The organism is Paenibacillus sp. JT31N17 (assembly GCF_056269255.1).
In genome coordinates this window covers 1-57671 of record NZ_JBWDNP010000002.1, presented here as the reverse complement: position 1 = coordinate 57671, position 57671 = coordinate 1, and the positions used below count along the sequence as shown (strand labels likewise).

The 57671-nt window shown below is 46.4% G+C and carries 49 protein-coding genes and 1 pseudogene (1 of these 50 running past the window's edge); 17 read left to right on the top strand and 33 right to left on the bottom strand.

Annotation, left to right across the window (positions count from 1 at the left end):
* The 5 genes from AC0YOB_RS07930 to AC0YOB_RS07910 all read right to left on the bottom strand — a co-directional run.
* Positions 1-443: the start of an MFS transporter gene (locus AC0YOB_RS07930; RefSeq protein WP_475792388.1), read on the bottom strand. It extends 802 nt beyond the left edge of the window; only the first 443 of its 1245 coding nucleotides appear in the window; it begins with the start codon at positions 441-443; its stop codon lies off the left edge, out of view.
* Positions 444-561: 118 nt separating this feature from the next.
* Complete coding sequence (locus tag AC0YOB_RS07925; RefSeq protein ID WP_475792387.1) at positions 562-1215, bottom strand: TetR/AcrR family transcriptional regulator; 654 nt, start codon at positions 1213-1215, stop codon at positions 562-564.
* A gap of 704 nt (positions 1216-1919) precedes the next feature.
* Positions 1920-2900, bottom strand: a complete 981-nt coding sequence (locus AC0YOB_RS07920; RefSeq protein ID WP_475792976.1) for a carboxymuconolactone decarboxylase family protein — start codon at positions 2898-2900, stop codon at positions 1920-1922.
* 73 nt (positions 2901-2973) lie between these two features.
* Positions 2974-3699, bottom strand: a complete 726-nt coding sequence (locus tag AC0YOB_RS07915; protein ID WP_475789630.1) for a TetR/AcrR family transcriptional regulator — start codon at positions 3697-3699, stop codon at positions 2974-2976.
* A gap of 253 nt (positions 3700-3952) precedes the next feature.
* Complete coding sequence (locus AC0YOB_RS07910; protein ID WP_475792386.1) at positions 3953-4111, bottom strand: hypothetical protein; 159 nt, start codon at positions 4109-4111, stop codon at positions 3953-3955.
* 341 nt (positions 4112-4452) lie between these two features.
* On the opposite strand from AC0YOB_RS07910, the gene AC0YOB_RS07905 reads away from it, so the two are divergent.
* Complete coding sequence (locus tag AC0YOB_RS07905; RefSeq protein WP_475792385.1) at positions 4453-4599, top strand: helix-turn-helix domain-containing protein; 147 nt, start codon at positions 4453-4455, stop codon at positions 4597-4599.
* A 4-nt stretch (positions 4600-4603) separates the two neighbouring features.
* Positions 4604-4774 carry an MmyB family transcriptional regulator gene (locus AC0YOB_RS07900; RefSeq protein WP_475792975.1) on the top strand — a complete coding sequence of 57 codons (171 nt, stop codon included), beginning with the start codon at positions 4604-4606 and terminating at the stop codon, positions 4772-4774.
* 223 nt (positions 4775-4997) lie between these two features.
* On the opposite strand, the gene AC0YOB_RS07895 is transcribed toward AC0YOB_RS07900, so the two are convergent.
* The 9 genes from AC0YOB_RS07895 to AC0YOB_RS07855 form a co-directional block, all read right to left on the bottom strand.
* A complete protein-coding gene (locus AC0YOB_RS07895) occupies positions 4998-5459 on the bottom strand; it encodes a DUF6985 domain-containing protein (RefSeq protein ID WP_475792384.1) in 462 nt (153 codons plus the stop codon).
* Positions 5460-5598: 139 nt separating this feature from the next.
* Positions 5599-5937, bottom strand: a complete 339-nt coding sequence (locus AC0YOB_RS07890) for a VOC family protein (protein ID WP_475792383.1) — start codon at positions 5935-5937, stop codon at positions 5599-5601.
* A gap of 235 nt (positions 5938-6172) precedes the next feature.
* Positions 6173-6838 (bottom strand): short chain dehydrogenase, encoded by a 666-nt coding sequence (locus AC0YOB_RS07885; protein WP_475792382.1) that lies wholly within the window; start codon positions 6836-6838, stop codon positions 6173-6175.
* A 191-nt stretch (positions 6839-7029) separates the two neighbouring features.
* On the bottom strand, positions 7030-7578 hold the full coding sequence (locus tag AC0YOB_RS07880) for a DinB family protein (RefSeq protein ID WP_475792381.1): 549 nt from the start codon (positions 7576-7578) through the stop codon (positions 7030-7032).
* 277 nt (positions 7579-7855) lie between these two features.
* On the bottom strand, positions 7856-8326 hold the full coding sequence (locus AC0YOB_RS07875; RefSeq protein ID WP_475792380.1) for a DinB family protein: 471 nt from the start codon (positions 8324-8326) through the stop codon (positions 7856-7858).
* A gap of 246 nt (positions 8327-8572) precedes the next feature.
* On the bottom strand, positions 8573-9181 hold the full coding sequence (locus AC0YOB_RS07870; RefSeq protein WP_475792379.1) for a zinc dependent phospholipase C family protein: 609 nt from the start codon (positions 9179-9181) through the stop codon (positions 8573-8575).
* A gap of 85 nt (positions 9182-9266) precedes the next feature.
* A complete protein-coding gene (locus tag AC0YOB_RS07865; protein WP_475792378.1) occupies positions 9267-9590 on the bottom strand; it encodes a hypothetical protein in 324 nt (107 codons plus the stop codon).
* A 328-nt stretch (positions 9591-9918) separates the two neighbouring features.
* Positions 9919-10755, bottom strand: a complete 837-nt coding sequence (locus AC0YOB_RS07860) for a nucleotidyltransferase domain-containing protein (RefSeq protein ID WP_475792377.1) — start codon at positions 10753-10755, stop codon at positions 9919-9921.
* 109 nt (positions 10756-10864) lie between these two features.
* A complete protein-coding gene (locus AC0YOB_RS07855) occupies positions 10865-11779 on the bottom strand; it encodes a phosphotransferase family protein (RefSeq protein ID WP_475792376.1) in 915 nt (304 codons plus the stop codon).
* A gap of 777 nt (positions 11780-12556) precedes the next feature.
* Here AC0YOB_RS07855 and AC0YOB_RS07850 point away from each other — a divergent pair.
* Positions 12557-12928: an iron chaperone gene (locus AC0YOB_RS07850; protein WP_475792375.1), complete on the top strand. Its 372-nt coding sequence runs from the start codon at positions 12557-12559 to the stop codon at positions 12926-12928.
* A gap of 75 nt (positions 12929-13003) precedes the next feature.
* Here AC0YOB_RS07850 and AC0YOB_RS07845 read toward each other — a convergent pair whose 3' ends face one another.
* Positions 13004-18436: a S8 family serine peptidase gene (locus AC0YOB_RS07845; protein ID WP_475792374.1), complete on the bottom strand. Its 5433-nt coding sequence runs from the start codon at positions 18434-18436 to the stop codon at positions 13004-13006.
* 743 nt (positions 18437-19179) lie between these two features.
* Here AC0YOB_RS07845 and AC0YOB_RS07840 point away from each other — a divergent pair.
* From AC0YOB_RS07840 to AC0YOB_RS07830, 3 genes are all read left to right on the top strand, one after another.
* On the top strand, positions 19180-20553 hold the full coding sequence (locus AC0YOB_RS07840; protein WP_475792373.1) for an LLM class flavin-dependent oxidoreductase: 1374 nt from the start codon (positions 19180-19182) through the stop codon (positions 20551-20553).
* Between the two features lie 47 nt (positions 20554-20600).
* Positions 20601-21959, top strand: a complete 1359-nt coding sequence (locus AC0YOB_RS07835; RefSeq protein ID WP_475792372.1) for an LLM class flavin-dependent oxidoreductase — start codon at positions 20601-20603, stop codon at positions 21957-21959.
* Between the two features lie 314 nt (positions 21960-22273).
* Entirely contained in the window at positions 22274-23209 is a 936-nt protein-coding gene (locus tag AC0YOB_RS07830) for an ABC transporter substrate-binding protein (RefSeq protein ID WP_475792974.1), read from the top strand.
* Between the two features lie 376 nt (positions 23210-23585).
* On the opposite strand, the gene AC0YOB_RS07825 is transcribed toward AC0YOB_RS07830, so the two are convergent.
* Entirely contained in the window at positions 23586-24197 is a 612-nt protein-coding gene (locus tag AC0YOB_RS07825) for a class I SAM-dependent methyltransferase (RefSeq protein WP_475792371.1), read from the bottom strand.
* 384 nt (positions 24198-24581) lie between these two features.
* Here AC0YOB_RS07825 and AC0YOB_RS07820 point away from each other — a divergent pair, with 384 nt between their 5' ends.
* Complete coding sequence (locus tag AC0YOB_RS07820; protein WP_475792370.1) at positions 24582-25019, top strand: winged helix-turn-helix transcriptional regulator; 438 nt, start codon at positions 24582-24584, stop codon at positions 25017-25019.
* 108 nt (positions 25020-25127) lie between these two features.
* On the opposite strand, the gene AC0YOB_RS07815 is transcribed toward AC0YOB_RS07820, so the two are convergent.
* The 5 genes from AC0YOB_RS07815 to AC0YOB_RS07795 form a co-directional block, all read right to left on the bottom strand.
* Positions 25128-26123, bottom strand: coding sequence for an aldo/keto reductase (locus AC0YOB_RS07815; RefSeq protein ID WP_475792369.1), 996 nt, complete (start codon positions 26121-26123; stop codon positions 25128-25130).
* Between the two features lie 313 nt (positions 26124-26436).
* Complete coding sequence (locus tag AC0YOB_RS07810) at positions 26437-26868, bottom strand: SRPBCC family protein (protein WP_475792368.1); 432 nt, start codon at positions 26866-26868, stop codon at positions 26437-26439.
* 194 nt (positions 26869-27062) lie between these two features.
* A complete protein-coding gene (ltrA, locus tag AC0YOB_RS07805) occupies positions 27063-28328 on the bottom strand; it encodes a group II intron reverse transcriptase/maturase (protein ID WP_475792367.1) in 1266 nt (421 codons plus the stop codon).
* 664 nt (positions 28329-28992) lie between these two features.
* Entirely contained in the window at positions 28993-33606 is a 4614-nt protein-coding gene (locus AC0YOB_RS07800; RefSeq protein WP_475792366.1) for an S-layer homology domain-containing protein, read from the bottom strand.
* A 174-nt stretch (positions 33607-33780) separates the two neighbouring features.
* Positions 33781-34167: a MerR family transcriptional regulator gene (locus tag AC0YOB_RS07795; RefSeq protein ID WP_475792365.1), complete on the bottom strand. Its 387-nt coding sequence runs from the start codon at positions 34165-34167 to the stop codon at positions 33781-33783.
* A gap of 305 nt (positions 34168-34472) precedes the next feature.
* On the opposite strand from AC0YOB_RS07795, the gene AC0YOB_RS07790 reads away from it, so the two are divergent.
* Entirely contained in the window at positions 34473-35312 is an 840-nt protein-coding gene (locus AC0YOB_RS07790; RefSeq protein WP_475792364.1) for an SDR family NAD(P)-dependent oxidoreductase, read from the top strand.
* Positions 35313-35674: 362 nt separating this feature from the next.
* On the top strand, positions 35675-37567 hold the full coding sequence (locus AC0YOB_RS07785) for a PAS domain S-box protein (protein ID WP_475792363.1): 1893 nt from the start codon (positions 35675-35677) through the stop codon (positions 37565-37567).
* 124 nt (positions 37568-37691) lie between these two features.
* Here the strand turns inward: AC0YOB_RS07785 and AC0YOB_RS07780 are convergent, their stop codons facing one another.
* The gene (locus tag AC0YOB_RS07780) at positions 37692-38579 is read right to left on the bottom strand and encodes a class I SAM-dependent methyltransferase (protein WP_475792362.1); all 888 of its coding nucleotides are present in this window, start codon (positions 38577-38579) and stop codon (positions 37692-37694) included.
* A 293-nt stretch (positions 38580-38872) separates the two neighbouring features.
* Between AC0YOB_RS07780 and AC0YOB_RS07775 the strand changes: the two genes are divergently transcribed.
* Together AC0YOB_RS07775 and AC0YOB_RS07770 are read left to right on the top strand one after the other, a co-directional pair.
* Positions 38873-39685 (top strand): N-acyl homoserine lactonase family protein, encoded by an 813-nt coding sequence (locus tag AC0YOB_RS07775; protein WP_475792361.1) that lies wholly within the window; start codon positions 38873-38875, stop codon positions 39683-39685.
* A gap of 20 nt (positions 39686-39705) precedes the next feature.
* On the top strand, positions 39706-40140 hold the full coding sequence (locus AC0YOB_RS07770; RefSeq protein ID WP_475792360.1) for an SRPBCC family protein: 435 nt from the start codon (positions 39706-39708) through the stop codon (positions 40138-40140).
* A gap of 156 nt (positions 40141-40296) precedes the next feature.
* Here the strand turns inward: AC0YOB_RS07770 and AC0YOB_RS07765 are convergent, their stop codons facing one another.
* From AC0YOB_RS07765 to AC0YOB_RS07745, 5 genes are all read right to left on the bottom strand, one after another.
* On the bottom strand, positions 40297-40818 hold the full coding sequence (locus AC0YOB_RS07765) for an AAA family ATPase (protein WP_475792359.1): 522 nt from the start codon (positions 40816-40818) through the stop codon (positions 40297-40299).
* Positions 40819-40930: 112 nt separating this feature from the next.
* Complete coding sequence (locus AC0YOB_RS07760; protein WP_475792358.1) at positions 40931-42508, bottom strand: Calx-beta domain-containing protein; 1578 nt, start codon at positions 42506-42508, stop codon at positions 40931-40933.
* A 135-nt stretch (positions 42509-42643) separates the two neighbouring features.
* Positions 42644-42949 carry a hypothetical protein gene (locus tag AC0YOB_RS07755; protein WP_475792357.1) on the bottom strand — a complete coding sequence of 102 codons (306 nt, stop codon included), beginning with the start codon at positions 42947-42949 and terminating at the stop codon, positions 42644-42646.
* Between the two features lie 102 nt (positions 42950-43051).
* Positions 43052-43567 carry a GNAT family N-acetyltransferase gene (locus AC0YOB_RS07750; RefSeq protein WP_475792356.1) on the bottom strand — a complete coding sequence of 172 codons (516 nt, stop codon included), beginning with the start codon at positions 43565-43567 and terminating at the stop codon, positions 43052-43054.
* A gap of 55 nt (positions 43568-43622) precedes the next feature.
* Positions 43623-45401 carry a DUF5050 domain-containing protein gene (locus AC0YOB_RS07745; RefSeq protein ID WP_475792355.1) on the bottom strand — a complete coding sequence of 593 codons (1779 nt, stop codon included), beginning with the start codon at positions 45399-45401 and terminating at the stop codon, positions 43623-43625.
* A 261-nt stretch (positions 45402-45662) separates the two neighbouring features.
* Between AC0YOB_RS07745 and thpR the strand changes: the two genes are divergently transcribed.
* Positions 45663-46331 carry an RNA 2',3'-cyclic phosphodiesterase gene (thpR, locus tag AC0YOB_RS07740; protein WP_475792354.1) on the top strand — a complete coding sequence of 223 codons (669 nt, stop codon included), beginning with the start codon at positions 45663-45665 and terminating at the stop codon, positions 46329-46331.
* Positions 46332-46519: 188 nt separating this feature from the next.
* On the opposite strand, the gene AC0YOB_RS07735 is transcribed toward thpR, so the two are convergent.
* Genes AC0YOB_RS07735 through AC0YOB_RS07725 form a run of 3 tightly spaced genes read right to left on the bottom strand, consistent with a single transcriptional unit; the run spans position 46520 to position 49512 of the window.
* The gene (locus tag AC0YOB_RS07735; protein WP_475792353.1) at positions 46520-47695 is read right to left on the bottom strand and encodes an MFS transporter; all 1176 of its coding nucleotides are present in this window, start codon (positions 47693-47695) and stop codon (positions 46520-46522) included.
* A gap of 48 nt (positions 47696-47743) precedes the next feature.
* A complete protein-coding gene (locus tag AC0YOB_RS07730) occupies positions 47744-48574 on the bottom strand; it encodes a carbohydrate ABC transporter permease (RefSeq protein WP_475792352.1) in 831 nt (276 codons plus the stop codon).
* A complete protein-coding gene (locus AC0YOB_RS07725) occupies positions 48571-49512 on the bottom strand; it encodes a carbohydrate ABC transporter permease (protein ID WP_475792351.1) in 942 nt (313 codons plus the stop codon). The genes AC0YOB_RS07730 and AC0YOB_RS07725 overlap by 4 nt, the downstream gene beginning before the upstream one ends.
* Positions 49513-49855: 343 nt before the next feature.
* On the opposite strand from AC0YOB_RS07725, the gene AC0YOB_RS07720 reads away from it, so the two are divergent.
* The 5 genes from AC0YOB_RS07720 to AC0YOB_RS07700 all read left to right on the top strand — a co-directional run bounded on the left by AC0YOB_RS07720 (position 49856) and on the right by AC0YOB_RS07700 (position 54748).
* Positions 49856-50884 (top strand): LacI family DNA-binding transcriptional regulator, encoded by a 1029-nt coding sequence (locus AC0YOB_RS07720; RefSeq protein ID WP_475792350.1) that lies wholly within the window; start codon positions 49856-49858, stop codon positions 50882-50884.
* 194 nt (positions 50885-51078) lie between these two features.
* Positions 51079-51981, top strand: coding sequence for a sugar phosphate isomerase/epimerase family protein (locus AC0YOB_RS07715; RefSeq protein ID WP_475792349.1), 903 nt, complete (start codon positions 51079-51081; stop codon positions 51979-51981).
* A gap of 4 nt (positions 51982-51985) precedes the next feature.
* Entirely contained in the window at positions 51986-52885 is a 900-nt protein-coding gene (locus AC0YOB_RS07710; RefSeq protein ID WP_475792348.1) for a sugar phosphate isomerase/epimerase family protein, read from the top strand.
* A 36-nt stretch (positions 52886-52921) separates the two neighbouring features.
* Positions 52922-54382, top strand: coding sequence for an ABC transporter substrate-binding protein (locus tag AC0YOB_RS07705; protein ID WP_475792347.1), 1461 nt, complete (start codon positions 52922-52924; stop codon positions 54380-54382).
* A 159-nt stretch (positions 54383-54541) separates the two neighbouring features.
* The gene (locus AC0YOB_RS07700) at positions 54542-54748 is read left to right on the top strand and encodes a hypothetical protein (RefSeq protein WP_475792346.1); all 207 of its coding nucleotides are present in this window, start codon (positions 54542-54544) and stop codon (positions 54746-54748) included.
* Positions 54749-55258: 510 nt separating this feature from the next.
* On the opposite strand, the gene AC0YOB_RS07695 is transcribed toward AC0YOB_RS07700, so the two are convergent.
* The 3 genes and pseudogenes from AC0YOB_RS07695 to AC0YOB_RS07685 all read right to left on the bottom strand — a co-directional run.
* A complete protein-coding gene (locus AC0YOB_RS07695; RefSeq protein WP_475792345.1) occupies positions 55259-56524 on the bottom strand; it encodes a serine hydrolase domain-containing protein in 1266 nt (421 codons plus the stop codon).
* 252 nt (positions 56525-56776) lie between these two features.
* Positions 56777-57544, bottom strand: a complete 768-nt coding sequence (locus tag AC0YOB_RS07690) for an ABC transporter permease (protein WP_475792344.1) — start codon at positions 57542-57544, stop codon at positions 56777-56779.
* A pseudogene (locus tag AC0YOB_RS07685) lies at positions 57545-57671 on the bottom strand (ABC transporter ATP-binding protein); the annotation flags it as partial.

Below are 57671 nucleotides of genomic sequence, written 5' to 3'. Positions count from 1 at the left end.
GAGACAGATTGGATCATCTGCTGCCAGCCTGCCACCCGGGTCAGCTGATCTTCCGGAGCAATCAGTGGTATTGCCGCCTGGAATGCAGGGGCATGGAATGATGAAGCGGTCGAGCGGATCAACAGGATGACATAAACAAATACCAGGCTCGGGTCACCCACGTAATAATAGATACCTAAAGCCAAGCTGAAGAGGGCAATCGTCCCATCCGCTGCAATCATCGTTTTCTTGCGGTTCCAGCGGTCGAGCCACACACCGATAAAAGGACCCAGAATGACCTGCGGCAAAAATCCGGCAAGCCCGGCGATCATCAGGACAATCGCAGACTCGGTCGTCGCCGTCAGATGCCAAATGATCGAGAATTGAACCATGGATGTGGTCAGGATCGAGAAGAGCTGACCGCTGAAGATTAAGGCGAATGTTTTTTTCCATTGCTGTTTCATAAGTATTCCTCCATTTTTTAGCTCGTATTTTTTTGATACCAACCGAAGGTATGTATAATGCCAAAAAATAATCTGCCTCAGAGGCAGTTATTTTAAGCCTAAAACCTTCAGCCGGCTTTCATATCTTTTCACTGTACAAACGATAAAACTCCGCATACCGGTCGATCATTTGCTCATCGAGCAGGTCAAGCCCTAATCCTTGCAATAAGGTCTGGAAAAACCGGCATCGGCGAAGCATATCCTCGGCTGGAGCTTCGAAAATCAAGGGGGTCAGCCACAGACTGCTGAGAAGCATGATCGTTTCGCTAAGCTCCTTGGGATAGTCGGTTTGGATGGAGCCATCCGCTATTCCCTGCTCGATGATGGGCTGGATATAAATGGGCACTGCATCTTCGATTACGCTTTGCATTTGGGCTGCCAGCATCCTTGGATTGTTCAAGAGATTAGGCGCCGTGGACATCATTTCCAGTTGGACGGGATTATTCAAAGAGACGCGGATGATTTGGCGAAGCTTATCCAGACCGTTAAGTGCCTTGTCATCCCGGATGGCGATCAAATTATCGTCAACTCCTTTGAAGAGCTGTTCGATCACCGCCAACATGATATCCTCCTTTGACTTGAAATGGTGATAAATGGCACCCTTCGTAAGCCCGCCAAGGCCGTCTATAATATCCTGAATAGAGGTGTGTTCATAACCCCTTTCCATAAACAGGCTCAGCGAAACGTTGAGAATCTGGTTTATCGTTTCTTCAGGGTGTTTATTTCTTGCCAAGATTTCTTCCTCCTTTCATACATTCGGTTGGTATGTAACTAATATATCGGTTACCCGTCGAATTGTCAAGCTAAATAAAAAAGAAGATCAATCAGGCCCTTCTTATTAAATTTACTTCCCATGTTTGATACGGTGTCCATGCTAAAGGGTACATATAACAAGCCATTCTTATGCTGTAGCTCTTATCTTCTATTTGCACAACTTGTGTAAAGAAAAGAGTACTTCCTTCATTCTGAATTTTTAAACCGCTAGAAGTATTGATCTGTATCGGGTGTGGACTGGAAATTATTTCTTTAACAGCATTCTTATCGGAGTAAATCGTTATATCCTCTAAGCGTAAATTATTGATCCCGGCCTTTAATTGATATTCGCGGTTCCAATCCGAGTGTCCAATACAGGGTATCGAAATCAGTAAGGTAAGTATGAGTGCCGCGGAGATGATTTTTATAACCATGTTTTTGAACATCAGAGAACTAAAGAGTATAACGAAAATGACCATAAACAATACAATGATCACGATACTTGCCATCCAATCACTCAATAGCCAATTAAGTATCTTTCTCCCTCCTACCCGCTATTGCATGCCAATCGCCTGTCATAATATACATCTTGTTGTGGTTGAGTTAACAATAATTCAGAACGCCATGTTTAACTAGTACTATCTTTTCCTGGTACCTAACATAGAGTCGCCAACAGGATTCCAACTATCCAACCCGCTCGCTATCAAACGGGAACGAAGCCGCGCCGTCGATCTTGGCTGTGCCCGCGAAGAAGTCGTTATCGATCGTCCCTTCCCATGTGATGGTTATTGGATACGGTTTCGTCATGACAGTCGTGAATGTCACTTGATGCCCGGATACCTTTCCCTCTGAGATCGGCACAGTGACATCCAATACCTCATTGATGAGCGAGCCGGACAGTACCCCCTCCCTCGTCATGATCATGAGCCGGAGTTCCTGTGTCGCCGCTGGGTGGTAAAATTTCAGATGCCACGTCCCATCTGGTTTGGCCTCTGATCGTTCTCCGGCCGTGGAGCTGCTGATCGGCCGTTGGGGAGGCAAGGATGACTCGCAGGACATACCTTCGCCGAGACGGGGGCGCCCAGGCTCGGCCTGCACTCCGAGCGAATTCAGGAATCCGGCGTTCATCCGGTAGAAGCCAATCAGCATCAGCAATTCGATGATCTCTCCCTCGTCGTACGATGCTGTCAGTGCCTTCCATGTCTTCTCCGAAGCGCAGTCGTCTGCACAGAGGTCGTCGATTAAGTCTAGTACCGCCGCATCAGCATCGGACCACGGGCCAGCGCCTTGTGCAAGGGAATCAATCTCGGCGGCGGTCATTCCGGCACCGAGAGCTCCGGGAACGTGGTTGGCCCACTGGTACTCGCACGAGGAGCGGAGTCCAACACGTAGGATCAGAAGCTCGCGTGTTCGCATTGACACCCGTCCTCCGGTCGTGAGGTGCGCTCCAAACTCCAGCCAGGCCTCCAGCAGGTCTCCACGGTGTGCAAGCATTCGAAGCACATTCGACGCTCCGGTACCTGCCAACACGCGCTGATCTTTCGACAGCGTCAACACATCCATCAGCGGAATCCGAGCCTCCGTCGGCCGCTTGATCGCTCCCCGCCCTTGCCGCATATTCACTTGTGCCGCTCCGTCCGATTTGTTCCTCATTTCCTCTTCCATCAAGCTTTTCCTCCTTTAAATAAACCGTTGTTCTATTTATTATTGGTTACGGCAAGCTTATTTGCAAAAATCTTTAGTCCAATCCGTTCTCTGCATCATCTTTTATTGCATTCACCCACACCTCGACCACATCTGCGTCAATACGATATAAGGTATTTGGGAGAGCGCCAAGCATACGCTCAATAGCGTCCATATAGGCTGCATGAATTGTGACAATACGTTCAATCAGACTTCGTTCATCGCGCTCCGTTCCGGATGTTTGCAATAGCCTGGCATGAGTGCTCCCCATGCCCTGCAATAGGGATAGGATGACCTCACCGGCCTGTGCAGGATAGGCTGCAGTGAAAACGCCTTCCCGAATACCTTGTTGTACAATCTTGTTCAGCAGCGGCGCACGATGTGTAATAACCGCCTCGTTCACTTTGTCGCGGACTACGGCGTTCGCATCGTTGTACCAAACGCTCTGCAGCTTAGCCAGCTCTGTCTTGTGCTCTATTCGCTTTTGATCAAACGCGTTAAAGAAGCCCTGCAGTTTTTCGATTGCAGACAGAATAGGATCATTTACGATAGGAAGGATCGGTTTTTCCGACTCTTTATTTAACCGCTCAATAAAAGCCTCCAATAACCCTGGCTTCGAATCAAAATAGTGATAGAACGCTCCGCTGGAAATCCTTAGTTCAGACAAAAGGTCCTGAATAGTCATCTGTTCATAGCCTTTGGTAAATATGAGCCGTTGAGCAGCATCGAGTACTTCATTGCGTTTCTTGGCATATTCATGTTCTTTAACAATACGTGCCATTATTTCCTCCTTCTATAGATTTATATTTAATAAACCGAATCTCTCTCTATTAATTAATAAGATTGTATCATATCTTGCCATAATATCAAGATCTGTTAGTTTCGGCCGCAATTCTCCACTCCTATCGGCCTTAGAGAAGGGATGAAGCATTCGTGATCCCTTCCCCGGGTGGCGCACTGCTTCAGAACATCCACTATCGTGTTTCTTTCGTTCAGCTTCTATCTGAAGAGGGACAATATTAAATGTACATTGTTTATTTATCAAGCTTATTAGAAATCTCTTTGAGGACTGTCAAAACATTATTAAGAGCTATTAAAATAAAGCCTAAAAGAACAAAAGCAACAATTTCATGAGTAAAAAAAGAAATAACCCCCAATATACCAGCGTACATACAATAAAGAAAAATTTTCATTATTACCTCCTGGATGTTGTTATAGTTGGACCATGACTAATCTATTCTGTCTGTTTGGCGAAGACCTGCCGGCTAGTTCAATAATACCGATTTTCTCCAGACCCGTGAATAAAAGTTTTTTTGGCTCACCTCAACTTAGATATCCGTAAGCTGCATTTTTTGCCGGATTTGTAATTGGAGGAGCGGCGTTTGAAGGAATGGTTCGTTCACGTGTATCACATAGCACGGAGGCTCAGCCTTTCTCCGGATGATGTAAGATTACCGGTTGGCACTCGCCGCCGGACAGCCGGCTTACGCCGAGGGAGGTCGCACAGCTGGCGAGTATCGGCACATCCTGGTACATGTGGCTGGAGCAGGGACGTGATGTCCGCCCATTAGCGCAAGTACTGGAAAGTCTTGCTACTGCTCTAAGACTTAGTCCCAATGAACGCCGTCATCTTTTTTTCTTGCGGGCGAATCATTGCCACCTAACTTGTCTCCTCAAGTAGTTCTATTTCCGAAGCGTCGCCGCCTCATGATTTCAACTTAATCTGGCGACTTTTTACTAACCCGGGATGGAAGAAACGCTTCAGTAAATGGGAACAAACCGCCCGAGGAATCATTGCGGAATTTCACACTGCATCAACCCGTTACATTGAAGATTCAATATTTGTCATCGAATGAAATTAGTTCACCTGCCGCTCCTTAGCCCCATAGTCTATGGTAAATAAAGAGATCCCTCGCGAAAAAAAGCAAGGGATCTGTTTAACTCAACTAAAACGGATGTCCACATATGATGTGTAACACTATATGAAAATACAGCAGAAGCATGGCTCGTCTACGAAACTTGTAAATTTATATGATATAGTATTTTGTTCAGAAGTATATCTAATTAATCCCGCTTAATTCAAGCGTAATTCCACTCGTCTTCCTTGGTGAAGTCTCCCCAAGGATCGATGCCGTCGTGGCCTCCAACGTACAGGACCTTGTCGCCGCGAACAATCCATTCCATGCCGTGCTCCGTCTCCCATTCGCAGTCGAGTTCCATATGCAGGACGGGCTCATCGCCGTTTTCCGGATTCGGTATGATGAAGGTGAGCGGCGTCATATGGTTGAGCACGTCTCTGGCCGACTCATAAGCGATGGGCTCCTCGCCGATATATTCGAGAAAAAAGTCGCTGTACCTGATTGATGCTTCGCAAAGCCGGACAATCAAATCGTCGCTGAAAGAATTAAAATAAGTAATACATGACTCCGCATACCCGATATGCTCCTCGTCGTCCATAATGACCGACACTTCCCTGTTGAACAGCGGGGAGTATACCTCCGCTTTTACGAAATAGCCGTCTTTTCGAATATTGTTCAGCATCCCGCAACCTCCATCGATTCTATTTCAATCCTAATAGTAGCATATTATGGAGTGCGCAAGCTCCGTGCTGTTGAGCGAAGGGCTGCCGTTCGGCAGCCCCTCGGAATGCACTATCGGGCCCATTGAAAATTCCCTTCAGTCAGCAGAGTACTTCTACTGTAAATCCTCCTGGTGCTTCAACATAAAAGGTGTAGCCATGTGCTTGTTGGGGAGGTTTCACATCAAAGCCATCCTCTTTTAAGCGTTGATTGATCGCATTCACTTGTTCTTCATTTTCCTGGGGGAATCCAATATGGAAGGTTTTCGGATAACGGACTTCTTCCCCTTTCATTAAAGTCAGGACGAAGCCATCGTCATCAAACAACGCCGCAAAGCTGTTTCCCCGGGTGCCCCCGCATGTCATGCCAAAATAAGTTTCCAGGAACGTCCGAGCAGTTGAGACATCCGTAACGGTCAGATTGAGATGTTTGATTTTCATTTTCCCACCCTCTCCTCAATTCGTTCTTGAACCGTGTTTCATCCTCATTATATTACCTTCATGCAAGTGGCAGGGTTTGAGTAAAAACACCTTAAATTAGGTATCTTTTAAGCAGATAATCCGTCACGTTTCTTGAAGGATTTTGTATGAACTGCCGGAGATCGCAGATGCGTTTAGTGCCGCAGGTTTAGATCCCTTATCTCTCGCATACCTCAATAAAATTGTCCATGACGGATCAAAAAGCCTTCGGGGTGATTGTCTGCCCCTGCATGGTTCCTTCGAGAGCCTTAACGTAGGCTTGCGCCACGTCAATCGCAGATGTTCCATTTACGTTTTCCAATCCAAGTTTCACCCGTAAATCCGTGCTCATGCTCGCCAGTGATTCCTTTACCCATCCTGGGCTGACGATATTTAATCGAATTCCACGCGGCAGCTCCGACGCCGCGGCACGGACGAAGCCTTCAAGACCATTGTTCACAAATGCGCTTACCGCGCTGCCTGGAATGAGGTTCTCGAACATATTGCCGCTTGTGATTGTAATGGATCCCCCATCACGCAAATGATCGACTGCGTGGCGTATGAGAGCAACCTGTCCCAGCACTTTGCTCTTCATACCATACTCGAAGTCTTCTTCTGAAAGAAATTCAAGTGGAGTCAATTTGCCGCTTCCAGCTGTGACAACGACTGCGTCGACATTGTGCACCTCCGCAAAAAGCGCATCAATGGAAATTGAGTCCTCCAGATCCACTCGAACCGCTCCTTTACGCGATGCACGAACAACTTCATAATTTCTTTCTTCAAGAGTACTTGCGACCGCGTTGCCGATGGTTCCCGTGGCTCCGATCACGATTATTTTTTTGGGATTTTGCGATTTTCTTAAATGTAACTCCTGGTTATTCATATGAATTCCCCTCCTTATTCTTGTGCAACAACTTCAAAAACCTAAAACTTCATGAGGATTTTTTATCCAGGCTCTTGGATATCTGGGAACAAATAAGGTAAACCACTTGACGGCCTCAGCCCGGTGCAATACAGGACTAAGGCCGCTTAATTGAATGTATTTTTTGTACTGTCTGCTTGACGGGGTGCAGTTCAGTCCTGGACTGCCGCGGCATAAAGGAACCGGCAGTAACCGATTTCGGCAGCATTTTTTATAAGTTCAAGATTTAGCCAGCCTGCAAGCGCATGAAATGGCTTATCGGTGAAAGGCCATCTTGTTCGATCATTAGAAAGAAGTTCATCATCCAACAACTTGGCCACTGCAGTTTCCCATTCAAGACGCAAGCGTGTAATTCTCTCCCTCGTTTCGATGATGTTGCCAGGACAACTAACATCCTCACGCGTTAATGTTCCTTTTCCAAAGGAATAGTCAAGAACCATTGTCCACCAAAACATGATATGCCATGTTAACCAAGCTATACTCGCCGGTCCAATATCATATGCCTCTGATTCCGGCCAATCTGCGCGCCAGACTCCTGATTCATTAAAAACATGAAGCCCCTTTGAAGCGGGTCGCCACAGATACTCTTCATCTTCAAGGCCATCGAGATGAATCTCTAGCATTTTCCATGAGATTTCAAACTGGAAATGTAGTGTATGCCGGATGCAGTCTGTTGTGCTTTGAATATTTTTATCGTTCACAGCTACTCTCCTCCGTTTTCTACGTCAGTTAAAAAAACAAACATTTATCAAAAACGTTTGCTTAATAACTAACATATTATCAAAAAGTCTATGTATCAACAATGCCGACAAGCAAATATTTAATCATGATTTTTTTCAACCACTCTCCTCCCTTTAGCTCAATCATCACCAAAAAAAAGACAAAGGAGCTGCCGCTGCAGCTCCTTTGTCCAATGTCTTTTTAAAACTATCGCGCAGGGAAAGTTTAATGTACTTTCCAATAATCACCTCATTGGGGTTAAAACAATCCCCGGCGAATGAGATTAGCCGTCACGGGGACTTTGCCCACTTCCCTCGACCACACGGACAATTGGCCGATATGGTGGATTTCATGGGCGATAACATGCCGCATGACTTCTCCATATTTGAAGGTAACGGGTTCCCCCTTTGGCGTTAATTCCGTTAAATCCTTCGAATCCATTTCATCGGTCCACGACAGGACAAAAGGACGGACTTCCTCGTGAAACCTGGCGGATAATTCCGTCACCTTCTGCAGGCTGGCATAGGGTTCGAATGGCTCCGTGAACTCCGGCTTCATTTGCAGACCGGATATCCAGCTGAATTCCACATCCACGATATGAAACAACGTGTGCAAAATGCTTCCGATCCCGCCTGTCCGCTTTTTGAGCAGTTCTTCTTCAGAAACGTCTTGGCACCAAGCGAACCAGTCTTGCCGGACTTGCCAGTTATACTCGAATAATTTCAACATCTGTTTTGCCTCCTAATAGATCCTGAATTTGAAAGCATAAAAAAGACCACGGGCAATCAGCCCATGGCCAGAATAGAGCGGACACGCGCACGGCGTATCCTAAACGCACATCTGTTCCGTGAGGGGGGCTAGTTGCGGCATAATATCTATGCGGTTTTTATTCATAGCTCCCACCTCCTTTGTCGATGCCATAATCTTACATGATGATCTCCGGTGCGTCAACCTCTTTTGCCCAGCGGGAGAACTCTATCGGATCAGATGTTTAATATACATAGCACCCTTCTCAACTGAAGTCTCTATGTAACCGACGATTTGTTCAAAAGTAAACACACTCAACTGCTCATTAATTGAGCTTTGTTCAACATTCATATCTTCGAATACCTCAGGTAGAAATTTTTCTATATCTTTTTCTGTGACTTCTTGTAATTCAACGATTTCAACCTCTTTTGTACTCACCTGGGTAAAATAGTTTGCAATGTTGTAATAGTCCAATAACTTTCCATTTAACAAACGGAAATCATTGTGATACCGATCTAAAACGTCCTTGTCGTTTTCAAGTCTATTTTTTAACCAAGGTATATAGAAGCCCTTTAACCATATATCATCTGCAATTAAATGTGTATAATAACCCAATATATAATTGGCATGCTTATGGGAGCTATATTTATTTATGAATTTTTCATAATCAATACTCCTTGTATAATCACTATGGCTTCCGGCAAAAAAATGGGATAATTCTTTAGGAGAAACTGCATCAGGTACAATTCCGCCTAACAAAAAGGCCGGTTTATCTTTTATTGAAAAGTGGTCGGCTATTTGATTAGCAATAATAAGGTGCATCATTCTCGAACCCATTACTTGCTGGCCCCCTTAAGAAGAATGTTATATTCCGCAAATTAATCATGATGCCCTAGCCAGCCGCGCGGCAGACTTAAGTAATTTATACAAGGATCCCCACTAAGAAAACTGTAAAAACGATACTGCTTGCAACCAGCATAAATCCGCCTACCTTATAACTCAAAGATGTACCAAAATCATGGGGGTATTTTTTTGAAATTAACACGGTTGGCAACCAAAACACGATAGCGGCTATAAACGGAATATGAAAACCCTCGTCTCCATTCGTATATATATCCCAGTTGAACAAGTGAAACAGATAATGGCTTATCATAAAGTCGTTTTGAAATTTAAAATTAAATAAAAATCCCGAAATTAGAACAAACATTGCAATTGATCCCGATCCAAACGATCGTTTTATTGTCAAATCAATTCGCTCCCTCAGCGTATGGGTTGATTTAACCTTATTATAGTCATAACCAGTTAAATCCGGACCTCAGTCTTTATTTATTCTAATAATCGTTTTTTTAAATAATTCAAAAAACTTAAAGCGTTTATTGAAAGAACACACGAGATCAAGATCCAAACCATAACCCGGTCTGATTGATAATATGTTAATTTAAGAGAACTCATGAAGTGATATCTCAGAAAAGCAATAATAAATAAAAGCAATGAAATAAATACCACAAAAGAGACGCTATGATAAATAATCTTTCCCCTGGACATCGTCAAACCTCCTCTGCATCCATAACCATTTAGTTCTTTATAAAAGTCTTAGTTTCTTCAATCAGATCACGCAGCTCATTGAAGGACTTCTCCAGACATTCCTGATCCTCTGTGACTAAACTGACTATATTATTTACTCTCTTGGAGTATTGCCTTGGTGCCATTCTAAATGAATCTGCAATTGCAACAGCCCCTTTTTCGTTCATCAAGTAGCATTCGTTAACTGCGAACAAGACCTGATTCAAACAGGATATCGACCGAAAACAGCACCCGGCGATGTACGCCAGATCTGTTTTATACATCCCCTTTCTCCCATTATCAAGTGCAAAAGCCGCTTCCCAAAAAAACTTGTGAATCATGGCCTTTTTCAACTCAGGCGGATACGGAACCGTTCTGGCCTTCATTTCTCCAATAGTACCGGAAGGATCCCATAATACTTGGCATAACGCGATCTCCGAGAAATAAATCGAGTTGATAAATCCATGCGGATGCCCCGGCTGATAGTCAACAGTAATGTCCCCCGAGCGACATTGCTCGATCACGGCAGATACCTTATTCAGATCGCGATAGAGAAAGTCAACAGGATAATGATTAACAACCAGCCAGCCCCCTCCATTAATCCACGGCCCCCAGCCACCGATCTCTGTAACTAAGTTATGTCTGCCAGCATCATCCATACCGGCGGCAAGCTGTTGAAGCCCGGGAATATCTAAACCGCTTCTGGAATCGTAATATATACCAATATCGATATCTGAGTTGTGAGTATGATTCCCTCTGGCTCTTGAGCCGCCAAGAACAATAGCCCTCACGCCGTTTATTTGCTTCAGACCGTCAACAAGCATAGAAATTGTATTCTCAAGTTCCATAGACCCTCCGTGGTTGGCTATTATATTTTTCCCTAATAAAAAGGGGAACGTGTGCTTCAAAGCTATATTTAATTTCCAGCTCAGTCACCTTCTTAACGGATTGCCCAGACTAACGTTTGTACCAGGTTGGTACAGCGCTTTCAAAATTCCGGTGATCGTCCAGCACTGTACGGATGCGGGCCATCATCGAATCGAGTTGTGCCGGCATGACCTTGAGCGTCCAACTGATCGTTCCGAACATAATCAGCGCCGAATATAGCGCATACAGGCTCCAGAATTTTTCCGGAATTTTTCCGCTAAAATAACCGTCGATTTGCCCAATCGAGAACGGAATGCTGACCTCGCGGCTGAAGTAGGCGATTTTCAGAAAATCGTGAAACGGGTCTCCCCAGTCGTACCGATTGAAATCGATCGCCGCCGCATAAGCGCCGCGATGCACGAGCAGATTGCCGGGATGAAAGTCGTCGTGCTGAAACCGGTTCGGGCGACCCTCCAATAGCGGCAATTGCCCTTCGATAAAGGCGACAATCGCATCCTCCTCAGGCAGCTTGACCCCACAGCGGCGGTATTCCGCCAATTGAAGGTTGTGCTTCGCTATCCTTCGCATTGACCACGCTTCCATGTCCTCAGCCGCTTCCACTTCGTGCATCATAAGCAGCTCCCGTCCGGCATCGACGCCTACGTTGTACTGTTCGTCAGCCGTCATTAGCGGCAGCCTCTCGGAAGCGTCTTCCCCCTCGACATAACGCAAAACCATGTAACATGAATCAAGCGCCTCGACCGTACCGAATGCAACGGGCTCCGAGGTTCGGACGCCGAGGCCGTGTATGCGGACTACCGCCTCAAACTCCCGGCGTTTGCGTTCGCTCTGATTGAAAGCGGCAGTACGAAGCACGTAAACCGGCTTGTCACCGCCTTCGTAAACGAGATATTTCCCGTCATAAGAGAAGCCTTTATGAATCTTTGAAACAGCCGTCGCTTTCCACAACGCCGGGATATATTCCCGGATTTCGGTTATTTGCATTGTGACGCTCCTTCTGGGCACTTGATATACGGTATTGTATTAACTATATTATTTCACTTCTAAGGTTCCAAGACTCTTCTGCCATTTTTAGCAGTACCTGACTAACTAAAAAAAGATGACTTGATTTTTCTTCCTGTTTTATTCTATCTTTTACTTCTATGTTACAAATCAGCTTATCAATAACCATAATAAACCTGAGCGCCGCAGCTGCAGTAAAACCGAAACGAGCAAGTCTGGAATCCCCGTTCCATCACGATCACACCTCTGTTTCTTCAAAAACATGTATTACATTATGACAGCCTGATGGTCATTACACCCTATTTCCTGGCCAAATTTTTGGAGAGTAAACCATAAAAACGATTTTGTGGCTTTCATGGTACCAATGAAGAATTAAGGATATGATACAACCACCAATATAAAAGAAAGGGAATACAACAGGTAATTAGTATTAATATAACAATAGCTTTGCTTTTTAATTGTTTCCTCATCGATACCCTCCTTTGGCTAGTATCCTGGACCAACATCGTGCTACGTTAGCTAAATCTCCTTTATAATCGCAAACGGATCCACATTACGGGCTACTTATCCCTGGTTCGGTTTGCCCGTTCTTTCACACTTTTCCCATTATGAATCCCTGCATCATTTATTATAGAGGTTTTCTCTGTGTCCATCTATTCGGAGCAATTTCTATGCTCTATAATTTGCATAATAGGTGTTGTTTTGAGGTTTGAGGAACTTCTCTGAACGACATAATTCTTATTTTAGGAGGGAGAAAAAATGGAAGTTTTTGCAGAATATTTGGCGCATATTGATAACCCGCAGCATCGGGCCAGAACGGAAGAAGTTTTGACTTGGGTAACGAAGAAATTTCCAAATTTAATGCCAAAAATTGCGTGGAATCAGCCTATGTTTACCGATCACGGCACATATATAATAGGCTTTAGCGTAGCCAAACATCATTTGGCTGTTGCCCCGGAAAGAACAGGGATTAATCATTTTTCTGATGAAATTGTGCAGGCTGGCTATGATCACACCAAGGAGCTGGTACGTATCCGGTGGGATCGTCCGGTTGAGTTCTCATTACTGGAGAAAATGATCGAGTTTAATATTTTGGATAAGACGGACTGTTCCACTTTCTGGCGGAAATAAGAGTTATCGGCACTGAAAAAGAAGAGGTGTACAGGCTCTAAAGCCCGTACACCTCTTCTTTTTCATAAATCTGGTTTAACGGATTCTAATGGCAAAGGTTTTTGTGTTCGTTGCACCTTGATCATCTGTAACCGTCAGCTCGACTGTATAGTTTCCTTTTTTCGCATAAGCATGTACAGCCGTTTCGCCACTGCCTGTTGATCTGTCCCCAAAATTCCATTCATAGGAGACAATGCTGCCGTCCTCATCATAGGAGGCAGTGCCATCAAACGTTACGTCACGCTTGCGCTGAGCTGCATCTGGTCCTTGAATTAGCGCTACAGGTGCAAGGTTTGGAGGAGCCGGCTCTTCCCCGTCCTCTGTTACATACACTCTGCCAAGGGCCGTTGCTTCAATTTCATTGCCTGCGGCATCCCATACTCTAACGACGATGACTCCGCCTTCAAGGCGCAGCGACGCCGGAGTTATATAGGCTCCTTCATAATGACCGGATGTCGTTTCGGTCATCGCGGTTTCGTTGAAACTGGACAGCGTGTTTCCAGGCAGTTCGATACGGAAGGAAGCGGAAAGACCGGGATCACTGTCAAAGGATACATAGACCGCTTCCCCTACTGTGAGATGCACATCCGTGAGCGGATTCAAATTCGTGATCACCGGTGCATTCCAGTCTGCAATCACCGTACGAGAAATCGTCGTTTCATTGCCTGCCAAGTCCGTGGCGGTTACAGTAATGACATTCTCACCCGGATTAATCAATATCCGGTGAACAAAGCTGCCGTCTTCAGCAACCTCAGCAGCCTCACCGTTAACGGTAAGTTCACTTAGGAATTCATCCGTTACCGTACCACTGACGGCATACGCCTCTGCATTCGTTTTCTCTCCATCCTCAGGAGAAGCCACTGCCAGTTCAGGCGCCGTTTGATCAAGTGTTACGGTGACTGGCGCAGAGCGGTCAGTTACCTCTTCACCGACCAATACCTCAGCGGTCAGAACGTTCGCACCGGCATTCAAGTCAATTGTCGCTTCAAACAGATTGTCTTCCACTACTGCTGTTCCTGCCTCTACTTCCCCGTTATAAATGACAACGGTAGATCCATTGGCAGAAGAAGAACCTGTAATGGTAATGCTTTCTTCATTGGTGTAAGTATCCTCAGCCGGTGATGTGAAGACTGGAGCATTGACCGGATACTGTACAGCTGCGCGGATCATGTAATTTCCTTCTTCTACAGGGGAAAGTGACCATACTCCGCTGACCAATTGCCAATTTCGCCCCGAAACAGTACTGCTTTCGTCTGTACCAAGTCCTGGCGCATTCGGATCCGGCTGCGTCTGGATGTAGACGATGTAGAAATCACCTGCAACAGATACCGGTTCAGCAAACTCGACCACCGTCCACTCATCATTGCGAAGAGCTGTTCCATCAAATGGTCCGGCGAGCTGACGTCCAGGGGTGCCATCCGGTCCCGAAGCATCATATATGGCATACTTGAATTCTGTCCCTCCCGGTACAGGCCATTCCGTGTTCCAGAAACGGAAGGAAGCTCCGGTTACTTGAGCCGCTTCAGATTCCGGTGTCATCCGAACGGCCCATCCATTACCTGCAGCATAAAACGCATGTGCATTTTCCGCTGTGCCATCATCGTAAGCAATTTCGCCTGCATGGCCGATAAATGGCTTCAGATCAACATCCTGCGTTACAGTGCCGTTTGCGGGAACATCGACTGTTATGGATTTACTGTAGTAATCCAGTGCGGAGATGGACAGGCTATACTCTCCTTCATATACGGTAAGCGCAAATGTTCCGTCTTCTCCGGTACGTACTGGAGTTACCTGTGCATCCTCCATCACCATGATAACCGCGTCAGCAATCGGTTCTCCAGTACGTTCATTCCTCACTGTACCCGTAATGGTGCCCTGGGGAACAGCCTCCAATTGGAAGTTGACTGAACGCGTCTGCCCATCCGCAATGGTTACCGGAACCGTTTGTGGATAGTATCCATAGGATTCCACCTTCAGATTGTAATCGCCTGCCACATGATTGAAGCTGTAACGGCCCGTGTAGGGATCTGTACGTACGGAACGTCCGGTTTCAACCACGGTTACCGTCGCTGAAACAGGAAGACTGAAAATCCCGACCTCATCTTCTTTGGAGACTGAATCGCCTTGTGTCGAAATGCTTTTGCTTGCACCAAAGTCACTCAATACCGGAGCAGAAACGTCTCTTAATACAGGAGCTTTCTCTACAGCCTTTTCTTTGACCGTTTCGGAGTTTGTATCGCTTGCTGTAGATTCAGGAGCTTCGACTGCAAGTACCCGGAAATCATCCAGATACCATCCCGCATTCGTAACACTGCCGTCTGATGTGAATCTGAATCGTACCTGAACCTCGCCTCCAACGTAGTCATTTAAATCAATGAATACAGGGGACCATTGTTTTCCTTCATTCGGATCGGAGAAATAAGCGATCTCCGTCCAAGTTGAACCACCGTCAGCTGTTATTTCTACGTATGCATCATCATAGTTTCTCTCGATCTCATACCATTGATTAAAGGTAAGAGCTGCATTGCTGTTTGCAGTCAAATCAATGACAGGCGATACCAAGGAGAAGCTCGCGTCATTCTCATAGGTGCTGTCGAGATCCGTTCCCCATGCATTAGGCGGACTCACAGCGGCAGCCGGCCCGGGTGCAGAAGGGACTCCTCTTTCCCATTCATCATGCGTGCCTGAGTGCGTCCAGCCGTTATCGTCTGCACTGTCAAACGAATCACTGAAGATCGATTCGGGCACTTGAACATCTACAGAAATTTCGTTGGAAGCCGCGCTTTCATTCCCGCTGTAATCTTTTGCCTTGACTACATAATAATAAGTTGCGGCGTCTCCTTCAATCGTGATGCTGTCCACATAAGTCGTGTCAGCAGTCGTTCCGATAAGCTCATAGCCTGAGCCTGAAACGTCAGAACGGTAAACATTGTACTCTTTCAAATCTTCCTCTGCCGGAGCAGTCCAGTTCAGGGTGACGTCACCAAGAATGGAAGGTGTTCCCGTCAACTCTGTCGGGGAAGCCGGAGCCTCTTCATCTGGCAGCTGCAAGGAGAAATCGTCAATATACCACCCTTCGCCTTCAATCGAACTATTGGAAGTCAGCAAGAAAGCTATATATACTTTTTGACCCGCATATGCTGTCAAATCGATATATTGGTTGACCCATGCCTCGCTGCTGCCGGTGAAAGTAAGCAGCTGTTCGAACTCATAGCCGCTGTCTTCTGTTGCGATATAAACACTTCCAAAATCGCCGTTATCTTCCAGGTCATACCATTGCTTGAAGGATAACAATCCGCCCTCCGGCACATCAACCAGGTTGATTGGCGGTGCGATTAAGGCCGTGCTGGAGCCCGGTGCATAAGTGCCCGTTAAATTCGTTGCCATAACACTGTCTCCGGAATATGCACTTCCAGGACCGCTTTCGGGAGTTCCCCATACCCATGGGTTTTCGAAGTCCGGCAGGAATCCAACAGAATTGCTTTCGAAATTTTGGAAATAACCAGGTTCAATTCCTTCCAGTACGGTTACAGAATATACTTTCGTATCATAACCGTTATTGCCGTAATCGTTGACACGAATGTAATATTCAAGTCCCGGTTCTTCAATGAGTGAAGCAGGAATGACTGCCCGGTAAGTCCCGTTTAACCCATCTCCGGAAGTGAGCTCCGCTGGTATGTAACCATAGAGACCCGTTCCTTTAATTCTAGCAAATACGCTGACATCCGTTACTCCTACATTATCGCTCGCACCTATTGTAATTGCGGTATCAAGTCCCGCATAAACGGTCTCAACTACCGTGTGCTCGAGCTCAGGCGCTGTCAGATCATCTCCATCAATGGTTACGCGGCCCGTTACAGATCCAACGCCTTGAAGGACAGAACCAACCGCATCAAGCGCATTTACGATACCATGTCCATAACCGTTGTTAGGCGAATCCGGAAAATTGCTATCGGTTCTTTCCGTCGCCGTTTCCGTCAAGATATCTTCCAGATCGTCTACAGTGAGCGAATTATTGGCTTGCAGCAGGAGCGCTGCGATCGCTGTTGTATGAGGGCCAGCCATTGACGTTCCGTTCCAGCCGCCTTCATAACCGCCGCCAGGAACAGATGAACGGATGTTTACACCAGGTGCAGAAACCTCAGGCTTGATCTCGCCATAAGGAGAAGGCCCTTGAAGTGAAAAATCTGCCAGGTTGCCGTTAACATCCGTAGCCCCGGTAGCGAACGATTCCGGATAGTTGGCCGGGTTTGCAACAGATCCAGGTCCGCCGGGATTCGTTATTGAAGTGTTACCTGCAGAAAACTCAGGGAAAATCTGAGCATCCCGCCAGGCTTGTACGATCGGACGGAACCACTCGTCGATGCCTGGACCTCCGCCCCAGGAGTTGTTTACAACATCCGGCGCAAGTTCAGGGTGAAGATTTCCTTCTTCATCAACCGGAGCAAGCAGCCACTGCGCACCGTCGAGGATGATGGCATCCGTTGTAGATGGATTAAAAATCCGGACCGCCATCCATTTCGCACCGGGAGCAACGCCTATAATATTGGTGCCATCCTCCTCGGAACCAACCATCGTACCCATCGTATGCGTTCCGTGACCCTCAGCATCCGTCGGCATCGAAGAACCGCTGTGCGGATCGTACCAGCTGAGCTCCGGATCCACGACATTGCCACTCGCATCCAAACCGCGCCACTTGCTTGCCAATGCAGGATGCGTATACTCAACGCCTGTATCCAAGTTAGCTACAACAATACCGGAACCATCGATTCCCTGTTCCCATATTTCAGGAGCATTGACTTGTGCAATGTTCCACTCGATGTTTTCAGGGTCAAAATCTGAGGCTTTTGCCTCGGAGCCCTTAACAGCAGTAGAAGAACCGCTGGCTGTAGCGCTTGTCTTTGGTGTGGAAGCATTCTTGTCCACGGTAACTTCCTGGAGAAAGCGTTCTTCGTTCGGAAGAATTTTATCAATTCCGGGCTGGAGAGCGAGTTCTTCCATTACTTCCTTCGTACTGGTCACAGCCAGGGAGTTGACGATAAAGAAGCTCTTGTATTCCTTAACTCCTCCTGAAGCCTGCTGCGCATCCAGATACTTTAGAATAGGGATTTGAGTACGGGTTGCAGCCTCTCGAAGCGTATTTACGACTGATGTCCTTGCTGACTTCTTCGCGGCCGCAGGTGTTGCCTTTTGAGCCGTTGCGAGTTCAAATGCCTTCTGAGCAGCAAGTCCCGTATCTGCTTGCTCACTTAATTTGACGAGATAAGTCACGTACTTGTCTTCTTCAAAAAGTTTGTTAAGCTTGGAATCTACTTTCGCCGTAATCAAATCCGGGGAAGCAGATCGCAAATCGACTTTGTCTGATGCCGCCGCTGCAGGAGCAGCGCCAACCGGAATAACAATAGACACTGCCAGAAGGAAAGCCATCCCGAATGAGAACGTTTTTTTAGTTTTTTTCGCTGTGACCAAGTCTACTACACTCCTTTAAAATGGAATAGAAAACGGTAGGATCTTCTCCAAATTTTTGGAATACATTTTTGCTTACAGCAATAACAAAACTAGTACTCTCAGAAACACCAAAAAAACCACTAACCGGCGAGAAGCACACAACCAAATCTGGCTTGCCTTTTTTTGATAACCACCCCCTTTAAGGTGAATCAAACGTTAGTAATAGAATCAATACATACAATTTGCGACTCAAATCAGAGAGAATGTCATCTTAGATGGGAGGAAGCGAAAATCAATAGAAGTAGAAACAGAGGATGTTGTGGGTCTTTTTTAGAGTGAGTTAAGGAACATATTTATTCCTGTATTCTTACACGAGGATATTTAAGCTTGAGTAAAGTATAAAGATATTACAAGAAACTTACAAGCATTTATGTAAGTGTTCCTTACAAGAAAATCAAAATTATCGCAGATAATCCCAGAATTTAACACTAATGCCTGTTAGTTGTGAAAGACAGCCTATTCACTTAGGTCGGCTGCCTCCTCCCCTCACTTCGAACATAAAAATAACTTGACAACATACACAATACAGCAGTAAGTTTATTTCACAGTATTCTTATGCGAATATAATATATTTACCGGTCAACCGGAAACAGCCTTGCGGCTCGTTTGCGGTTTTTTGTTGTTAGCTCATTGGATCCTTCAGATCAGGCGAGCAGCTCTGCTGACAGACCATCATTATTTTCGAAAATGGAGTGTGGAATGAATTGGGCGAACGTAATCGGAAAGTGCATCTGAATGTGTTTGTGCGTATAGCAGGCCACCATGCTGGCGGATGGAGGCACCCCGAAGCGGAACCTGAACGCGATCTGGATATTGATAAATATGCAGAACTGGCTCTTTTGGCTGAGCGGGGCTTCATCGATTCGCTGTTTACGGCAGACAATTATTCCGGAACGGGCAGAAGGCTGGAGCCGTTCACTCTGCTTTCGGCGTTGGCAGCTTTGACGAAGCATATCGGATTGATCGGAACGGTTAGCACGACCTACAACGATCCGTTTCATGTGGCCCGCAAGCTGGCGTCGATTGATTACTTGAGCAATGGCCGGGCCGCCTGGAATATTGTCACGGGGCATTCGCCGGGAGATGGGGACAACATTACGAGGTGGGGAGGTTATCCGGAGCAGAGCGAACGATATGCAATCGGCGACGAATTCGTCGAAGTTACCAAACAGCTATGGGATAGCTGGGATGATGAAGGTGCGGGCAGCATCGGGGAAAGTGAGCTGCGGGTTAACCATATCAATCTTCACGAAATTGATTTCAGAGGCAAATTCTTTAATGTCAAAGGACCCTTGAACATCCCGCGTCCTCCTCAGGGTTACCCCGTTCTGGTGCAGGCGGGTTCCTCTGAAGACGGCAAGGAATTGGCGGCCAAGCATGCCGAGGTAATCTTTACTGCGCAGCAAACGCTGGGAGCCGCACAGAATTTCTATGCCGACGTCAAGGGAAGATTGGCTAAGTACGGAAGGAAGCCTGACCAACTGGTGATCATGCCCGGCCTTGCGCCCATCGTCGGAGAAACGGAAGCGGAGGCCAAAGATTTGGAGAATGATCTGTTCGGCCTCTTGAATCTTGAGAATTCGCTTGAGCGGGCTTCGCGCTTTTTTTCCGTCAATCTGTCCGAGTATTCGCTGGATGATCCGTTGCCGATCGATAAAATCAAACCGGAAGACGGCAGCCGTAAGAGCGGTATTACCAGCCGGCGCGAAGTCGTTCTCGATGCGGTCCGCAGAGAGAAGTTTACGATTCGTCAATTTCTGAATCGAAGCGCCGGTGGACACGGGCATGTCACGTATACGGGCTCCTACATTCAGGTAGCGGATTTTATCGAAAAATGGGTGCGGGAGCACGGAGCGGACGGATTCAATTTATTGCCGCAGGTTGTGCCTCATGGCCTGGAAACGTTTATTAACAAGGTCATTCCCGAGCTGCAGAACCGTGGAATTTTCCGTACAGCCTATGAGGGTACGACCTTGCGCGAGAATCTCGGACTGACTCGACCCGAGAACAAAAATAGGGAAATATGGACTGCCCGGTACCAGGCCAACAAGGAAAACGTATCCGATCCAGTGCAGTAGAGCCGGAATTGGCTCCGAATAAAAAAGAAGAATATGAGGTGAACAAGTTGACTAACGTCAATAGAAAAGCCCATTTCAACGTATTCATTCGCAGTACCGGACATCATGCCGCTTCCTCGAGGCATCCATCGGTTAATCCGAACGGAGGTCTGGACCTGGCGCATTTCGTCAATCAGGCGAGAATCGCTGAACGTGGGTTACTTGATTCTTTGTTTGTTGCGGATGGATACTCTGGCGCATCCCGCCGATTCGAGCCGTTCACACTGTTTTCCGCGCTTGCCGTGCTTACGAAGCATATCGGTTTTATCGCTACAGTCGGAACGACCTATAACGACCCCTTCCATCTTGCCCGTCAATTTGCTTCGCTGGATCATATCAGCAAAGGACGCGCTGCATGGAATATCGTGACAGGAGCCCAGTCGGCGGCGCATAATTTCGGCCGGGATGAGCATCCGGATGTAGAGCAGCGATACAAGGTCGGTGAGGAATTCGTAGATGTTGTCAGGCAATTATGGGACAGCTGGGAAGAAGACGCTCTCGTGTATGACAAAGAGAAGGGTCAGCAGCTGGATTCAAACAAGGTCTACAGTATTAATTTTCAAGGTGAATATTATAAAGTGAAGGGTCCACTGAATATTCCACGTCCTCCGCAGGGCTATCCGGTACTCGTGCAGGCCGGATCTTCCGAAGGCGGCAAGGAATTGGCGGCAAGGACAGCAGAAGCAATCTTTACCGCTCAACAGACGCTTGGAGCCGCGCAGGAATTCTATAGGGATGTGAAAGGAAGACTGGGCAAGTTTGGGAGAAATCCGGAACAACTGCTCATATTACCAGGATTGAGCCCGATTATCGGCGATACGGAAGCCGAGGCCAGGGACCTCGAGGAGGAGTTATTTTCACTGCTTAATACGAAGCATTCCCTTCAAAACTTGTCCCGTTTCTTTACGGTAGACCTGTCGGAATATCCGCTGGATGCGCCTGTACCGCTGGATAAGTTGAGGCCAGCGGAGGACTTCAGAGTCGGAATCACATCCCGACGGGATGTGATCATCGATGCTGCGATCCGGGATCAATTTACGATCAAGCAGTTCCTGAGCCGGAGTGCAGGGGGACATGGCCATGTTACCTTTACGGGGTCCGTCCTGCAGGTAGCGGACTTCATTGAGAAATGGTTTCGCGAAGGAGGCGCCGACGGGTTCAACATTTTGCCGCCGATTATTCCGTCCGGTCTGGAAGCTTTCGTGGACAAGGTGATACCGGAGCTGCAGAACCGCGGAATCTTCCGTACTGCGTATGAGGGCAAGACGCTGCGGGAAAATCTTGGTCTTGCGCGTCCCGACAACCAACACAAGAAAGTATGGGCTGCCAACGGCCAAAGTCTTGCCGCGCTGAATGCCTCCGGATAAATTTTGTGCCAACAATACCTACCGGATCACCGGAGAATGCCTGCGGGCTTCTTCGGTTTTTTGGTTTCGGCAAAGACTGGCATTCCAACAGGAACGGCGGGGTAACCCTAATTTGCTGTACAGACATGGAGGATGAACAATGAGAAGGACGATCACTTGGCTTCAACTCGCGATGCTAACGGTGTTTCTTGGAGCTTGCACATCAACGGGGAACATTGGGAGCCCAAATGTTCCCGACTCTCATCCGGGTAATGAAAGTGCCGATGCCGAAGATTTCAAGAAGCTGGGCGCCGAACCGCTGGAACTGAAGTTTTATAGCTACGGATCGACAGAGCATTACCAAGGGCCGGGGCGATGCTATTTCCGCGCTTCCGTTCAATATAAATCAGCAAATCATGTATTACAACAAGGATCTCTTCGACAAATTCGGCGTTCCTTATCCGACGGAGAAGCAGTTGACGTGGGACCAGACACTGGAGATCGCAGCTAAACTAACCCGGACCGAGAGCGGCGTTCACTATGTCGGTCTGGCCGCAGACAATCTGACCGGATTGTCCAAATCGCTCGCTCTTCCGCTGCTTGATGCAGAGACAGGCGATGCCGCTGTCGATACGCCGGAGTGGCGAAGGATATTCGATTTGCAAAAAAGGATTTTCGATATTCCCGGTTATATTGCGACAGACAAGTTCTGGAACTGGGGCAGGGATCAGTTCATGAAGGATCAGGTGATTGGAATGCGGGTCTCCTTCCTGGCGAACATGGTGGGTCCGTTAGAGGAACTGCGCCAGCAGGGTGTGGAATTCAATTGGGATTTCGCCCCTTCTCCGAACTTTGAGGATCAATTGCCCAAGACTAGGGAGGCACAAATTCATACCATCGGAATCAGCAGCAAAAGCCCGCACCAAGACGAAGCTTTCCAGGTGCTCCAGGAGCTTCTGTCGGATGAAGGGCAGCGCATAATCGCTCGCAACGGCAGAGTGCCCGCCATTATCAATCCGGAGCTGGAGAAGGAATTCGGACAGGATATTCCGGTACTGAAAGGAAAAACGATCCAGAATGTGTTTGTAGGTACGCCGATTCTGAACCATTATATCCACCCTTACGAGACGGACATCATCATCCGGCTGACAGAGGCCACCGAAGATTTGGCAATCAATGGACTCGATGTGAACTCGGCTATTCGCAAAGCAACCGAAGCGATCAACAAGGATGTTGATACCCTACGCACGACACTGGGAGAACCCTATTAACGGTAAAACAGTAAAACGTCTGTAAATATTTTCGTACTTCAATCGGGAACGGGATCAAGTTCTCTTCATCAGCAATTGACAAGAACTTGATCCCATAAATGAAAGCCGCTTATTAACCGATTTTATTGGGACAATTTTCTTATCTTCCGGCATTACATGTCTACTAGCTTAAAGTGAGTGATAGCGAATGGGTCGTCAGACTTAGGCTCGCAGCGGTTGTCCGGCTGAATTCACCCTCGGCACTTCTACTTCGGTGTCATGCGGCTTCCGCGTGACAAGCTCCTCACTATTGTACCCGTAAGCCGAATCTTTCTTTAACCGGCTGTTGAAGTAAGCTTGTTAGATACATTAAAAGGTACAGGTGAAAAAGAAGTTATCACTTTCGAAGCAGTAGCGATTGAAAATGGGGAGCCCCTTCACCCATAGGAACAGTGTGGAAGTCTTCTACCCGAAATCTGGACCTCACAACTTCCTGGATGGAATCATCCTGAAACATGGTGAAAAAGCGTTTTGGTTCATAGAAGTCCTTTTCCCAAACCCCTTCCGAATCCTGTCCGCCGTATACGCCATAAAAGAACAGCCCGCCAGGTCTGAGGACCTTGGCGATTTGACCCAATACGGAATCAAGCCGAGCCTTCGGCACATGGAGGAGGCAGTTTAGCGCAAATACTGCGTCAAAGCTATCTGCATCAAATGTTAATTCGGAGAAGTCCATGCAATAAGCATTCAGCCCCTTCTCCCTGCAAAGCTTCACCATCTCTTCGGAAAGATCAGCACAGGTGACGCGAAGCCCCCTTTGCTCGAAATAGAAACTGTCACGCCCTGTTCCGGCGCCGATTTCAAGAAGGGTTGAGCGGTTTTCTTGAAGGACTTTCCCGACAAACCGTTCCCGTTCTTCAAACTTCCAAGGCTCAATTTCTGCCTGATCCCTATGTGCGGCGAATCGGTTATAAGCTTGCTTCAATGTCGTTTTGTCGTAAAGTGTCATTTTGGAGTTCTCTCCCATCAGTCTTTTCGTTTAAATCTTCCAGAACTTTGGCAAGGAAATCAAGTTTACATCTTAGATCGTTTTTCATGAAAGTGGATAAATTATTTGCGTGCAAAAAGATAATTAATAAAAATTCTGGAATGATGCCCTTTTCTAACGAGGTGTGCTCTCGAGGCTATCATAATGTAATTTTTAGCGTCTGGAAAACCCCGTCCGATTTGCCCAAACTAGGTCGGTAACTATATTCAGTCCTTTGTTTGAATATTGTATATATCGAATGATCCTCCCAACTATAGTCCAATGTTGATTGCTCATAAGTTGCTTTCTATTGGGAACTTACCGTATTCTTGGTAGAGTGTGTTTGTCAAAAAGGGGGTGGGGAATATGACGAAAGAAAATCCAGAGCTTAACGACACTTCGCCGGATCAAATAACGACGACTGAGGAGCAACAGCTGCGAAATGGAGAAGTAATCACTGAACATGAGGAAGAATGCGATATCAATATCGAGGCAACCCTTCGCGTTCTCAGCGGGAAATGGAAGCTGCAGCTGCTGTATGAATTGGTTGGTAAGACCCGGCGGTTCAACGAATTGCGCCGGAGGCTCTCAGGCATATCCCAGAAAATGCTGACTCAGCAGCTTCGTGAACTGGAAGAAGACGGTTTAGTAAACCGTAATGTCATTCCTGATATCCCTCCAAAGGTAGAGTATTCATTGACGGTATACGGGCATACGTTAGGGCCTATGTTTGACATCATGTTTGAATGGGGGGCCAACCATCGTCAACGCCTGGCGCAAAGCAGCAGCACTCCCCACGCATAAAACTGCCTTCGACGCTTCGATGTCCTCTAAAGCTGATAAATTAGGATATGATTCAGAAGTTCTCAGGAACATCATCCTGAGAGCTTCTTTTTTTAGTCTTCTGGTTCTTTATTTCTCACTGTCCAATAATGCCATCGAATGTTTGTCATAACGCTCTCCCGCCACCTCTTCGGGGGCAAATACGCTGCCTATATCATTCAATTCCCCGGGAGACAGATGTATTTCCACTGCGTTCAATGCATCGTTCAATTGTGTGCGCTTGCGGGCACCAATCAGCGGAATGATGTTCTCCCCTTGACCGATTACCCACGCAATAGCCAATTGCGCCACATTGGTGCCGTGAGATTCTGCCAATCTGCGCAACTTCTCGACCAGCTCCAGATTACGCTCCAGATTATCCCCCTGGAAACGCGGCCCAAAGTTGCGGATATCCGCCGGATTGCCTGATCGTTCCTTCGCCCATGCTCCGCTCAGAAGCCCCCGGGACAGTACCCCGTACGCACTTAGCGAAATCTTCAGCTCACGCAATACAGGCAAAATCTCCCGCTCAATGCCGCGACTGAACAGAGAATATTCGATTTGCAGCCATGAGACAGGATGCACGGAATGAGCGCGGCGAATGGTATCCACACCTACCTCGGATAATCCGATATGCCGGACGTATCCCGCCTGAACCATGTCCGCGACCGCGCTAACCGTCTCTTCGATCGGTACGTTCGGATCAAGTCTCGCTGGTTGATACAAATCGATATAATCGGTGTCTAGACGTTTTAAAGACTGGGCAAGGAAATTTTTCACGGAAGCAGGACGACCATCGAAGCCGCCCCAACCACCTTTCGGATCGCGCAAGGCACCAAATTTAACAGCGATAAAAGCCTGCTCACGGCTTCTCCCCTTCAGTGCTTCGCTAATCAGCATTTCATTGTGACCTGACCCATAGAAATCTCCGGTATCCAAAAGTGTAATTCCCGCCTCCATCGCCGCGTGGATCGTTGCGATGCTCTCCAGTCGATCCGCATCCCCGTACATATCCGACATCCCCATACAACCGAGTCCGATCGCCGACAATGCTTCGTTGCTTTGGCCAAGATTGCGTTTTAGCATTTTAGGGTTTCCTCCGATTTCGATTTAAATTGCGATTGGTTCTACCAAGTCATAAATCCAGTATGAATGAGAGGTAATCCTTCCACAAGGAGGCACTATTTACTCATCTTGTAACCTTCAGGTGACTTGCTGTTGAATGTAGAGTCCATGCAGGGGTTCATAACAGCTGCCGGAGAACGCGGAAAAGAATATATATCCATATAATGAAAAAAGCCGCGATTATGCGGCGTCTTAGATGACGCCCCTGCCGGGCGTACATAGCAAAGCGCATGCCGATGTCGGCATGCGCTTCTAAAACTGCGAACGTTTTTTATTATTGTACAGCTGTTTCCACATATTTTTTGAAATTATTTATAATGGCCTGCCATCCGGCTTGCTGCATCTCGATGGCGTTGGTCTCTTCCGCGTCGAATGATTCAATGATTCGCGTGTCGTTGTCTTGGCGAATAAAAGCGATCTTCACTTTTCTGCCGTCAGCCATCGTATAGGAGATGCTCTCGTTAATGTTCACCTCGTCGTACACGCCGCCGAAATCAAATCCAAAGCTGCCGTCTTTGGCTTCCATTCTTGAGACGAATTTACCGCCGGGCTTCAGATCATTCTCGGCGTGTGGCGTGTGCCAGTCATCGGAGGCCTTATTCCATTGTTTGATATGCTTCGGTTCCGTCCAATATTCCCACACGCTTTCGACGGGAGAATGAACGATTGTTTCTACTGTAATCGTTACCGGATTACCTGTTCCCATTACATAACCTCCTTATATGACTATGTTATTCTCAAATAATACCATATCATCCACTTGCAGTCGATATGTCTGAAGTCCATGACTCTATGGGTAACTGCCGCACTTAGATTAACAATCCGTCATAATCGAGTAGGAGGGGGCGGCTAGCCCCCGTCCTCTCACACCACCGTACATACCGTTCGGTATACGGCGGTTCATGAAATATTCCGTAGCGAGTTATATCTGTCCGCTAAGCTCTTCAATCCATGGGATTCCCAATAGCGATTATTGAGTGCCCTGCTCAATATTGGACTTCCTGCAATTCGCCAGTACCCTTTTCGGGTATTTCCCCATTCAAAGGCTTTATCCTTAGGCATGCCTAAGGATATAAGCCGTTTGACTTTGGTTTTCGTTTTCTTCCATTGCTTCCAAAGACACATTCTTAGCCTTCTTCGAATCCATTTGTCCATATTCAGAAAGACACTTGGCGTGTCCGCCAGCGAGAAGTATCCGCACCAACCCATTAAGTATTGGTTCAGCTCTTTGATTCGCTCTTCCATCTTCATCGCCCTTCTTCGAGAGGTTATCTCCCGAATCCTGGTCTCTGCTTTCTGTAAGGATTGTTTTGCAATCCTTATCTTAAGCAGCCCTTTTCTCATACTAAAACTAAATCCTAGAAACTTTCGCTTCCATGGATGATCTACCGCGCTCTTTGCTTGGTTTACCTTTAGCTTTAGTCTTCTCTCGATGAATTGGGTAACGGATGCCTTGACTCGTTCGCCTGCTCTTTGGGTTTTCACGTAGATGTTACAATCGTCCGCATACCGGACGAAGCGGTGTCCACGTTTCTCTAATTCTTTGTCCAACTCATCGAGTACGATATTGGATAATAACGGACTAAGAGGTCCGCCTTGTGGCGTCCCTTCATTCGTCGGTTTAACCAAACCGTTCTCCATCACGCCCGATTGCAGGTATTTGCGGATAAGCAGGAGAACTTTCTTATCCTTCACTTTCTCCGAAATCTTCAACATGAGGCGATCATGGTTAACACGGTCAAAGAATTTCTCCAAATCCAGATCGACAACGAATCCATATCCTTCTTTCATGAATTCTCTTGCTTTCCTCACGGCATCATGCCCGCGCCTTTTAGGCCGGAACCCATAACTATGTTCGGAAAATTGTGGATCAAACAATGGGTTTAACACCTGTGCGATTGCTTGCTGGAGCATTCGGTCTGTTACGGTAGGTATACCTAACATCCTGACGCCGCCACCATTCGGTTTCGGGATTTCGACCCGACGTACAGGGCTGGGCTGGCAGGTTCCTTCTTCTATCTCTTTGCGTATCGTCAGCCAGTTTTGTACGATGTGTTCCCGTAGGAATTTTACAGACATGCCATCTACTCCGTGGCTTCCTTTATTTGCTTCTACACGCTTTAATGCTTCAAGAAGGTTTTCCCGGGACAGCAACTGCTCCAACATTTCTACAACTCCTTACGTGATTTGTACTTTCCTCTTGTGCCAGAGATAAGCTCTGCCCTGCCGAAGCCCCACACGGAATTCACCGCTTCCTTCTTTCAGTCAGGTCCTTTCGGATTTTCTGCCTTCACCACTCATCCTGAACGCCTTGATGTACAAATACCTATTTCATGTTCAGCCCTTCCGGGAGCTGTTGCAACAGCTTCCGTACTATGGCCTCTGCTGACTTCTGTACGTTCAGCCTACTTTCACAAGCAGGATTACGAAATTATTTCGCGTTCCGTACAGATCTCCCCAGGTAAGAACGCTATCTTCCTCTCCATCTATCTGCTTCATTTACTCTCGTACGCCTTCGGCAGTAAGGACTTTGGTTTGTACTGCAACCTCATCCAACGTACATTAGCCTCATATGAAGTTCGTGTTCCTCAGACCGGAGATTTGCCGCCGGCTTCCTTCAGATTCCACCTCGCGGTGGACACCCTTGCCTTAAGCTATGACTACTACTGCCTTCACCATTCGGGACTTGAACCCTAGAGATAGCGCCCATGCTGGGTGCACAATAAAAGGAGCTGCCGCGGCAGCTCCTTTATGCGTAAATTATGGAGAGTATCGTTTTACTTGCCCTGGGCAGCTGCAGCAAATTACATGTCTGCATCGGCCCCGGCTGTTATTCACTTAAAAAATCGGTTTCCTTCATGAGGTTCATCATCATTTTCGCTGTTTCGGCACGGGTTGCGAAGCCCGCAGGATTAAAGTTTCCGTTCTCGTCTCCTCCAACGATGTTTAAGGTTGCCAGGACGGAAACTGCTTGCTTGGCATATCCGGCAATGGCAGCGGAATCCTTAAAGCCATCTGCGTCGACAGACGCAGGCTGCTTGTTCAGGTATTTCAATACCCGCAGAAGAATGACAGCTTCTTCCTGCCGTGAAATTTGTTGGTTGGGCTTGAAGCTCCCGTCTTCGTAACCGGTAATAAATCCGCGCTCTCTAACTGCATGGACAACTTCCCCATACCACGCGGATGGCGATACGTCGGTGAAGCTGGATGCTCCATCTTTATCGGCCAGTCCCAAACCGCCGGCCAGCATGGTGACAAATTCAGCGCGGGTTACGTTGCTGCGGGGCTTGAATGTTCCATCCTCGTACCCGTTAATAATCATCTTGTCGGCAAGCGTCTGGATAAATTCCTTGGCCCACGAATTGGCGATATCGGTAAGCGCAGTGCTGTGTCCGAGTACGGCATAGGTCGAGTTATGATCCGCTTTTACAACTGCCACAGCCCGATCCCCAACATTCGGGAAGACGGTCGGGACAGGCGATACAGAACTGTCGTCATGAATGACTGCTCCTACCGATTTTGCAGGATCTGCAGCACTATCGAGTTCAAAAGACCGGTTGATGTAAGTTCCTTCAAAATCGTTGAAATCATAATTCTTGCCGTCGGAAGCTATTGAAATCGCAAACTCAACGGCTTTGGACAGCAGCTTACCTCCGCTCTTGCTGATGGCTTCAAGAGCAGCCGCATCCGAGACTACATTCATCGACACGTTGATGGTCGCCTTTTGTACGGTTGAAGCATCCAGGCCGAGCTTTCTCGCTAGAGCGTCCACGTTCATGAATGCCGCCGGAATTTCGTATGCGAAGCCGTCGCCCTGAAGCACGATCTTCGCCGAAGCCTCCTGTTTGCCTGCTTCCGTCAGCAGTTCCGGCGTAAAGCTCGTAATGGACTTGCCATTCCTGGAAACCGATACAGGCACAACAATGGCTTTAATATTGGCTGTATCAGCCATCATTGCCAGCAGCTCAGTTTCATTGACGGTATTGACGGTTACTCCATCGGCATTTTGCTGAACGGTGACCGGAGCCGTCAGAATGGAAGAAGCGTCTTGCCCCAACAGGGATTTTGTCGCATCACTCACTTTAAAATCATCTTGTCCAGGCGCCGCCGGATTAGACGGTGAAGAAGGCCACGAGTCAATGCCTCTGCGCGTTACATCAACCGAATAGGTTTGCGTTGTCCCGGCTTGGGAGGTAACGACAACGCTGATGTCATTGGAGCCGACACGCAGATTAACCGGATTATCTATCCTCACGCCGTCAAGCTGCAGATACGCGGATGCGCGGCTGTCGGCAGTCTCATAGGTAACGTTGGTTACGGAGACAGCGTTTGGTACAGTCGCCGTATAGGCATAAACATTCCCTGTCACCGTCTGGTCTAATGTAATCCCGCTTAAAGCAAGCGAGCTTAAAGCGGCATTGCTGGAAGCGTCTGGTTTGTCGCCTGGCGTCCGCACCGTAATAGCCGGACCGTTGCTGCTCCAGCCGCCGGAAGTGTCGGCTGTTTCGACCTTGAAATTATAGGTTGTATCTTTGGTCAGGCCCGTGACGCCGTAAGAATTGCCGTAAACCGTATCCATGACCGATCCGTCCTTGTACAACCGGTATTGGGCGTTTTCCGCATGTGTATTCGCAGGCGTCCATGCCAGGGATAAGCTGTTTTGCGTCACATCGCTTGCCGTTAGCTGGCTGTCTTTGGGCCAGTAGTAATCGTTTTTCGATATTTTGATTGAGTCGTACAGATACGGCGCTATCGCGTACCCGTTCGGATCGTTCGCATCATATTCCAGGAAGTACGTGTCCAGCGACATCACGCCATTCTCTATTTTAACAGCCGTAAAACTCTGCTGATGGAGCGAGGTATCATAGGTTGCCGAAGTTTTATCGATAAATTCATAGTCCGGCGAAACATGATACAAGGTGTTGTCGTATTTTATTTTTTGGTACCATTTCGAGTTCCCCATCGTTCCGTTCACGATGTACAAAGGTGAGTCCGGCTTGATGAACACTTCGCTGCCGCTATCTGCCAGCTTTTCAGGCTTGGCATTATAGCCGTCCTTGACAAAGCCCCTCGAAAAGCTATGGTCATGTCCCATCAGCACAGCGTCTATGTTCAACTCCTGTAAAACAGGTGCAAGAGCGACCCTGAGATCGTTAATGTCCTCATCGTCTACATGATCCGTTGCGGCGTAAAGCGATTTATGAAGCATCACGATATGCCAATTTTTATCCGAATCAGCCACATCCTGCTTCAGCCAATCAATCTGCTTGTCCAAGCCTTCCCCGGAGTAGTGCTCCGAGTTAAGCACAGAGAAATGGGCTGGACCGTAGTCGAAGGAATAAACACTTGGCAGCCCCGCGTCCGGGTCGTCCGGATTATTCATATAATATTTAATCATATTTTCCTCATCGTGATTACCCAGCGCAGACACGACAGGAGTTTTCATGAAGGAGTCCTGCCCCGCCTGGAAAAGCACATCCCACTGTCCGTTGGAACTGCCGCTTTCAGTGTGATCTCCGGCAATATAGGTGAAAGACGCACCGGGAAACATCTCTTGCGCTGTCTTGAATGTCGCCGCGCTTGCCGCGCTCGAGTTAGAAACCTGCGGGTCGGCCATGTAAGTGAACATTAACGAGTCATCCGAAGCAGGCGCCGTCTTGAAGCTTCCGGCAGGACTCCAAGTATTCTCGGCGGCATCTCCTACCCGGTAAATATATTCCGTTCCGGGCTCCAGCCCTGTCACGCTTACGCTGTGGAAGTTTCTTATTCCGTCAAAGACCAGCTCGCCCGGGGTCATATGAACTTCTTTGACCTCGTTCTTCCCCTTGAATCTTATGGATTGATTCGACGGAAAAGATGCCGAGTCGGTCTTTTTCACAATCTCAACGGTGCTGTCCGCCAGATCGATATTGTCTGTCGACCAGACGAAGGATGCGCTTGTTTGGGGATCCAATGTAATGGAATTGCTTATATCCTTGGGTATCTTATCGGTCAGAATTGCGTATTTGGTGTATTGCTTGAACTGAGACCAGCCGCTTTCCTTCCCGTCTTCGCTCTGCACCTTAATCCAAAAGGTATACTGCGTTGACGGAGCAAGGCCGGTAAATGTTTTCTGCGGCTGCTGCTCCCATTTGATTTGATCGGTGGTCGGCCGCTTGGCGGATTGAATAATGCTGTAATCCGTAATCTTGGCTTCCCGATCTTCCGTATCGGTCGCATAGACGTCGATGGTGACAGAATCGGACTCGACATCTCCTGCCTGCACCGTTACTTCAATGCTGGAGAGATAGTTATCGAAATCAAAGGCGAGCTCCTGATGCTCGAAGCCTTGCAGCACGGGGGAACTGAACGTTTTGCCTCCGTCGGTAACCGTAAGCATTTCCCATGTATGCCCGAAATCCCAGCCCAGAGCTTCATAGGTAGCCTGGTCATACAACTGTGCATCCGTTTTGGTTGTGCCGTCAAACGATTCGCCGCTGGCGTCGCCAACCTTCTTCATTTTATCGAACGACAAGAGATCCGTGGCAACAGCTTGAGGATACAAATCCACATCCGGGTCGGGATCGGGATCGGGAACTGCCTTTACCCGCCCCACGGCCGAACCTACACTGCCTGAATTGGCAGCTGCTGTCATCAGCGGATTGGCAGCGACACTGTTTCGGATCACGCCGGTTCTCAAATCGCCGACAAGCCCGCCAACTCTTGTATAACCGTCAATGATGCCGGCCGAGTAGCTGTTCTCGATGAGTGTATTGGGGTTCAGAACACGTCCAGCCAGCCCGCCCTGACTGTCTTTGGTCCCTTCTTCCCTGACATTGGCGAGGGAATAACTGTTCCTGATCGTGGGATGCGCGGCCTTGTCCGGAGCGGGCGTCTGCTTGATCGTACCGGAGCTGTACTCCGGAATTCTGCCTGCAATACCGCCTACGCTATGGTCGCTGCCGATGACCTCGCCCGTTACATATACATTCTCGACCGTACCCCACAGCATGCCGGCCACGCCGCCGACCGTTTGTCCGCCGCGGATATACACATCGACAAGGCCAAGGTTTTTGGCAACCGCCTGCACATCGGAATCGCCAAGATGATTGAAAAAACCTACGGTTCCGCTGTTTGGCATATCAATTCTGAGATTAGCTATCACTTTGTGGTTGCCATCGAAGGTGCCGTAAAATCTGCCGAATGGCTCGAAGTTAGTAATCAGCTTCATATCGATATCGTTCATCAGCTTGTAATAACCGTCTTTGGGAATATCGGGATCGCCGAAATTCTGGCTTATATAGAGTAACTGCTCAGGGTTGCTTATTTCGTAGATTCCGTTATTTAAAACAGGCTTGTCCTCCGCAATAACCTCCTCGGCGTAAACTTTAGAGGAGAAATTCGCAAAGAAGGATACAAGCAACACAACTACCAGCAAGGATGACAAAAGCTTATTTCTTGGCATTGTTAAGCTCCTTTCGTTTATGTAACGTTCAACATAACAATCTAGTGTTAATTTTCAACCTCATCTATTTAAAGTTCATGTAAAGGGCACTATCTTAAATCCAGATATGCAACCAAACATAAAAAAAGCCGCAGACGCGCGGCTTCCATTATCGAATCAGAGAAATTTTTTCTTTCATTTTGTCTGCGGCAGATTCACAAGCTTCTCTTCCTGGGCGTCAAATAATGCAAGCTTGTAATTTATCTTTTCTAAGGTTTTGATAAAAAGTGAAATTTGCTCCTCTACTTTGTTTTTTTGACGCATCATCAACGTTCTGCGCTGTTGCAGCGTCTTGCGCCCTCCCTTGTACAGCTCAACATACTCCTTTATTTCCGCGAGTGGCAAGCCCGTTGAACGGAGGACCTGCACCGTTTCAATCCAGTCGATATCAGATTCAGTATACAAACGCACTCCGTTGTCGTCCCGCCTAACATGGGGCAGCACGCTTTCTTTTTCATAGAAGCGTAAAGTATAACGGGAAACTCCCGTTTTCTCGGAAACTTCCTTAATCGTGTAGGCCATATGTCCGCACATCCTTGTTATGGATTAGAGTTACTCTAAGATATTTTACCTTAACATCCCCGTTTTAACTATAAAGAGCCGTTCGCGAGGACGATGGCGCACATGCGAACGATGTCCGGCAGCAACTCAGCAAGCTCAGCCGTGGGGCAAACTCAACCGGTAAATTTGTGGATTCGCCGAACGGGGCGATGTGTTATACGCCGATATCGAGGTTCAGTTGTTTGACTTAGACAGGACTCTAGCCTGTATGCTGTTGATAGCTCTAATAGCTTGACAAATTCATTGCTTGGAAAGGGGAAATTCAATTGAGTACGAAAAAAATCTGGTTCGTTACGGGTGCATCCAAGGGCATGGGGCTGACGTTGGTTAAAACGCTGCTGGCAAGAGGATACAACGTCGCAGCGACGTCGAGAACCGCCCAAGATCTTCAGCGGGCTGTGGGTGAAAACAATCATTTTCTTCCATTGGAGATGAACTTGTCGGATGAGAATGATGTTAAAAGAGCGTTATCCGCAACGGTCGATCGGTTTGGTCGATTGGATGTGGTCGTTAATAATGCGGGTTACGGGCAGGTCGGACCCTTCGAGGAAATTCCTGATGCCACCTCCAGGCAAAATTTCGAAGTCAACGTGTTCGGAACCTTTAATGTGGTGCGTCAGGCGCTGCCTCAGCTCCGAAAACAGAGGTCGGGACATATTATCAACTTCTCATCTACAGCCGGCTTTTACGGGTTCGGCGGAAGCGCCATTTACGCGGCCACCAAATTTGCCATAGACGGAATGAGCGAAGCGCTGGCTCAGGACGTTCAGCCTTTCGGGATTCATGTAACGGCCGTGAAGCCCGGATACTTTCGCACCCAATTTTTATCCCCAGTATCCTTGAAAACGAGTTCGACCCATCTTATCGATGATTATGTTCCCCTCCGGGAAGCCCAGGAATCCGCCCTCAAACAATACGATCAGAATCAACCGGGTGATCCGAAAAAAGGGATGGATGTGCTGATTCGCGCAGCGGAGTCCGAACATCCGCCGCTGCATCTGTTTCTTGGAAAGGATGCTTACGAAGTCGCCCGCACCAAGATCGAAAGCGTTCAACGGGATTTGGCAGCATGGGAAGCTCTCGCTACATCAACAGACTTTGACTAACGTTGTTTAGCCAGGTGCTCCTTTAACAATTGTAAATGGACCTCACTAATTTCAAGACACCCCGTTCAGCCACCAGCTTCTTTAGCGAGAGTTAGACCTATTAATACAGATTTGCATCAAATGGGAGGTTTTAATCGATCATTTTGCATTAGTTGAAGCAATGTGCCCGTTAAATTGATAGCTGTATCTTGAAAGCAGAAAGCTTTGTTGTTGTAATTCCAGGTTAGCGTGACCTGTTTAAATAAGCTAGCAGGCGGGTAATCTATATTGCAGAAACCATTTTGTTTATGAATTGATAAGACCTTCAAAAATGGGGGTCTATTTTTACGTATCCAGTTCCTATACTTATACGGAGGTTAGCCATGCACCGCGTAAACCTGAACCAGGAAGCCTTCAATCAGCAAGTGTTTGAGCATGCTTCGTTCGGAATTGCCCTTGTTGCGCCAGACGGCTTGATTTTGACAGTTAACCCTGCCTTTGAGAGAATCTTTGGCCATACCAGTGCTGAGTTTGAAAACAAGTTTTTTGGCGCTCTCTCTCACCCCGATGATGAGATGGCAAGCTTTGACAATCTCAAGGCGCTGATGGGAGATGATAATAGGGAGGTACAGCTCGAGAAGCGGTATATCAAAAAGAACGGCGACGCGTTGTGGGGACTGCTCTCCGTCAAATTGTTCTGCAACGAGGCGAACCAGCCGATATATTACATTGTCCAAATGATTGACATTACCAAGCAAAAAGAATCAGAACAGCGGCTGCAGGAATCCGTTGAACGGTACACGTCGCTCAAAAAATACAACCACGACGCTGTTATTTCCTTTGGCCTCAACGGCATTATCATTAATGCCAACTCGATGGCGGAAAAGTTGACAGGCTACCAGGTCCACACGGATCTAATCGGGATGGAGCTTTCGAATTTAATTGGGCAGGCTAATGTGAACCTCATTTTAGAAAAGGCGCTTAACGATAATACGATTGAACAGCAAATTGACACGATTGTCACCAAAGACGATGAAGTCGTCGAAGTGCTTACGAGTCTTGCACCGATTTTTGTGAACCAGAAAAATATCGGGTTCTACCTCATCTGCAAGGATATCTCCGAGCAGAAGCAGCTGATGCTGGCAAAGGAGACAGCTGAGTCCACGAACAAAGCCAAGAGCGAGTTTCTGGCTATGATGAGCCATGAAATTCGCACCCCCATGAATGGGGTGGTGGGAATGACGGATATTTTGCTTGATTCCACGGATTTAAATGACGAGCAGCGAGGCTATCTGGAGATCATCAGGAAAAGCGGGGAAACCCTGCTCAACATTATTAATGACATCCTTGATCTTTCCAAAATCGAGGCAGGCCGAAGTGAACTGCAAGAGGATACCGTAGATCTGCGCAACAGCATCAAGGAGAGCTTCGGCGTCATTTCCACGAGAGCCGATGAAAAGCAACTGGAGCTCTCCTACACCGTCAATCACGATGTTCCCGATTTTATTTACTGCGATGCCGATCGCTTGAAACAGGTGCTCCTAAACCTACTCGGAAATGCCGTCAAATTTACAATCAAGGGCAGCATTTCGGTTAAGGTGATGCGAGTGAAGGAAAGTCCTCCCCGGTTGGCCTTTATTGTAACGGATACAGGCATCGGGATAGATCCTCAGCGTCTTAATGACATTTTTGAACCGTTTGCGCAGCTTGACAGTTTTATGGTGCGCAGACACGAAGGAACTGGACTTGGTCTTGCCATCAGCCGCAAAATCGCCGAGATGATGGATGGTGAGATTTACGCTGAGAGTGACGGTAAGAGCGGCTCGACGTTTACCTTTACCATCCCGCTAAAGCAATCATCGAAACCCAACCGTGAAGATGTGTGCATGCAAATGCATCAAACGTCACGCAAGGCGAACATATTGGTTGCTGAAGACAATCCCATCAATCAGCTGGTACTGACGAAAATGCTTGAAAAAATGGGGCATACGGTTACCAATGTCACAAACGGCATCGATGTTGTCGAAGCAACGCGCAAAGAGCCGTTTGATCTCATCTTCATGGATCTGCACATGCCGATTGTGAACGGCCTGGATGCAGCGAAGAAGATAAAAGAAGAGCTCAAGGAGCAAAGTCCCCGCATCGTCGCAGTCACAGCCAATGCCCTAAAGGGCGACCGGGAAAAGTGCATAGCTGCGGGGATGGACGAGTATGTAAGCAAGCCTGTAAAGCGCGATGTCATCCTAAAGCTTTTAAACCAATTTGTGAACGAATAGAAAAAGGCCGAACGTTTAAAACGTTCGGCCTTTTTCTATATTCAGAGATATATCGCTTTCCATCAGTTGAAAGCAATGTCGTTAGCCTGATGAAAGGGCTGCTGCCCGGCAGCCCGGCATTGTGCTATCGTGCTTCGTCAGCTTCATGTTCCTTGCCCGCTTTGTACCAATGCAATGCTTTTCGTTCCAACTCTTTCACAAACGCCCAATCCTTTCGACGGGCGACATGGAGAACAGCGCCCCAGTGGCGGTGAACCGACTTTTCTGGACGGCTATTAAGGCGAACTCGAATTTCGTTGAAGAGCTTGTCGCGTTTCCATTCCTCCATAAGTATGTGTCCGGAGAAAGTTTCGAGCAGTTTAATGTACTCATCAACATGATAAATACGCTCCCAATCGAAGTGTCGAACGTGAACCACCTCAAACAGCCCGCTTTTCTCAATCTCGTCTCTTTGCTCGTGCAGCTCGCCTGGCCGCGGCCATTCGTTGTTGTCTACCGATTTACCCTCGCCGATCTCATGGTAAACGGCTTGAATTTCACGGAAGAATGGGTCCCCGCCATCCCGAAAAACGTGATCTGCGTTCCAAAATGCCAGATGTCCGCCTGGACGAAGGATTTGCCATGCCTTGAGGTATCGAACTTCGGGATCAACCCACTTCCAAGCGGTTGCAGCGAATAGCAGATCAAACCCTTTCTTCGTCTCTGGTTGCCAGTCCTCGATACTTCCCGTGATTATGTCAACGTCCATTCCGACAAGGTTTTGACGGGCAACTGCAGCGAGCTCAGCGCCAAGTTCTACGCACGTAATTTTAAATCCGCGCTTGGCTAACGGAAGAGTAGCCTTTCCTGTAGCACAACCCACTTCCAACAAACGATCGCCTAGATGCAAATCCGCCGCATGAATTAAATCATCGAACAATTCTTCCGGGTAATCCGGACGCGCCTGCTGATAAAGGCTCGCGGATTGTTCAAATGACTTGCGCAATATCTTATAGTCATTCTTCCCGTACATTATATTCCTCCTTGTATGTTACTCATCATTAGCAACGAGCCATTATCACAGGCCAGACATACAGTTTCTAGATCAGCATCTATATGGATTCCTCCATTGATGACTCCATTCCTCAATCATATTTTACCAGATTAGACCTATACTCCTCCGTAATTTAATAGATAGAGGGATGCAATTTCCCAATCAGGATCGATTGTGGGCGTTACCGTGCAGAATTTTCCTTGACAATAGATGACGTATCACTTATTATCGGGATATAGATGACACATCATTTAATTATGAGGAGAAAAAACATGAGCCAAATTAAAATTCACGTTCTGCACACGGGAAGCGTCAATGTTGATCGCGCGTTGCCGTTTAAGGAGAAAACACTTCACCCCTTGCCTTTCTCGGGTTGGCTGCGTCCCAATAGCTGGAGAATGTGGGTTCCCGTTTCTGCCTATTTGATTGAGCACCCGAAGGGACTCATTTTGGTCGATGCCGGCTGGCATGAAGATATGCGCGTGAACGTGCGCAAACATCTCGGCTTCTTGACAAGCACTATGATCTCTGGAGTATTGCCCCCAGGACAATCCATAAGGGAACAACTGCAGCGTTTGGGGTATACGGATAAGGATCTTGATCTTGTCATTATGACTCATCTGCATTCCGACCATGTCAGCGGAATTAAACATGTTAGCGGTGCAAAACGCATTATTGTTTCGGATTTGGAGTGGAAGGCGGCGCTAAAAGACCGCAACTATATTAAATCCATGTGGGAAGGTGTAAACATGGAAAAGTTCGATATGAAATCTATTCCTCACGGTCCCTACAAGAAAGGTTTGGATTTGTTCGGGGATGGTTCAATCTACCTCATACTGACACCTGGACATAGTGCAGGCATGGTCTCTTTACTTGTCAAAACCGATGATGGCTGGGTCTTGCTTGGCAGCGATGTCGGATATGCCAGAAAATCGTGGGAACAACATGTACTGCCAGGTGTGACGACAAGCATGGAAGAAGCGGATAAATCTCTAACGTGGCTGGGCGAGTTTTCCAAACGGGACGATTGCAGAATGGTCATTGTCAATCACGATCCCGAGATTGCGCCTCAAATAATAACTTGAAAAACAAGGAGGAGTCAGCGTTGGAAATTTCATTTAGCAATGAAATTATTATGGACAGCAGTGTGGATCAAATTTATGACTATCTGAGTAAAATGGAGAACTTTTCAATTTGGAATTATGCAGTTATTCGTGTAGAGGCGGTAGAAGATCACAAGGATACCTACAGGTTAGTAAGGAATTTAGGTCAACATGCAGAAATAGAAACGATCACTATCATTAAGGCTCAAAAAAACAAATTTCTGCAATTTCAAGCGACCGGAGTCAGATTTTCTTATGAAATGAACTATGAACTCAAGCAACTGGGAAATAAAACGTTGCTGGCCAATTATGCGACAATGAAGCCGAACGGTATTAGCGGCGTGTTGCTTAAGCTTTTAAAGGGAAATATACAAAATGAAGTAAAGAATAATCTGCTTGTATTAAAAAACATTATGGAAGAGATAGGATTGCCTTGACAGCTTATCGGAAAAATTCAATGTTCGACGATTCAAGATTTTCATTTTTCATTATCATCATGATTAAACGTTCGTACTCTCGGCAAATTTTACGACTGGACGCGGAACAGCTCCTCACGAGCTGCTTTGACTGCGCGGCCGTGCTCCTTCTCGCTCCTAATCCAGTAACTCCAGTTGCAGAACGACCTCGTCTAACGGTGCAGAGGCATCGATCACAGTAGTTGCTGTTGCCCGTAATCGGGGTTCGACTTCAGTAAGATGATGCAGGATAAGGTCTCGCTCTTCGGGGCTTTTCCCGAAGTTGTTGTTAACCCGATCGGCTATCCGCGCAAGTATTACATCGGCAGGCGCGCTAAGCAAAACCACATGGTCGAATAATGAGTAAAACTTTCCCTGATTTGACTTGCAGCCGGCAATGAAGAGTTTGCCTTCCTGGTGTCCGGTCAGAAGTTCTTTAATCGCATCTTCGCGCCAGACCCAGTCGCTGGAACCATCAGGCAGATGGACCCATTGGCTCCACTCGTCGCTGTCTGTATCCACTACCCGGTGGCCTCGTTCACCGAGTTTCTCCAAAGCAGTCGACTTTCCAACTCCGGACATTCCGGTGACCAGTAATCGCAGCATTTTTCTTCCATTTACCATATTTTCTGAATAAGCTGTCTGCGCCTTAAAACTCATAATCTCCTCCTAATTCAAGGACCATCATGGCCCTCCCTTGTCGAGTTATCATGCTTTGCTAGTCCGGCGGGTCCCCTATTTCTCAATGTTTCTGTTCATTCTCAACTTAGGTTTAATTCTTCAAATGATCTTTATCATAAATGACGACCTCCGCCGCCTGTGTGCCAAAGGAGACACCTGTACCGGGAGCCGGATTGGTTAGCTTCACGATGAAAGTCTCCCTGTACTCTATGCGTGCATCATCAATCAGCTTTATGGCAATTGTTTTCGTTCTCTCCCCGGATTTGAAAGTTAATATTTGCGACCCTAGTGTGAAATCTGAGTTCTGCTGCGCCGTCACGGATTCCACAGCCAGTTGGACAGAAACATCCCCTTCGACACTACCTGTACGAACAACGGTCAGCTGCGCGGTTTTATCCTCCTCGATGACATTGTATTGAGTGGCTTGGAAGGATAATTTGGTCATATCATTATCAACGATAAAGATGCCATCCCCACGCTGAGGGGTGTACACCTCTGCGCCAACCGGGTTGAAAATGTTAAAAAAGAAATATTCATCGCCTTCTATAATGTGATCATCGATGATCGGCACAAGGACATTTTTCTCCGTCTCCCCGGGACCAAAGGTGAGCGTTCCCCTGACAGCTTCATAATCGCTGCCGCTAAGCGCTGAATCTTCGTCCCTCGTCGCATAATCAATGGTGAGGACATCGCTCGTTGGGTAATCCCTGGTAACCGTAATGATGCTGCTACCTGCATTTTCCGAAACAAAAAAACCGGTCTTATAAAAGGTTAGCGTATTCGGTATGGCAGGCGGTTCGGACGACTTGTTATTCTCAATAAATAGATTGTACTCCCACCAGTCCGATTCATGAGGCGGACCAGCAATTTGATTAAGGAGCGCAACGCGGAAGACTTCTTTCCCTTCCTCAATGGAATCGGTGATAACAGGCACGTCGATCCGCTTCCACCATTCCCCGTCAGCAAAGGTCACAACTCCTCTCGCCGGGGTAAAGTCTTCATTCGCAATCGCCGGATTTCTGCCTGAAATCGGTCCCGTCACTGCTACAGCTTCATAATCAACAGTCACAGCACCGTCAGCGTTTCCCATTCTTTGAATATACACGCTTGCCAAGCCATCCCTCTCACCCACTTCCGGACTGAAAGCATTGAGCCTGAAGAAAGGTTCCGCTTCCTGCTGCTCTTGATCATTGTCCCATATGATGATATGTGCGATGGCCGGCGTCTCAAATCCGTTCGTCATCTGGTACAATTCAATCCCAAAGTATTCACCAAGGACATTCCTGTATCCCGGTGCGCCATATGTAGACTCTTCAATCTCATCGTCGATGATTGGAATAGTGATCGTCTTCGTTATTTCTCCCGCTGCAAACGCCACAGTCCCTCGGGTTTCCTCCGCGGCGAAATCAAGTCCGGGCTCGGCTGCTTGCTCTCCTGAAAAGGTGAGCCGGTATTTCACATCTGCGCTCTCCTCAATATGGTCTTTGCGATAAACCGTTAATGTAACAGAACCATCCGACTCGTTGACCCCATAATACGGACTTTCAAACTGGAAACGATCATCGAAAGCGGCCTGCGCTGTTCCTTGAAATAAAAGAAAAAGGCTTGGGCTCAGAATAAATATAACGATAAGACAAAAACTGCGCTTGATGCTTTTCCAGCTTGTCATAGACTGCCTCCCTTGACTTTAGGAAAAAACCATATTTTGAAAATGATTGCTTTATTATACAAATTACATCTATTGTAAGTTTATAGAAAACCTTGTACTTAAACAAGAGTTTGATCCACTATTTAAAATGGGCCTTTAGAACCTCTTAATAAGCCCGCCTATGCACACAATAAATACGGTAATAAAAAATAGCAGGATAGATATCACCATTGTTACTATCCCTCTTATAACAGAAAGCCAACCGTTAATACCGGATATTCCGAATGCCCCCATCGTAATACTTAGTCCTGACAATGCTAATAGAATAAACCAAGGATCTATCCCCGTTACATTTTCAATTGGTTGAGCAAAATTACGCTTAAATAACATCATGAAAAATAACCAGCATAATAAAGAAAACCAAAACGCCCACAGATTAATTTTTCTCAGTAGTTTCAACATATTAAAACCACTTCCACTTCTCCTGCCGCAGCAGAAAAATTGTAATAAAGTCCATCCCTTACAGGATGGACTCACACTTCAATTCAAATAATCCCACGCTTTTTAAACCGTTCGATCTTTTGTCAAATACAGGGCCAGATCGTGTCCGACTCGAACAAAACTACCTGGCTCCACCTGTTGGCCTTCGTAAAATATTCCTCTTCCATCAGGGATGTATCCCCGCTTTGCATAAAGCCGCTGTGCATTGCCGTAATCATAATAGAGTCCAACACCGATTCCGACAATACCATATGTATCGAAGGCAATTTGTTCAATCGCATCCATTAATGCGTTGCCGATGCCTTGTCGGCGTTGAGAGGGAATAACATCCAGATTATTGATCTCCGGAATCCCCTTGTCTGCGAAATACGGATAATATGATTGGGACAGAAGATGCAGCCATCCAGCGAAATTCTGATCATATAAAGCAACAAGCGTGATCCGCTCCCCAGATTTATTCTCTTCCCAGCACCTTTTTATATAGTCCATTGGTTTCCCGATATTATGGTGTTCAAGTGTTTGGAAAACCACGCCAATATCTTCATTTTTCATTTGTCTGATTTGGATGCGAGTATTCATACAACATTCCCCCAATGCCGCTTATTTTACACGAATAGCGATTTCGTACGATATGCTACTTTGCCGAATATATCCCCTCCTTATAAGCCATCGTATAAACTATCCCCTCATCCGTTAATACCGCAGAATCTATGGTGTCCTTAACCAGACGAACATTGCGGCCGGCTGCATCGATCTTGTATAATCCCAAGTCATAGCCATTGGACAGATAATAAACACCGGCACTCCCCGCATAGTACGAACTGACCGATTTATCGCTTAATTTGACTTCCCGCCCATTCGAAGTATCATATCGGTATAATTCTCCCAGGACGGAGCTGTCTTTCGTATTCTCACTTGCAGTGTAGTAGAGACTCCCGTTAAAGAACTGCGCCTGCATCAGTTCTCTTTTAACCAGAATCTGATTGTTGTTTCCATTCAAGTCGACACTTCCCAAATAGCCTGTGCTTGAGTCGGTATAATAAATCCGGTTGTCCGCCATCCAGAATTCATTTGCCGGAGAGCTTAGCTTGACCTGGGTCTGGTTGGCCAAATTGATTTTGTACACCGAGCTTACGTCTTTAGGATCGCTTTCTTTATAGCCCAACGTATACAGGTAACCGTCTTTAATATACATGGCACGGCTCGTCCCAAAACTGATGCCCCGGTCGTCTATCGTCCGGTTGATTCCGTAGGCAAACCCCGGTTCTCCTATAGATAAAGCTTCTCCCGTCTTCGTATCGACCCGATTTAAATTATCGGCTCCGCCGTTCATTGGCGCGAAATCCGTTTGGTATATATAGTCACCTTCTTTTATAAAACGGATAAAGCTTTTTGCACCTGCAACGTTTTTCAGAGCGCCATGATCAACCTTATACAACGTCTCGCTTCCCATCGTCAAATCCCCGGAATGCAGGTTGACATACAATTCATTGTCGATTTTCTCAATACTCACCAGCCATCCGTCCCCTGGCCTCCACTGCTCGACTGCACAGATTTTCCTTGATTTATTTTCGGCAAAATTGAATGCATCCAGCTCGGCCTTGTTATTAACCATGGATATGTAATAAAGCTCGTCATCGATCACGTTCGCAAAGTCAAATATGGCATTTCCCTGTATTCGGACTTGAACCTCTTTCTGTCCGTCTGCTTTCTTGTACAACGCTTGTATTTCACTGTTGTTTGTATAACTGCGCTTGAAATAGTAAACAGAGTTTCCGTACTTCGTAATAGGGTTAACGGCTTGCTTGTAATCGACCCGTTCGCGCGTATCGGTCAATTCGGCTTTGATCCGATCCTTGATGGCCAGCGTCTGCGGGTTCTGCAAATCTAAGTTTTCGTCTCCGATCAGGATCAGACCGTCCAGCCAATCGATTTTTTTGTCCAGTGCCTCGGCCGCGCTCCTTAAAGGCAGTACGATTCGCCCGTTTATTTTTTGCGGCGCGACGTCGATGGCATGGGGCTGATTATTGACCAGCATCGTTTTGCTGTTTACCGTAAACTTGATGACCTTGTTTAAACTGGAGTTCTTCAAGAGCACGTCATTCGGATCTTGAGGCTGCCAAACCGCTTCCCACATGCCCTTATAATGGCTGGCTTGAGTTGCCAGATCACTCATCAATCGAATGGGGACCAGGATATGTCCGTCTTTCTGCACGATTTGATAATCTGGATAGAAGTCGGTTTTTTGTCCGTTTGCAAAGGCTTTATTGTGATAATCGAACGGAACGATAACAATCTGGTCGAAAACTTCGTTTAACGGTTTTTTGTCCCCCGCTTCAGCCGCCGCATAAGTTGTTAGAGAACCGCTGACAAACCATATGCCTATAAACATGACCATTATAAAATTTTTCATAAACATTCCTCCTTCTCCCAAATCTTGCTTGATCCATTTACTTACAAGTCATAAGACGCAACCATACCGTAAATGTTTCGGTCCAGACATTCAGAAGTGTCGTACCGGGACCATCCCCCTATTCCCTTCTCCTTCTGTATACCCAGCACACAATGATAAACTATGCTAAGAGGTTGTACATGCAACATAGTGTCTGCTTTAAAGCCGGCTAGGTTAAAATAAGGATAAGTCCTGACTTGTCCGTGAAGGAGGAAGAACCAAATGACCACCCCGACAACCGCTCCAACCAAGGAATCTCAGCGGCTGTTTATAGCCGTACCGCTGCCGGATTCACTGAAACGATTGATCGGCGCATGGACGAGAGATATCCGTACATCATTTCCCTTTCGCAAGTGGACAGACGAGGCAGACCTTCATGTGACGCTGCAATTTCTGGGCGATACGGCTCCGGTCCTGATCCCTGAACTGATGGCAGCCCTGGCGTCCGCAGCCGGCTCGGGCAGAATCCAGCCATTCACCTTATCGCTCCGGAATACGGGAACCTTCGGCAGACCCGGGCAGCCAAGTGTGCTTTGGGCAGGAATCGGCGGCGAACTCGAGCAGCTGTACAGCCTTCAGCGCATGATCGTCGAAGCAACGGCGCCGCTCGGCTTTGCAGCGGAAAAACGCCCCTACAGTCCCCATCTCACCATCGCCCGTAAATACACAGGCAAGGATCAGTTCAGCCCGCCGGAGCTCCTTCGGGCCGACCATTCGAGCGGCCAGCTTGTCAACGGACCCGGTCACAACTCCGATGACGGTACGCAGCCGCAGGCTTATGGCAATGTTAACGATCCGCCAAGTTGGCGGGTCGACGAGATCGTCCTGTATCGCACCCATATGCATCGGCGTCAGATGTATGAAGCGGCAGCCCGTTTTGCTTTACGCTGACCTTATAGAAGTGAATAGGAATGAGCAAAAAGAGCCGTGAGGAATTGATTCCTCATGGCTCTTTCCTTCTTCCATGGTGGATGCACCAGCACAATCATGATGTGAAGCATGTGACTTCTGTTATTTAATAAAGTCGATATCGGGGTTAACTGGTTCGTTCTTGATAAAATGGCACATTACAAGCTTTCTCATTTATCTCTCTTAAGAAACGAATGATGAACGGCAAAATAAACAGCACTACACGCTAAGCCGGCGATTGCTGCAACAAGATACATACTTTGATAACTTGTCTTGCTTGCAATCCATCCAAGTACAAATGATCCAATGCCAAAGCCCAGATCAAAGAACAAAAAAAAGGTCGAAATAGCAATGTTTCGACGTTCAAGGGCCACAGCCTGAATAGCTAATAACTGAAAGCATGGAAATAGTGCTCCATAACCTAATCCAATAATCGCTGCTGAAAGTAATAACAGAAATCCAGTTTCTGATTTACTTAGCAATATCACCCCGATGACAAAGATGATCGTCCCCGGATACACGATAAAATGCTCTCGCCATTTATCTAAAGCTATACCGACAAGCGGTCTTGAAACAATAATGATGAGTGCAAAAATAACAAAAAACAGACCCGAGAAGCGGCTTAAATTCATTTCCGTTGTATAAGAAAAGATAAATGAAGTTAACGAGCTATAGGAAAATGACAGCAAAAATCCTACGAATGAAATGGGAAGAACTTTTTTCTCTATTAAATTACGCCAGGACTTTTTTTCATTCGCTATTAGTCTTACAGAAGTTTGTTGAGAATGACGAACAAATACTAAGCATATCAGGGATAGACCAGATAAAATCAAGCTAACGATAAAAAGGGCCTGGCTATTATCATATCCATGTATCACATAGGCTCCAATTGCTGGACCAATGACCATGGCAATGCTCATGAACATACTAAAGTACCCAATGCCTGCTCCTTTTTGAGATTCTGGAATCAGATCAGCAGCTAAGGTACTTGTAGCAGTAGCAGCGACGGCAAAGCTGCCGCCGTGTATCAAACGTACTATTAGTAGAAATAAAATACCATACGCTCCTAAATAAATTGCAACAGCTAGAAAAAATAACAAAAAAGAAATAATTGCCGTTTTTTTCAAGCCAATCATTTCGATCCACCGACCGGAAAATAAACGAAATGCGATAACACCCACCGACCAAAGTGTAATGACCAAGCCCATTTGTTGTTGATTGCCGTGCAAGACTTCCTTTACAAATGTCGGGAGCGTAGTGTTGAGCATGTAGACGGTTATATAAATAAAAAAACTGCTAAGGCAAATGGCTATGAAATTTTTTGTCCAAAGTCTGCTGCCATGCACATATGTCATCTCTCTCTTCAGCTAGTTTGTACGATGGAACGGTGCCAGTTAACCTTTTATGGAGCCGTTGAAAATACCACCAATCATATTGCGTTGAAAAATCATAAAAAAGATAACGGATGGAATCAATATAATGGCAATGCCTGCAAATACAAGTGTATTGTTGCTGCCTTCATGCGCAGATAATAAGGTAATTCCAACCTGTACGGTCCTCATTTCTTCTTTGGTAGTGACAAGCAACGGCCACAAATAAGAGTTCCATACACCTACAAAGGAGGACAGCCCTAATGAAATTATGATTGGAACAGATACGGGTATACAGATGCTTGCATAAAATTTAAAATCACCGCAGCCATCCAAGAAAGCAGCTTCTCTTAACGTTCCGGATATGGTCTTAAAACCTTGTCTAAACATGAATACTTGTCCAGCACTAACAAAGAATACAATCATGATTCCCAAATAGCTATTCAACAGATGTAATTTACTAACCGTAATAAAATTCGAAATGAGCAAAGCTTCAGAAGGAATCATCATCGTTCCAAGAATGAAAACAAACATAAATTTACGCCCTGGAAAATTTATAAACGCTAGAGCATATGCGGCTAAGGTCGATATCAGTAAGCGGACCAAGGTCACGATTAGTGCAATCATAAATGAATTCAACATGAATCTGGGAATCATCGTATTAAACAGGACTTCTTTAAAATTTTCTAGATAGGAAAAGCTATCCGGCAATACGGTTGGAGGAAAAGACCCGAATTCCCCTTCGGTTTTAAATCCCGCGAGGATAGCATAAAACAAAGGGAATGCCACAATTAATCCAAGAAGTAAGCTTAATACCGTGTTCAGAGAGGTTCTCCATGATCGTTGCATTCTCATTCGTAAACAACCCCTCTTTTTTCATATAAAAAGTTAATAAGCAAAAACACAAGTGTAAGCAAAAATGCACAAATACTCGCTGTACTGCCAATCGTATAATTCAGACTGCGGAATCCTGACGTATACACATAATAAATTAATGTAGAGGTATGACCAAGCGGATTTCCTTGGGTAAGGATCATAACGGGCCCTACGGTTGTCAACCCTACAATAATCTGCGTACAAACGACATAAAACAACGTTGGAGTAATCATCGGAATCGTTATTTTTAACGTTTTTGTCCAATAGCCGGCACCATCGATAACGGCCGATTCACTTAAGTCTTGCGGAACATTACGAACAGCAGCAAGCAGCAGCATGAAGTCAAAGCCCATCATCGTCCAGACTGAAATCAACACGAGTGACGGAAGTGCCCATGTAGAATCACCTAACCAATTGATGTCGCTCGCGACTCCCAATAAATTCAAAATATAATTTAACAACCCGTTGCGAGTCAAAAGGTGTTCAAATATTAAACAGGTTGCCGCCATGGATACAGCCATTGGAATGGAATACAAGAGCTGATAGACGTTAGAAAAAGGTTTTTTCTGTGAAGCAATCAACGCTAGTAATAAGGGACAAATAATAGCCAGCGGAACATACATCGCCGTAAATTTTAAAGTAACGAGAATTGAATTCACAAAATCCTTACGGCTTAAAATATTAATGTAATTTTGCAATCCAACAAAATCGACAATTTCACCTCGTGAATTAACCGTAGAAAGACTATAAATAAAGGTCCGAATAAACGGAAAGTAGTCAAATGCTAATATAAACGGGATTATTGGAGCCAAAAATAAATAAGCTTTAAGGGTCTGAATTCTTTTTCTTCGTCTTGCCAGCTGCGCCAGTGATGGAAAGGTGTTTGTTTTCTTGGTAGCATTCGTAAAAGACGTCATATAAAAACTTCCTCCAGCTAGTTATTGACTTCATAATCACCTGAAAAATTGGAAGGTTCCAATTCTTTAGAGTAATTTTCCTCCCGAAATTTAAGCTCGCTAACTCCTGACAAGGTAGACACCGTAAATAAAATCCAATGCACTTGATAAACCCCGCTCCGATGGGATTCAATATACAGGATGCTTTTATTCGGTGTCAACGAATCAATAAATACTTAATATTCAAAAGATGCTTCTCGTAAAAATTCGATTCGATCTACACAATATCTTAATTTGAATATTCCATCGTCATCCCTTACGATAAAAACAGTTTTTGGAACGTTCTAATAAAAGGAGCTTGAGGATGAGTGTAACCATTTTAGATATCGCAAAAGTTGCCGGGGTCTCAAAAAGTACAGTTTCACTAGTTATTAACGAAAGTGACAAGGTGAAATTAGAAACGAGACATAAAGTATGGCAAACGATTAATGAGCTGGGCTATGTGCCTAATATGGCCGCAAGGGCATTGACAACAAGTCGAACGAAAACATTGGGGCTGATCTTCTTGACTTCAGATGAGACCTCTCTTCCTTATGCTATGGACTCCGTACCTGAAACCTTGCTTTATGATGTTACCTACGGAATCAACGCTTGTTTAAGAAATACAGATTACAGCTTGCTTACTGAACGCTTCTCAGTATCGGGCCACGCAAAACTGCCTGATTTAATTAAAAACAAACGTGTAGACGGTGTATTTTTAATCGGTGGATTATATGACGATGCCTTTATTAATCTTGTCCTTAAGCAAGGTATTCATGTCGTCATTATAGGACGTCATCAAGAAGGGGTTGATTCTGTTTCTGTTAACGCCAACAAAGTTGGTTATTTAGGAGCAAAATATTTGTTGGAGCAAGGACATAAGCAAATAGCATTTATAAGCGGTCCAGCACATAGTTCGATTTCTCAAGACAAACAAAATGGCTTTGCTGCAGCTGTTGCCGAACTAGGCATCAGCATGGAGCAAATCTATTTCATGCATTCGCCGTATACAGGTTTGGGTGGATATCAAACGTTGAAACAATTGTGGAATGATGGAATTAAGCCAACTGCCATTTTTGGCGGAAGTGACGGAATCACTGCAGGAATCATTCTTTTTTTATACGAGCAGGGAATTTCTGTACCTAAAGATATTTCAATTATTAGTTATGAAGAATCGCTGCTTTCAACACATGCTCCCTTTTCTTTAACCGTAATTGATGGTCATAAAATACAACTGGGTGAAATGGCATGCATGACGATGATTAATCGTATCAAAAAGCAAAATGCACAGGAAGTAACATTAATTATCGAGCCCTCATTTATTTTGCGAAACTCCGTCAGATCCTTAATTTAAAAATAAATAGAATTCTTTTAAGGAGGTGGTGATGTTACCCGTCCGGAACGCGATGTACGACTCGTAATTATAAAGTCCAATGCAATGACGATAAAACTTCGATAACTATTTTTATCCGATGCGGTATTCTTTCATTTTCATATGTTCAAGTGAAGAACAATTAAACAATTCTAAAGATAGTGGAGGAGAAAACCATGCGTTTAGCAACAATGACAAGTCTATTTCGAGAAAAAAGAGGCGCCGATGATCACATCAGCTATATTGAATCTATCCAAAGATGCAAAGATACAGGCTTCTCTGTGCTGGATTTCAATATGTGCGCTATGATCCATAATAAAACCGAATTAAATGGCCCCAATTGGGAAGCCGAGCTTGAAAAAATTAAAATTGCCGCACAGCATTTGGGTGTTGAATTCTCTCAATCACATTTACCTTATTTGCCCGGAAATAAATTGTTCCCGGCAGGTTCCGAGGAAGAAGCATTCTTTAATGAAATTACTTGGCGCTCTCTGATCGTAAGCCATGAGTTAGGTGTGAAAGCTGCTGTTGTTCATCCTTTAACAGAGCAAGTGTTTGAAGAGCATAATGAAGAAGCAAACTTAAATTTGAACCATCAATTCTACGATTCTATTGTAGAAGAAGCTGTAAAACGGAATGTAAATATCGCATTTGAAAATATGGTGGATACAAATATCAAACGGCGCTTTGGTTCAATCGCAGAGGAGCTCATTACATTAGTTGACTCTTTTAACGATTCACACGTAGGTGTTTGTTGGGATATTGGACATGCAAACCGCATGTATAAAAGCCAAGTTCGCCCGCTTCGTCTTCTAGGTGAAAGAATCATTGCTCTTCATGTCGATGATAATTATGGTTTGACAGATGACCATTTATTGCCTTTCTTAGGGAATATCGATTGGGAAACGATTATGTCGCTGCTTACAGAGATTGGGTATAAGGGCGATTTCGTTTATGAGATCAAAACGAACAATTACATGCCGGATGAACTTAAAAATGTGACTGCTGAATTTTGTTACAAAGTTGGGGAATATTTACTTTCTCTGGGTAAATCCCCTAAATCCGGAGAGGCCAAATAATTTTATGAGATTAGTGACATCTACAAACTTGTTTGGAAAAGGCCGCAACGGACGTATGCATACACCGTATATCGAATCTGTTAGGCGCTGCAGACAGGCTGGATTTAAAGTTTTGGATTTTAGTTTTGTCGAATTTTTCTTCACCCGAACAGAGCTGTGGGAAGAGGATTGGCAAAATGAAATTTATATGATCCGGAATGAAGCGGAACGACTCGGTGTGACTTTCTCACAATCCCATTTGCCTTACAACCCCGGATATATGCCGACCTGGAAAAATGAAGAACAACGACTTCTATACGTAAAACACATGGAACGAAGTGTTCTTGCAAGCAGTATGCTGGGTGTTTCATGGGGTGTTGTTCATCCATTTACTCAATGTGAGGAAACGGAATTTGACGAGGAAGCAAGTATACAATTTAACCATCAGTTTTACGCTGATTCGATTGAACTGGCTCTTAAAAATGGTGTTGGTATTGCATTTGAAAATATGATTGAATATCCGGAACACCGTAAATTTTCTGCCCGTGCCGAAGAATTAGCAGCATTAGCAGATTCTTTTAACGATAAGCGAATTGGTGTATGTTGGGATTTTGGTCATGGGCATCGTATGTATCGAGACTTATCCCGTCCGGTAAAGGTTTTAGGCAACCGCTTAGTTGCTCTTCATGTTAATGATAACACGGCAATATCTGATCAACACTTTACACCCTTTATGGGGACTGTTAACTGGGAAAAGGCTATAGATGCACTATGGAGCATTGGCTATTCAGGCGATTTTACTTATGAAATTTATGGTTTAACAAAGCAAATGCCTGAAGCTTTGAAAGATATATCGGCAAGCTATGCTTATCAAATCGGCAAGTATTGTGTCGACAGATTTCATGCCCATGAAGCTAAATTATAATGTTAAAAATCTTATATACAAGGAGCTTAATCAGACATGAATAAATGGTTATCTAAAGTTTTTGGCATTGCATTAGTTCTCTCTTTAATTGCGGGATGCACGTCAGGAGCTTCTACAAACTCATCCAGTAACACTAATGCGACAACCCCAACTAATGCCGCAGCTACGGGAGAAGCAACCTCATCGGTCGTTCCAACAGATGGAAATTTATTGCCAAGTAAGCCTACAGAGGTTATCTTTTGGCATTCGATGACGGGTGAGGCTGCAGAAATGATTGATAAAACTGCAAAAGAGTACAATGAGTCGGTCGGTAAAGAAAAAGGAATCACGATTACGCCTACCTTCCAAGGTACTTATGATGAAGCATCTACCAAATTAGCGGCGATCCTGCAATCCGATTCTCAAGAGGAACTGCCGGATATTATGCAGCTAAGCTCTAAAGGAATTTTTGATGTAAAAAATTCTGAATATATTGTACCTGTTCAAGATTTTATCGAGCAAGATTCTGAAGGGATTAACTTAAATGATTTGAATCAAAATGCAATGCAATATGCCATGTATAAGGATAAGATGCTTGGCTTGCCATTCTCTAACTCATCGATCATGATCTATTACAATAAAGATCACTTCAAAGAAGCGGGCTTAGATCCGGAATCACCGCCGACAACACTAGAAGAGTTGGCTGCAGCGGTAGATAAACTGGCTGTCGTTGAGAATAATAAAACTACTCGTTACGGCATTGGTATTAAATTGCGTTTCTTCCTGCTCGGAACATGGATTCCTATGCAAGGCGAGAACAAATATATTTTCAATAACGAAGATGGACATCTAGATACACCAACTAAACTTTCGATGACTAGTGATGGTACACTCGAAACCCTGTTAACAGAATGGCAAAAGGTTCTTGCTACTGGCGGTGTAGAATACACGGATACTTCTCCGATGGCAGGATTTCAATCCGGGTTGTATTCCATTATGCCAGCATCCACTGCATCTATGGGGAGTGTAACAAAAAACATCATTGATGCCGGATTATTTGATGTAGGGGTAGCGGAATTGCCTCGTCTGAATGAAAACAGCACTACAGGTACAGGAGTTGGCGGATCCGCCGTTTATCTCTTTGACCGCGGCAACAAGGATTCCATTCTTGGTGCCTGGGATTATCTGAAATATTTAGCTACACCTGAAGTATCGGCAGAATGGTTTAAGAGCACTGGTTACTATCCAATGAATAACCAAGCAATGGATCTGGAAGGAACGAAACAATTTTTAGAAAAGAACCCGCAATTTAATATTATCCAAACCATTATGGAGCATTCTAAAAATTACACGAAATATTTAGAACCATGGGTACCTTCTTTCACTGATATGGACCAGCTTGTCCAAGATGAAATTATTAAATTCAGCAACGGCAGTCAGGATATGGCAACGACAATTTCGAATATTGATGCCTCAACGAATCAATTGCTGCAGGACTGGCATACTGCTAATCCGTAAGGATCCAATATTTCAGCTAAGGTAATTAAGCTATATTTTTTATTTCATTGAACCCCGAGGAGCTCACTTAAATGTGATCTGTTCGGGGTTTTGATTTTAATCCTCCTCTGCTTGTTCTTGTATGTCAATCTCACACCACAAAAGGAGCGTGCGTTTATAATGGAGACATTTAATTTTAAATTGGATGAACATGTCACACTTTTATGGAAGCTTGACGGTGATTCTATGTGCTTGACGGCGAAGAAGTCGGATCAAAATCTTTTATTATATCCTGACCGTGAGTTCGGTGCCGGAAGTTTCGCAACAAGCAAAAACCCACCGCATATGGCTTCCTTACGGTGGGTTTTTGCTTTGTTTTTCATCTAAACGTGCAACATTGCCATTCTTTCTTTCCCAAAACGTACTGCCGGCCAAACATCCCCGACTTGAATGAAAACGCTTCTTGCTGGGGCAGATTGTTTGTACATTAATATCAATATCCCCACGATCTATTAATTGCCACTCACTTGCAAGGAACGTCTGAAATACCTGATCGCTATCGCGGAGCATTTTTTACATAATGAGGGGCGTCACGAGCCCCTAATTGACCAATAAATGAAAAACAGACCGATTTGAAATAGATATCGGTCTGTTTTTTACACAGGAATGGAATAAATCACAATATTGTAGCTATCTAATTTAAAAACAACATATCAAGCAATGGAACGTACCACTCCATTATTGTTATAAATGAACTCATCTGGATCAATCGCTAATTTTAAATCTGAGAAGCTCTAAGCAAAGTACCAAAGGCAACTTTTACTTCCAATCGGCCGCCAGGGGTTGACCGTTGGGTGTCGTGGGTTGAGGGCGGGCGTATCAGGCGCGGTCTCGGTTTTAGTCTTCGATTGCCTGATAGACCGTGGTCCAGAAGTCGTGGATAACCCGCGCTGAATCTGGGGTGGTCATCCCGACCTGGGTGATCAGGATTCCGATGAGCTGATTTTCCGGGTCGGCGTAGGTCGAGGTGCCGCTTCCGCCGTCCCAGCCGAACTGGCCGATGGGCGCGTAGTCGCCGCGGTAGGTGCGCACTGCCATCCCCATGCCCCAGCCACCGTGCTGCCCTTGGCCGAATGATATATGGACGTTGTTAGTAGCCATTTCGTTTCGGACGGCTTGTTGCTCGGGCGTTAGGCGGTTGGAGGTCATTAGCTCAACGGCGGCCCGGGACAAGATCCGTTTGCTCCCGTGCATCCCTTTGTTCAGCAGCATCCGGAAGTAGGCGTGATAGTCGTCGACGGTGGAGGAAAGTCCGCCACCGCCGCTCTCGAACGCCGGAGGCTGGCTATGGAGTCCTCCCTTGGCTTCGTCCCACACGATGAACTCTCTGGTTTGCGGATCGGGGGCGTAGAGGGGCGGCAGCCGGTCGATCTTGCTTTCGGGCACATAGAAACCGGTGTCTTTCATGCCCAGCGGATCGAGGATACGTTCGCGTAGGAACGTTCCATACGACTGGCCCGTGACTCTAGAAACGAGCACGCCGAGTAGATCGTTGCTGATGTTGTATTGCCAGCGTTCTCCGGGCTGGTACTGCAGCGGAAGCGAGCCAAGGCGCCGCATCCACTCATCCGGATCGGGCATCGGCGGTACATTGAGCGCGAGATTCTTCTCGAGGATCGCGTTCATGATCGGAGTGCCCAGCGCCGTAAAATCCAAACCGAGCCCGAACGTGGAGGTTAGCAGATCCCGTACGGTAATCGGCCGCCGTGCTGGCACAGTATCATCTAGCGGACTGTCAGGTTGTTTCAGCACCTGCCGATTGGAAAGTTCAGGCAGCCACTGCTCTACCAGGTCGTCCAGCCGTATCCTGCACTCGTCGAGCAAAATCATCGCCGCCGCAACCGCGACTGGCTTGGACGTTGACGCCATTCGGAAGATCGTGTCCCGGCGCATCGGCGCGCCGCCATCATGGCGCATCGTGCCGATCGCTTCGACATGCGTCTCACCGCCGCGGCTGACCAGAGCGACAAGCCCAGGAATCTTCCCGGACTCGACATGCCGTGCCAGCACGTCTCTCATTCTGCGCAGTCCTGTTTCGGAGAAGCCAACCACATTCTTCATATTTTCCGACGAACTAAAATCTTCTGTTGTACTCTTTTGCATTTGGTTTCCCTCTCTTCCTTTTTTATTAGCCCTATTGTTTTAAACTACAATTCTCATTTGTTATTCATGCCTTAAAGCCCTTTGTCAAAAAGGTGTATTCGATGCATTAACGAGACTGAATATTGGCAATCACATGGTAGCTCACCTCCTGTTCTGGGTGATCAAAATCAAGATATATCCCCGCACTTAGCATAGAGCCTTATGCTCATCGGACGTTTATTCTCGATTTCATCAAATTCAATGTTACCATTATCACACCCGCTTTTTATACACCCTCATTGCAAAGAAATAGGCCACGAGCAAAATCCCGACGCACCACGCAAGAGCGACCCATATCTCATTGCCCACCGGCTGCCCTGACAGCAGCGCACGGATAGCCTCCACGATCGAGGTCACCGGCTGGTTCTCGGCAAAGGCGCGGACGACCTTCGGCATCGACTCGGTCGGCACAAACGCCGAGCTGATAAACGGCAGGAAGATAATCGGGTAGGAAAAGGCGGTTGCGCCTTCCACCGTTTTTGCGGTCAGCCCGGCAATCGCCGCGACCCAAGTTAAGGCCAGGGTAAACAATACGAGTATTCCGGCTACAGCAAGCCATGACCCTATCCCCGCCGGCGAACGAAAGCCCATAACGAGCGCTACTAGAATGATGAAGACAACCGAGATGGCGTTGGATACCAGCGAGGTCAGCACATGCCCCCACAGCACGGAGGAACGCGCAATCGGCATGGTGTGAAACCGCTCGATGATGCCCCGCTGCTTATCCAAAAACAGGCGGTAAGCCGTATAGGATATCCCGCTTGCAATTGCAATCAGCAGGATACCGGGCAGCAGGTAGTTCACATAGTTATCCGTACCGGTTTGAATGGCGCCGCCAAGCACATAGACGAACAGCAGCATCATCGCAATCGGTGTGATGCAGACCGTGATGATGGTGTCCATACTGCGGAAAATATGGCGCATGGAACGCCCGAGCATCACGCTGATATCGGTGAAGAAATGATTTTTTGCCGTCTCCATTTATATGGCCTCCTTTTTGCCGACGATGGAGAGGAAGATCTCCTCTAACGACGGCTGTTTTTCAACATACTCCACCTTTGCGGACGGGAACAGCTTTTTCAGCTCCGCGAGCGTGCCGTTTGCGATA

Coding starts and splice junctions, on each gene's coding strand:
- AC0YOB_RS07750 (WP_475792356.1), bottom strand. CDS start 43,567: ATGAATACTCGCATCCAAATCAGACAAATGAAAAATGAAGATATTGGC.
- AC0YOB_RS07730 (WP_475792352.1), bottom strand. CDS start 48,574: ATGAGAATGCAACGATCATGGAGAACCTCTCTGAACACGGTATTAAGC.
- AC0YOB_RS07885 (WP_475792382.1), bottom strand. CDS start 6,838: ATGAATAACCAGGAGTTACATTTAAGAAAATCGCAAAATCCCAAAAAA.
- AC0YOB_RS07820 (WP_475792370.1), top strand. CDS start 24,582: ATGACGAAAGAAAATCCAGAGCTTAACGACACTTCGCCGGATCAAATA.
- AC0YOB_RS07725 (WP_475792351.1), bottom strand. CDS start 49,512: ATGACGTCTTTTACGAATGCTACCAAGAAAACAAACACCTTTCCATCA.
- AC0YOB_RS07690 (WP_475792344.1), bottom strand. CDS start 57,544: ATGGAGACGGCAAAAAATCATTTCTTCACCGATATCAGCGTGATGCTC.
- AC0YOB_RS07695 (WP_475792345.1), bottom strand. CDS start 56,524: ATGCAAAAGAGTACAACAGAAGATTTTAGTTCGTCGGAAAATATGAAG.
- AC0YOB_RS07705 (WP_475792347.1), top strand. CDS start 52,922: ATGAATAAATGGTTATCTAAAGTTTTTGGCATTGCATTAGTTCTCTCT.
- AC0YOB_RS07870 (WP_475792379.1), bottom strand. CDS start 9,181: ATGGGTTCGAGAATGATGCACCTTATTATTGCTAATCAAATAGCCGAC.
- AC0YOB_RS07860 (WP_475792377.1), bottom strand. CDS start 10,755: ATGGAACTTGAGAATACAATTTCTATGCTTGTTGACGGTCTGAAGCAA.
- AC0YOB_RS07765 (WP_475792359.1), bottom strand. CDS start 40,818: ATGAGTTTTAAGGCGCAGACAGCTTATTCAGAAAATATGGTAAATGGA.
- AC0YOB_RS07920 (WP_475792976.1), bottom strand. CDS start 2,900: ATGGAAGAGGAAATGAGGAACAAATCGGACGGAGCGGCACAAGTGAAT.
- AC0YOB_RS07780 (WP_475792362.1), bottom strand. CDS start 38,579: ATGTACGGGAAGAATGACTATAAGATATTGCGCAAGTCATTTGAACAA.
- AC0YOB_RS07855 (WP_475792376.1), bottom strand. CDS start 11,779: ATGCAAATAACCGAAATCCGGGAATATATCCCGGCGTTGTGGAAAGCG.
- AC0YOB_RS07850 (WP_475792375.1), top strand. CDS start 12,557: ATGGAAGTTTTTGCAGAATATTTGGCGCATATTGATAACCCGCAGCAT.
- ltrA (WP_475792367.1), bottom strand. CDS start 28,328: ATGTTGGAGCAGTTGCTGTCCCGGGAAAACCTTCTTGAAGCATTAAAG.
- AC0YOB_RS07760 (WP_475792358.1), bottom strand. CDS start 42,508: ATGACAAGCTGGAAAAGCATCAAGCGCAGTTTTTGTCTTATCGTTATA.
- AC0YOB_RS07915 (WP_475789630.1), bottom strand. CDS start 3,699: ATGGCACGTATTGTTAAAGAACATGAATATGCCAAGAAACGCAATGAA.
- AC0YOB_RS07815 (WP_475792369.1), bottom strand. CDS start 26,123: ATGCTAAAACGCAATCTTGGCCAAAGCAACGAAGCATTGTCGGCGATC.
- AC0YOB_RS07755 (WP_475792357.1), bottom strand. CDS start 42,949: ATGTTGAAACTACTGAGAAAAATTAATCTGTGGGCGTTTTGGTTTTCT.
- thpR (WP_475792354.1), top strand. CDS start 45,663: ATGACCACCCCGACAACCGCTCCAACCAAGGAATCTCAGCGGCTGTTT.
- AC0YOB_RS07795 (WP_475792365.1), bottom strand. CDS start 34,167: ATGGCCTACACGATTAAGGAAGTTTCCGAGAAAACGGGAGTTTCCCGT.
- AC0YOB_RS07890 (WP_475792383.1), bottom strand. CDS start 5,937: ATGAAAATCAAACATCTCAATCTGACCGTTACGGATGTCTCAACTGCT.
- AC0YOB_RS07875 (WP_475792380.1), bottom strand. CDS start 8,326: ATGTTGAAATTATTCGAGTATAACTGGCAAGTCCGGCAAGACTGGTTC.
- AC0YOB_RS07715 (WP_475792349.1), top strand. CDS start 51,079: ATGCGTTTAGCAACAATGACAAGTCTATTTCGAGAAAAAAGAGGCGCC.
- AC0YOB_RS07895 (WP_475792384.1), bottom strand. CDS start 5,459: ATGCTGAACAATATTCGAAAAGACGGCTATTTCGTAAAAGCGGAGGTA.
- AC0YOB_RS07910 (WP_475792386.1), bottom strand. CDS start 4,111: ATGAAAATTTTTCTTTATTGTATGTACGCTGGTATATTGGGGGTTATT.
- AC0YOB_RS07745 (WP_475792355.1), bottom strand. CDS start 45,401: ATGAAAAATTTTATAATGGTCATGTTTATAGGCATATGGTTTGTCAGC.
- AC0YOB_RS07720 (WP_475792350.1), top strand. CDS start 49,856: ATGAGTGTAACCATTTTAGATATCGCAAAAGTTGCCGGGGTCTCAAAA.
- AC0YOB_RS07700 (WP_475792346.1), top strand. CDS start 54,542: ATGGAGACATTTAATTTTAAATTGGATGAACATGTCACACTTTTATGG.
- AC0YOB_RS07775 (WP_475792361.1), top strand. CDS start 38,873: ATGAGCCAAATTAAAATTCACGTTCTGCACACGGGAAGCGTCAATGTT.
- AC0YOB_RS07810 (WP_475792368.1), bottom strand. CDS start 26,868: ATGGGAACAGGTAATCCGGTAACGATTACAGTAGAAACAATCGTTCAT.
- AC0YOB_RS07710 (WP_475792348.1), top strand. CDS start 51,986: ATGAGATTAGTGACATCTACAAACTTGTTTGGAAAAGGCCGCAACGGA.
- AC0YOB_RS07800 (WP_475792366.1), bottom strand. CDS start 33,606: ATGCCAAGAAATAAGCTTTTGTCATCCTTGCTGGTAGTTGTGTTGCTT.
- AC0YOB_RS07825 (WP_475792371.1), bottom strand. CDS start 24,197: ATGACACTTTACGACAAAACGACATTGAAGCAAGCTTATAACCGATTC.
- AC0YOB_RS07785 (WP_475792363.1), top strand. CDS start 35,675: ATGCACCGCGTAAACCTGAACCAGGAAGCCTTCAATCAGCAAGTGTTT.
- AC0YOB_RS07905 (WP_475792385.1), top strand. CDS start 4,453: ATGTGGCTGGAGCAGGGACGTGATGTCCGCCCATTAGCGCAAGTACTG.